This is a genomic window from Paenibacillus litoralis (assembly GCF_046244365.1).
GTDB lineage: Bacteria > Bacillota > Bacilli > Paenibacillales > NBRC-103111 > Paenibacillus_V.
On record NZ_CP176395.1, the window covers coordinates 8660694 to 8718364 of the forward strand.

Sequence of the window (57671 nt, forward strand, 5' to 3'; positions counted from 1 at the left end):
TCATTTATTTAGTCGGGACAATGATCTTCAAGAAGCAGGCCGACAAGGATGTCGTCTTCTTGCTGCTTACCGCCGCAGGCATAATATCCAACTTGTTATGGAGCATAGTGGAGTCTGGTATAGACGTGACCACCGTTTATTATCCGATCGATATCATTGCGGCTTTGATAGGCTTCTCCACATATTGGTTTAAGAAATACTTCCGTCATTCCAAGGAAAACACCAAGCTAAACGAACAACTGCAGAGGGCCGATAAGCTCAAGGACCAATTTCTCGCCAATACGTCGCACGAACTTCGAACGCCGCTGCACGGCATTATGAACATCGCTCAGACCGTTGTAACCAAAGAGAAGGAGAAAATGAACGAGAAAAGCGTTAAGGACATGGAGCTGCTTGTCACAATAAGCCGACGCATGTCGCATATGCTTGGCGATCTTCTCGATGTTGCGCGTCTCCAGGAGCAGCGCATTGAGCTGCAGCAAGAGCCCTTGCAGGTTCAATCGATCGTTCCCGGCATAATCGCTATGCTAAGATTTATGATAGATAGCAAACCTATTCAACTAAGCATGGATATTGCGGAATCGATGCCGCCGGTAATGGCTGACGAAAAGAGACTTGTGCAAATTCTGTATAACTTATTGCATAACGCCCTTAAATACACGGAAGAAGGAACCATCTCCGTTTCTGCGGAGACTCGGGACGGACGTGCCGTCATCCATGTTTCCGACACCGGTGTGGGCATGAATGAGGAAACGCAAACGCGAGTTTTTCTCCCTTATGAGCAAGGGGCTTATGGGGTAAGCGATGGGAGAGGAATCGGACTTGGCTTAAGCATTTGCAAGCAGCTGGTAGAGCTGCATGGAGGCGAACTGACCGTTCGCTCCGAGCTGGGGAAGGGCTCCGTCTTCAGCTTTGGACTTCCGTTAGCTAACGTATCGAATCTCCCATTGTCGCAACGCCCGCTTCATCTTCACCAGATAACGGACGGAACTGAAAATGGGACCGCCGGGTTAATCTTTCCGGATACCGCGTTCGGCGAATTGGCGGCCTCCGTACTGATCCCGCCGCTTCTGAACGATGAGAAGGTGAACATTCTTGCCGTCGATGACGACCCCGTCAATCTGAATGTGCTCGTTGGAATCCTTTCGACGGAGCCGTATACCGTCACAACCGTTCATTCCGCTCGCGAAGTGTTGGAATTGCTCGGCACCCAGCAATGGGATCTGCTGATTGCCGATGTCATGATGCCGCATATGTCCGGCTACGAATTAACGCAGAGAGTGAGGGAGCATTACTCCATATCCGAGCTCCCGGTTCTGCTGTTGACCGCGCGCAGCCAGCCTGCCGACATCTATACCGGATTCTTGTCGGGAGCGAGCGATTATGTGACCAAGCCAGTAGACGCTCTGGAACTCAAATACCGAATCCGGGCGTTGACTACGATGAAGCAATCCATAAATGAACGTTTACGCATGGAGGCCGCCTATCTGCAGGCGCAAATTCATCCTCATTTTCTATTCAACACGCTCAATTCCATTATGGCGTTGAGCGATATCGATACGGAGAAGATGCGTAAGCTGGGCGATGCTTTTGCGTCCTTTTTGCGGATTAGCTTTGATTTTCTGAATACGGGGCAACTGGTAGAGCTATCCCATGAATTGCAGCTTGCCGAAGCCTATTTGTACATCGAACAAGAGCGGTTTGAGGACAGGTTGTCCGTCGTATGGGAAGTTGAATCCGATACCAGCTTGCTTCTTCCCCCTCTTACGATCCAGCCGCTGGTTGAAAATGCCGTCAAGCACGGCCTCCTTAGCCGGAACAAAGGCGGTACGGTTCATATTCGGGTTACTCGTCAAGAAAGCTTCACGCTTATTGAAGTAAAGGATAATGGCAAGGGCATGGAACACGAAAAAGTGATTCAACTGCTGAGTCCGACCATGAAGGGGAAGGGCGGCATCGGACTTTCCAATACGAATCGGCGATTGATGCAATTGTACGGACAAGGCTTGTCTATTATTAGTTCGCCCAATGAAGGAACAACCGTGTTGTTTGCCATTCCGAATAATCAACATACAGGGCAGCTATAATTCGATTGCAGAGCTTCAACAACGGGAAGGGGAATTGCCGAAGTTTAGGCGGGCATAGAGCTGCCGCTGTTCAAAACTTTTGACGCCGGCCACAGCACCCTTCCGAATAAAATGCCCAGTAGGCCGATCACGGTAATCACAATGCCGAAATTCAGGAAGGTACGAGCAGGACCGGTGACTTGTACCAGAAGTCCCCCAAGCAGCGGTGCTCCAATCATCACAATCCCCAGGACTGTGCTCTGAATCCCGAACACGCGACCGGTCATATGCGGAGGCGTTTCTTTTTGCAGACAATAGTTGAAGGTGACCATGAACATACCGTTGCCGATGCCCAGCACGAACCCCAGTACCAGTACGGGAAGCGCGGAAACCCCGTTGGGGAGCAGTCCTAGCCCCCCAACGGATACGCCGATCAGCGCATAACCGCTTCCAAACTTCCAGCCGTAACCCGTTGCGTTTTTCATTTTGTTCATCGCTACAATGATGAGTATGGCACCAGCACCAGATGCCGCCACCATCCAGCCAAGCAAAGATTCCTGATCCGGCGCAACCGCCCGGAAGAGGCTGGTGAACTGGAAGTCGATCATCTGGATTGCGAGTGTCCCGGTTAACCCGAACAGCATGGTGATGAGCAGCAGTCGGCTGTGCAGGATGAAGCTCCAGCCTTCTTTCCACAAGGTACGCAGAGGAACCCTTTGCTCAGTCGCAGGCACGGATAGATGCTCCCCCTCCCCCGCATTCCTGCCTCCTCCCGCTTCTGCATTCTTGACGGTAAGCAGCAGCAAATAAGAGCCCGCCCTGAAGCAGGCGCACATCAAAATGCACCACTGCGGCGATAGGAGGGACAAAGCGAACCCGCCTAATAAAGGGCCGGCGATTTTGGATCCCTGGTTCACGATTCCGTTGAGCGAGGTAGCCTGAAGCAGCTGATCCTCCCTGACTATGTTGCGTGTCAACGACTGCTGTGCGGGCACATTTAACGTAGAGATAGCCGCACGCAGCATAAGCAAAGGAAGCAGCCAGAACATATTCGGAGCCAATAACACCAGCAAAGTCAGGACTGCCGTGAGCAGATCGCAAATACGCATCAGCTTCAACTTGTTCAACCGGTCGGCAGCGACACCTGCAACCGAACCGAGCAGGATACTGGGAAGGGCGTTGGCGACCGGAATCAGGGCCAGCATCAGCGGACCGGCCTGCCAGCGATACCCTACAAGCACCTGGATAGCCAATGTATCGAACCAATCGCCAAAGGTTGCTGCGGTATAGGCGCTATATATGCGCATGTATACTTTGTTACGAAGCAGGCTTGCTCCTGCGCGTTGCGAAGCTGTCATTACTCATTCCTCCAAATCACAGTAAGATCGATAGGGCATGATAGTACTGTAGCTGAGAAATGTCAGAGAATGATCAGAGCATGATCAGAAAGGGCCCAGCTCGTTCAGCATTATAGCTTCCAGCGGCCCTAACAGCTTTTTGAGGCCAATCCGCTCCTGTATTTCTTCAAAAATAGCTGTGTATTTTTGCTGCAATTCTTTCTTCGGAGGAAATATGCTGCAATAATGATTAATCCGGTGCAGGGCATACAGCCGCATCGGCACAAAACCGGACCTTTCCATGACTTGGAGCCCCTCGTCCAGGAGATTCTCCGCTTCGCGCCATGCCTGACGCCGCAACGCCCAAAGTCCCTTAACTACCTTGTAGCTGCCGATCTCACGCAGAAAAGGCTTGGTGGCCAAAATCCCGGTTTCAATAGCTTCCGCCATCTTCTCCAGCTCGTGCTCCTCCGCCCCTGCAACCAGGTGCACAAACATCTCCGTAATGGCCGTTTGGGGGATGAAATTCTCATATTTCGGTTCGGCGATCACGGTGTGGCTCACCTTCAAGCGTTCTAGCGCTTTATCAGGCTGTCCTGCCAGCGTATAAAAATCAAGAATGTTCAGAATCTCCATTTCTCTGTGCTGCGCGGGTGACAACAGCTTCTTCTCAAGCACTTGCTCGCAAAGTGCCAGCTTCTGCTTAGGGTTCCCCGTGAAAATGTAGAACAACAGCAGCGAATAGAAGCGTTCTTTCAGTGGAACCTCGCCCGTATTTAGCAGCCATTCCAGATCTCCTTGCACAAAACGCACATAGACGGAATAGAACGGGTCCAGCTCATATCCAAGCACATCCTGTTGGCGTGCGAGAGTCAGCATCGAGCGGCCCTGGCCGTATTGCTGGTATTTCTCGAATACATCCCGCATAGTCTCATGCAGTTCCTGGTCCTGGGTGGAGGGGTTCGCTTCCCCAGCGTTTTTTGGGTTCTGTACAGCCAGGCTATAGCCAACTCCCCGAACCGCCTTAAACTCCAGGCCTGCAAAAGGGTCCAGCTTCTTACGCAGCCTGTATATATGGTCATCCACCGTCCGCTCAACCGGGTATTCCAGCGGCCATACTTTATCCAGTAGCTGTTCCCGGGTGAATGTGCGACCTGCGTTGCGGTAGAGAAATTGCAAAAGAGCGAACTCCTTGGGCAGTAGCACTACCGTTATGCCTTCGGCAGTCACTTTATATTCACTTGGTTGTAATTCCAGTTGCATTCAGGTACCCCTTCTTTCCCATGGACCAGCTTCATGACCTGAGTATACCAGCCAACCTTCGCTGCAGCCATCGATGCGTCAGGGATATGCAGGAGAGATAGAAATAAAGGCAGGCAGCCGATCTCTCGGCGCCCTGCCTTTGGGTATGGGATCGCTATTATAAATCCCTCCAAACATAAAATCCAAGCCACTCGTTTTGAAACACGTCCTTGCCTTCAAGATTGTTTAGCGGGCCGAAGCCAAGCTCGAAATCTTTACTGGTTTCAAAACGATCCGCTGGCAGCAATATGACCGACATTTTTTCCACGCTTTCACCCGGTTTCAACTCGTCCTTCACCTTGGGCGCCAGTCCGCTTGTAGCCTGTGCGCTGGCATCGGTCAGTTGCAGCGTCACTTTTAAACTGTTTACATGGACGGTTTGGGCCGACTCATTCCGGATTCGGTATAATTGATCTCCGCTACCCGAACCGTCGGTCGTATGCCCTACGAATTTGTTGTCAAAAAACGTACCGTCTTTATTGAAACTATACGTTTGGGAGATAGCCTCCGCTGCCTTGCGGGCTGGTGGAATAACTGCTGGACACATATTTGCCTTCAAGCTTCATCACTTGATTTAAGTCAATGACCAGTCATGCTCCCTTCTCGTCCGGCATTCATGCCCGTTCTATACATTTTTTCTGCTTCAATAGGACTTTCCTTTGCCGTCATATGGTGCGGAATTACCCGGCAAACTTGAACCGGCCCGCCGAATACGGCCGACCTATACTTTTCCACATGCTGTTTGGACAAGGGGCGGTTATAGTAACCGGGTACATATTTATTGATCATTTCCTGAAGTACATGGGTGGCTTCATCCAGATCTGTGATCGGTTCCGCTTGTCCAAATATCATTACGCTCATATAAGCCGTATCCGTTTTGGCAGGTACCGGATCCGTAATGGTTCCGTATTCCTCACATACCGTAAAACATACCTCCGGATTATCCTTCATGACCTGATTACGTCTTCCATCTCCAGCTCCATGAAAATAGAGCTTCCCCTCCGTCCATACGTAATTGAGCGGTACAACATAGGGCAGATTCCCATCAGCCAACCCGAGATATCCAATTCTCGCATGGTGAAGGAAACTTTCAATTTTCTCCTGATCCTGGCATTCCCTGATCTTGTAACGAACCGAATCCATTTCAAAATCTCTCCTTCACTCATAAGATATTCGTCCACTCCAATTGTCTTAACTCCGTTATTCTTCTAGAGTGCAACAACGGCCAGATTGCCAATACCAGCGTTATTACGGTAGTATATCAGTCAATGGATTGTGTTTACACATCCAAACATATCAGTTATGAACAATCCATAATTAATAGTATAGGGTTGGAGCTTCTATTGGAGGTGTGCGCAATGATGAAAGTAAATCGTAAAGATAAAAGACCGATCTGGATGCAATTGCTTGATCAAGCGATTTATAATATTAAAAGCGGAATTTGGCCACCGGGAGAATTGCTGATTCCTTCCCGTGAACTCGCTCACCTGATAGGCGTCTCTCGCTCAACTATACAGATCGTCTATGAGGAATTGCTAAGTCGAGGCTATACGGTTACATCTCGTCGAGGAGGAACGCGAGTTAGCGAATGGAATCAAGTCACCGGCTCAACGAAGGAAACGATCACATATGGCCCCATCCCCCCTTCGCTTCCCTTGTTGAACTCGGCGGTTGATCAATTGCATGACTGGTTCAGAGGCAAAGAACATCGAGAAGTGGATATTGATTTTAGTCCCCATGAACCCTATTTGGATGATCAATTTCAAAAGAACTGGCGACAATCGTTTCTCCACGCATCCGCTGCAATGGATTTATCAAGCTGGGCTTACGGTAATCCCTATGGTTTTACGCCATTATGCGAGGAAATTCAGCGTTATTTATCACTTGAACGAGGTATCCATGTCCAAACCAATCAGATACTGTTGACCTCAGGAGCTCAGCACAGCATTGACTTAATCGCACAATCGCTTTTATCTGATGGGGACACCGTTTCTGTAGAAGATCCCGGTTTCCCAGCTTCCTGGATGGCCCTGAAGTATCGGCGTATGAATGTGGTCTCCGTCCCCGTTGATGAGTATGGTCTTGTGGTTGAGCGTATTCACCCGCATTCCAAACTGACCTTTGTGACCCCTTCGCACCAGTGCGCGGTCGGGGTCGTTATGTCCGAACCTCGCAGGCAACAATTGCTGCATAAGGCCGTTCAGGAGCAATTTTGGATCATTGAGGACGATTATGATAGCGAATTCCGCTATCGCGGGGAGCCGCTCCCAACGCTGATTAGCCAGGAACCTAATAACACCTTGTACCTCATGAGTTTTTCTAAAATGATTGCCCCAGGCATTCGTATTTCGGCAATCGTTGGATCCGTCGAGGCAATTGCTCAACTAGCCAGAGTACAGGAGCTGACTTACCGTCATCTTCCGATTATGGATCAGCTAACCCTAACCCACTTCATCAAGAATGGGCATTTTATGCGCCATATGAGAAGAGTCAGAAATGTGTACCGACGAAGACACGAAGCCATGACAAAAGCTATTATGGCTAGCGGTTTGGGGGAGCGTTTCACACTAAGCGGAGTAGAAACGGGATTGCATATGTTACTTGAAGCTGAGGAGTCGTACGACGAAGAAGCCGTGACATCGTTAGCCCTTCAAAAGGGAATACGTGTGTACCCTCTTGGACCGTATTGTTTGGAAAGCAAACGAAAGGGATGGGTATTGGGGTTTGCAAAAGTAGATGAAGCATCGATTGAGCAGGGGATTCATCGTCTTGCGGGGTTGATTTAACTTATAATCAGACTGGAGGGAATGTAATTGGAAGAACGCAAATCAACATATAACTTCCAAAATGTTAGTATTGGGGCAGAAGCAGAATCCTTACGCTTAAAAGAACAAGCGTCGATGGGTTGGGAAAAAGAATACCGCACCCTGAAGTGGTTTGGACTAGAAGATGGGATGAAGGTATTGGAAGTTGGAAGTGGCCCTGGATTTGTTACTGAAAAACTACTGGCGGCATTACCAAAGAGTCAAATTACCGCATTGGATGTGGATGATGTCCTGCTTGAAAAGGCTAAGCAGATGCTAAGTCATATCCCTGAATCAAGACTTACCTTTATTAAAGCATCGGTTTATAATACGGAATTACCCGACAATCATTATGACTTTGTTATTGCACGATTAATATTTCTTCATCTACATGACCCCTTGCAAGCTGCAGAAGAAATTAGCCGTGTCTTAAAACCGGGCGGAAAGCTCATTATTATTGATATCGATGATGGAGTATTTGGTGCTATTCAACCTGAACTAGTCGTATTGCCGTCGATATTGAAAAAACTGTCACAACTACAAGCTTCAAAAGGAGGGAACAGACATATTGGAAGAAGCTTGCCACGGATATTATCCAATTCAGGCTTTACAGACGTGGATATGGAGGCAATCGTCCAACATAGCGATTTACATAGTATCGAGGGATTCAAACGACAATTTGATATAAACCGTTTTTCTGGATTCTATAAGAATGGAACTATTACCCAATACGAATTTGAGGAACTAAATAAATCCTATGACAATTTTGTTAGTTCTCCCGAAGCTCATGCCATGATGGTATTTTTTATGGCGTGTGGGACAAAGCCTTTATAAACATGCCCGAATAGAGGAAGGAACAGCAAAGTTCCGACCTGAACAAGCCGTTCCCCAACCGAAGGACGTAAGTTTAAGAACAAAGCAATCGGATACTGCCATCTGGCTTGTCCGATTGCTTTTAATTTTAAGCCAACAAAACGTCCTTCACCTCAACTATTACTTCCACTCTCTACTTTACCGCTCGTTCATAGCATGCTAGCCCATACCGGAATGCTCTCGGTGCCGAGGCACTTCGAAAAGTCGGCCTTTTTTTATTGATTTACCTTGTAGAGTTTGACCGGCACGTTATCATAATCCCCAAACCTCATCTCGTCAAGAGATAATGTGCAATTGAACGACATAGCGGGGATCCCCCCTTATGCTTTCGAAATAGGAATGAAATTCCGAGTATGAGGAGCAATATCACTTTTTCCAATTCATCCGGTTTCACGTAAAATTTTCTTCAGAGCGATGGGGAGATAGGAATATACACACAAAGGACAGAACGCAATGAAGGCAAGGCCATTCCGAAAAGACAGAAAAGGAGGAGCTGCATGAACAGAGTGGACAAAATCAGATTTATGCTCCTTTACGGTGAAGTGCCTGAAGCAAAATGTTACGGGTACATGGAGTTGAATCGGGATGGCAATATGATCGCGCTCTACAATAGGAATGGCGAGGAAATAGACATGTATGGTGGACATGAATTTGTCAGGGTACGAACGATTGGCAAATTCGATGATGAAGACCGCGATAATTTTTATTCCTTGTTAGAAAGTGATGGTGTAGGATAACCTGCACGACAGGCTGGCGAATCGGTGTCAAGGCACTACGAAAAGTCGGCTTTTCGATTGATTAGCCTTGCAGAGTTGACCGGCCTTCAGGTCGATCGGGGGGATTTTGGATATACAAGCAACGGATGGAACGCAATGAACATTCGGGAGGTAGAAAATGAACAAACGGGTTCAAGAGGCAAGTGGAATCAAGAGAGGGCCGATGTTAACCGCGCTACTCATCGGTGCATTTGTTGCGTTTCTTAACGAGAATTTACTTACCAATGCATTTCCTGGATTGATGCGGGAATTCAACGCTGCTGCTTCGACCATACAATGGTTATCGACGGGTTATATGCTAGTGATCGGCGTACTGGTGCCGGTGACCGCATTGCTGCAGCAATGGTTCACGACTCGCCAGATGTTTATGTCTGCGATGGCGTTATTTTTAGCCGGCACCTGTTTGTGTGCAGGTTCCCCTGGATTCGGAATCTTGCTGACGGGCAGGGTCGTTCAGGCTTGCGGGACAGGATTATTGATCCCGTTGATGATGAATACGATTCTTGCCCTCTATCCTCCGGAACGCCGGGGTGCCGCCATGGGTCTCATGGGGCTGGTCATTATGGTCGCCCCTGTCATCGGGCCGGCTTTGTCGGGGTTGATCATCGATACCTTTCACTGGCGATGGCTGTTCTACATGGTGATTCCCGTCGCCCTGTTTTCGATTATTTATGCATTCATCTACTTGAAAAATGTAACGGAACTGACCAAGCCAAGGGTCGATCTTCTATCCATTGTGATGTCAACCATCGGTTTCGGCTGCGTCATCTACGGCTTCAGCCGAACAAATGTCTGGACTGATCCAGAGGGCTACAGTTTGATTGCCATAGGCAGCCTCTTCTTGCTCTTGCTTGTATGGCGGCAGCTCAAGATCAAAGAGCCTTTGATTGATCTTTCCGTATTCCGGCATCCCGCTTTTTCTTTGGTTGCGGTATTGGTAGCAGTCCTGATGATGGTTCTATTCGCCACCACGACATTGCTGCCGATCTATATGCAGAATGTGATGCAGTTGACAGCATTCGCGACAGGTCTACTTCTGATGCCAGGCTGCATTTTAAACGCAATGATGATGCCGGTGACGGGAAAATTATTCGACAAATTCGGGCCGAGATTCGTCATAGTGCCCGGATTGCTCTTGATCGCCATATCGTTATGGCAATTTGCCGGCATCGACAGTGATACTGCGCAAGGTTACGTTCTATTCAATCATATCCTCTTATTCTTAGGCATATCGTTCGTCGTCATGCCGGCTCAGACAACAGGATTGAATCAACTTCCGCGTCATCTGGTCCCCCATGGCACCGCCATCTACAATACGCTCCAACAGATTGCTGGAGGAATGGGCATCGCCTTGTTCGTCGGCATCATGTCATCCGGAGCCAATCGTTATCTTCACCATTCGCCCGATCCCACTGCGATGCATGAGAAGACACAAAGCATGGTTGTCGGTCTGCAGACGGTTTTTTGGATTGAATTTATACTCGCCTTACTTGTTTTGGTACTGGGTTGGTTTATAAATGGTAGTCTTAGTGTCGATTCTGCTCAGAAGAAAGACCCCAAAAACCTGTTGCCTTAGAGGCCTTCAAACACTTATTCCACAGCATTCCCCCGCCATTGCCGACACCAAATTTTTCACCGTCACTTATGGTACGTTTCTCCGTGCCGTCTGTAACGGCAAGATTTAGAGCCATCCTATGCCACCGACCGAACGGTATAGAGAGGCTGTTAATAAATCTTTTTCAGCAGTTCAATAACTTCATCTAGGGTGAGGCCAAAGGATTTGTAGTATGATGTGTCGCTTTCCATTTGCTTCAGAATCATTTCGTTGCGCATTCGCAGCATCTCATCTGACGAGAACTCGGCTACAAAACACCCTTTACCTGTTACTGTATTTATCAAACCGCTTCGTTCGAGCTCTTCCCAAGCTTTCTTTACGGTGATGACACTAACACGAAGCTCCAGGGCTGCTTGTCGAATGGGCGGTAAACAATAGCCGCTTTCTAACTCGCCTTTCAGAATTTGGGCGCTGATTTGTTCGAAAAGCTGCTGATAAATCGGTTTTTCAGATGTGCTCGAGATCGATACGTTCATATGATTTCCACTTTTAGGAAGCGTTTAACCCCAATCCAATAAGCAATCATGGTGAATGCAATAAATATCACGATTCCTGCGATCAGAATGGATATTTGAAGCGCCGTATTGTGGGCCCCGGTACCATTGAAAGTGTCAGAGACAAAAGAATTCTGAATTCCGAGCCATTGTGCAACCCCGGCAAAAAGCATAGCGGCCGTAATGGATGCGGTCGTCGCCCCGCCATACTTATAGGCTGTCTTGTAATACATGGATATGAATACCATATTGAAGATCGCGAGCATGACAAAACAGAGCCCCCAAAAACCCATGTGCGGTGCGAAGAAATAGTAGGGCAGATGCGGGTATAAGCGAATCGTGATCATGCCATAGATCATTGCAATTACAACATGCAATAATTCCAGGATGACAATAACGGTTACCCTTGCTTTCACCATGTCTTTTTTGGTTACGGGCATCATCGCGGTAAACATCAAATCGTTCTGTGTTTTAAATCCGGCAAACGTGTTCGGTATCGTTATCCAACAAAAATACAGAGGGACAAGAAAATAGAGCCAACCGGGAACAAGCATTAAGGCGCCTATTACTAAAGGAAACGCGAAGAACAAAGGATTTAGCCCTAATTTCAAATCCTTCATCACCAAGTTAACCATACATATCCTCCTTTTTCGCGAAATAAATCATGATTTCCTCGAGACTCGGCGTAGTTGCTTTAATATCGGAAGAGGGGTCGAAGTCTCTGGAATGGATCAATCCCGTAAAGCCGAATGAATTCATTTTGTAGGCAATCAACTGCTCTTTCACCCGGTTTAGCTGGCTTTCGTTACCACTCAGTAAGCGATAGGACTCCATAAATTCGTTTTTCTCAGAACTGGCGATGATTTGCCCTTTCTCGATAAAGGTAATAAAATCAGCGCATTTTTCCAAGTCGGATGTAATGTGAGTAGAGAAAAGAATGCTGATTTCGCCATCAACTACGAGCTCTTGAAAAATATCCAACAGATCGTCTCTTGCGGCCGGATCGAGTCCGCTTGTCGGTTCATCGAGGACGAGAAGCTTCGCGCCATGGGACAGGGCAATCGCCAAATTGTACTTCACTTTCATTCCCGCCGACAATTCGGCGATTTTTTTGTTTTCATCCAATTTGAATCTTCTCAGATAGTTGTAATAGGTTTCATCATCCCAATTCTTGTAGAACTTCTTAATTACATCTGTCAACGTCTTCATCTTACTGCGAGTATAGAAATCGATGCCGCCAAATGCGCAGCCGATTTCTTGCTTCAATTTGATTTCGTGTTCGGCGATGTTTTTGCCCAAAATATGCACCTCGCCGCTATCGATATGAATCATTTTCAAGATCGATTTTATGGTGGTTGTTTTTCCTGCGCCGTTGGCACCGATAAAACCCATAATATAGCCCTTTTCCAGTTGAAACGAAACGTCCTTTAACTGAAAATTTGGGTATTTCTTATATAAATTTCGAATGTCTAACGCCAGCATACCGTACCTCCTCATCAAATTGTGTATGTTGTGTATGCACAATATATCATGAGGGGTTTGTTAAGTCAATTGGTCCATAACCTAATTTTGGATAAATTTATCGGGTCAGTTTTAGTCTGTCCAGCAAATGCCGTAACAAAAACTGATCCATCTAATCGTGCTGCAATTCGACGGTACTGACTGAGGAATTGAAGGATGCTGCGCAATCCCAGCTCGAGAGAGTCCGAACGATCATGAAAAAACCGCTGAAAAAGCACCAAAACGTGCCTTTTAAACAGCGGCTACACGTAATAAAAACCCTTGAACACGAATTCGAAGCTTAGCTTGCGGGGCAGGCAAACAGATAAAGCCCCTATTCCGCCGAACGGAATAGAGACTTATATCTTTCACACTGATCCCAGCGTAGACAACTAAGACCGCAATGGCTGGATTCCTCCAGTTGCGCTTTGGCTTACTTTAATATTGCCCTTTAATTACAAAGAACGAGCCCCGAATGGTTCCAGCTAGTTTAGACTTCTGCCTAGCAAACTTAAACTTCCCTTCTAACTCCTTTGGTACCTCCATCCCCTCAGAAAGCTTAAAACCAACGGCCCGCTTCTTAGGGTCATCAACCGTATACATGACATTGATCCCAAGACCATCCTCATAAAAGACGTAGGTAAATTGGATATTTTCCACTTGAAAACGCGACGTTTCTAAAGGTTTGGCCGCAAACGCAATATCACGTTCTTCTTTCAAAATGCGGTTCACATAATCAAGGCTCTCTTGACTTTCGCTAGCTGGTTCAACCGTAAATTCATGTTTGTACTTGTTCATAAAGTAACGGGCTTCATTAGCACGTAAACCAGCAAGCGTTTCTGCTACAGGCGAAGACTCTAAACCTACCGTAGACACATTTTTAAAATCAACGATATACGACATTTCCATCCCTCGTTTTCTCTCACTATTTTTTTAAAAACGGAAATTCTCTTTATCTACCAAGTATTATACCAAAAATGGTTCAATATAAACGTTCACGTTTTGGATATGATAAACCCCTATGTCATCGGTCCGATTTCGGGGTGTCCTATCAACCCGGCGTATATAAAAACGAACATCCCATTCCACTCAGAGGAACGGGATGTTTTGTCCTTTTGGCGATTTCTTCAATCGGAGTTTCCCTTTTGAATGGGAACAGCCTTGCCGACTCCGAAAGCGTAAAAACTAATCACAACAATACCTATGAAAACAATTCCTGTAATAAGGGAGATGCGTGTATCCTCATTAATCCACATACCGACCAGTACCATAAGTAAAAAGGCAATGGTTACATAGTTTGTCACTGGGGCAAGGGGCATTTTGAACGGATGATTATCCAATTCAGTCCCCTTTATTTTTCTGAATTTGATTTGACTGATTAGAATAACAAACCACGGTACCATACCGGGAAGTACGCTGGCGCTGTACACATGCACAAACAGATTTTCCGGCGCCATATAGCTTAAAATCACGCCAATCCCCAATCCGACGAGCACACCAATCGTTCCCAGCAGGGGCACGCCGTTATGGGATAGTTTGGTAAATACTTTCGGTGCCTGTCCATTTACTCCTAATGTATACAGCATGCGTCCTGCGCTATATATCCCGCTATTACAACCTGACATGGCGGATGTGATGACGACAAAGTTGATGAACCCCGCCGCTGCGGTAATACCGATTTTCGCAAACGTGGCAACGAACGGACTGCCGATTGCTTGCAATTGATTCCAAGGGTAAACGGTTACAATTACAAAAATCGCGCCAATATAGAAGATCAAAATACGCCAAATAATACTTTGAGTCGCACTCGTTAACGTTTTTTGGGGATTTTTTGCCTCGCCCGCTGTAATCCCGATAAGTTCGACGCCTTGATAAGCCCCGATTACCAGCGAGAGAGCAAAGAAAAAGCCTTTCCAGCCACCGGTAAAGAAGCCCCCATGCTGCCACAAGTTAGAGAATCCGATCGCGTTCCCGCCGTTACCGATCCCAAAGAAAATCAGACCAATCCCTGCAACAATCATCAGTATGATGGTAACGATTTTAATCATAGCGAACCAAAACTCAAATTCACCAAATGATTTAACGGAGAATAGGTTGGCTGCACCGAGAATCGCCATTGCGATAATACCTGGTATCCAGGCGGGTAAATCCGGAAACCAGTACTTCATATACGTCCCGACGGCAATGATTTCCGCCATCCCGACAATAACCCATTGGAACCAGTTGCTCCAAGCCGTCGCATAACCCGCCAAAGGATGAATGTACTTATGGCCAAAGGTCGCAAAGGACCCCGTGCTCGGCTCTACGTACTGCATTTCCCCCATTGCGCGCATGATGAAGAAGATAAAAATCCCTACAATCGCATACGCAAGCATAACGGATGGGCCTGTCCATTTTATTGTGCTTGCCGAACCCATAAATAATCCAACACCGATCGTACCGCCCAAAGCAATCATTTGAATATGACGCGCTTCGAGACCCCTCTTCAATTCTTTGTTTTTCATTGCAGTTTCCACTTCCCTCTGCTGTTCTAAGCTGTTATTTGGGATAAGCTGCAAAACCCACATCATGATGAAGCAGGTACTGGTATTTTATTATATTGTAAGCGCTATCCTACATCATTCTATGAATTCCTACATTTAAATTATCTATCTCTGATGAAAAAGTGCCAATGCCCTCCCGGTCTCAAGTCGAATTCGTGAAACGCCTAGTCTCCGAGAAGATCAGCTTCCCCTGTCAAATATTTCTTTAAAGCCTGTTAAGTGAATGCTATAATTCCTTTTATTAGTAGAAAGGAGTTTATTTATGCGTAAATGGTTGATTAGCACGCTTGCCCTTATCCTGGTTTTCTCTGGATTGGTTACGGAAAAGTCCGAGGCGTCCTCGACGTTTCACGATGTAGCCCAAACCTTTTGGGCTGTAAACGAAATTGAGGAAATGGAGCGAGCAGGCATAATCAGCGGTTATGAAGGAAACGTCTTCAAACCCGATAATCCGGTTTCACGTGAAGAATTCGCCGCTCTGCTTGCCAAAACTTTTTATTTGAATCCATCGGCCTCCACTCCGACATTCACGGATGTGACGGCGGATAGCTGGTCCTATGCAGCGATTGAATCGGCCAAAGATTATTTGCCTGGCTACAGCACGGCAGCAGGGGATGTCTATTTTAATCCGACGGCCCCCGCAGCACGAGAAGATGTAGCTGCAGCTCTTGTCAGAGCGCTGGGTTATAAATATGAGGCAGACCCTTCAACATTTTCCAGTAAGTTTCGCGATCATTCGGACGTCTCTCCGCATGTATTGGCCGATGTTGCCCGGGCCGCAATCGGGGGACTGATTACAGGCTACGAGGATGGCACATTTCGGCCCAAGGCCACAGTGACTCGCGCGGAAACGGCAGTTATCCTGTATCGCGCCTTGTATGGTCCGACCACACCCCCCAACTCCAAGTCAGCGGTCAAGGCTTCACCGTCTACTTTAATTACTGATTTCTCACAAGCGACCGGCTGGTACGGCACAGTGTCGCAAACGACCGACCCAAACAGGGTTGTTGAGGGTCCGTCGTCTGTCGCTCTTTTCACGGATGACAAACATACTACGACCGGAGCACGGCTTCAGAATCTTGCACTGGATCTGAGCAAGGCCCGTAATCTGATGCTGCGGTTATATGTCGAGGATATTGAGAAATTGTCAAAAATTGAGGTTCGATTATCCTCCACATCCAAAATGAGCTCCTATATGCAATATCCGCATACACGATGGAAGCTTGTCCCCGGCTGGAATGAAGTGGTCATCCCGATTGATGATTTCACTGCCGTCGGCGATGAATCGTTTGAGCACATCATGACTACACTGCAAGTTTCTATAACCCAAAAAGGTGACCTCCCCGTAAGCGTTGTATTCGACGCACTTTATCGCGATTATAAAGGAAGAGGGAGAGTTGTTATTCAGTTTGACGATGGATGGTCATCCGTATATACAAAAGCTGTTCCGATGATGAACAAAAAAGGATTTGTCGGCAATTTAGGCATCGTCAGCAAACTTGTCGGCACGAAAAACTATTCGACGTCTGCTCAATTGAAAGAGATGTATGCCCAAGGTTGGGACATCTTCAACCATACGGCCAGCCACTCGCGCTTGTCCACGCTGACCGAAGAACAGGTTGCCCTTGAATTCAGCACCGCCAAAGCGTTCTTGATGCGCCACCAGATGACGCGAGCTGCAGATTTTATTGCGTATCCTTACGGAGATTACAACGATACCGTTGTGAACATTGCCAGTCGATACAGCCGATTTGCGCGAACGACTACGCCCAATTTCGAAATTGATTCGCCGATTAACCCTTACCGTTTAAAAACCATTGAACTGGTGAACGACATTGCTCCTTCCGACTATCAGGAGGCCATCCGTTTTGCAGCAGAGAATGGAACCACCGTTATTTTCTTGCTTCACCGTATTGAAGATACGGGTACAGATTCAATCATCCTCCATACGGATGATTTTCAGGCATTCCTGGACTACCTGGAGTTATCCCGCAATCAAGTGGATGTCCTTTCGATCAGTCAATGGTATGGAACGATCAACCAGTAGCATTTTAAGATCCGGTGGCCCGCCTATATTTGGGTAGCAGCGAGGGGGCGGCTAGCCCCCGACTCCGGGTAGAGGGGCCATCCAACCGGTGGCCCGAACCCCCAAAGAGCCCGGCGTGCGGATTTACGCACCGGGCTCTTTTGTGCTGCCCCCTGCCAGGTCTGCATCTAAACGAGCACTTTAGTAAATCCTTTTCGTATATGGCAGTCAGTATCTCCGCCTTGCACCTCTGTAAAGCACGATCTGCTACGGCAGGAACCATACGTTTCCATGACTCGACCGCTTGATTTTGTCTAAACACGGTAATCGATTAACAATGAAAAGTATGCTAACATAATATTTATTACAAGCCACAATATTTGAGGTGATCGGAATGTTAGAACGTTCCATGGAGAATGTAATGGAGTCCGTGAAAGGAAGGAGTGATGTGTAGAATAAAAAAGAAAAGAGGACGATTACAATGAATAAATACCAAAATATAAATAGCGATGGATTTAAACTGAATTATAGTGTAAAAGGAACTGGGAAACCTATTTTGGTGATAGGCAGCAGTGTTTATTATCCTCAACTATTCTCAGAAGATTTATATGATACATTCCAGTTTATTTTCCTTGATCATAGAGGATTTGTGAAGCCGCCCCGAACTCTGCAACCCGAAGATTATAGATTGGACAAAGTGTTAGATGATATAGAGACGGCAAGGCAGGATCTTAACTTAACAAATTTCATCCTATTAGGGCATTCAGGACATGCTTTCATGGCTTTGGAATATGCTAAAAAATATCCCAACCATGTCCAAAAAGTTGCCTTATTGAATTCAGCACCTACAAATAGCGAGGAAAGACAGCGTCAAAGCTTTGCATTTTTTAACGAGACGGCAAGTCCAGAGAGAAAAAGACAGTTCGAGATGGATATTGCTTTGTTAGAAAGCGACATTCAGAAAGATCCTGAACGACGATTCGTTCACATGTGTATTCGGATGGGAGCCCAAAGCTTTTATGACTATACATTTGACGCAGCTTACATGTGGGAAGATGTATATACGAATATGCCCATTATCGATCATCTGTGGGGAGAAGCATTCGGAGAATTGAATCTTATACAATCACTAGCTAACTTCAACAAACCAGTATTTATCGGTTTAGGCAGGTATGATTATTTGGTAGCGCCTGTTTCACTTTGGAATTCTGTTGATGAAACCTATGAGCACGTGAAAAAAGTGATCTTTGAGCATAGTGGTCACAATCCGATGTTTGAAGAACCTCGAACCTTTGACAAAGAGCTAAGCAAGTGGATTCTTGAGGGCAATTGAGGCTTTCCTTTGTATAACGAAAAACACTAAGTTGATTCTTAGTGTTTTTTTATTTTCCTGCCCCTTTGGTTTCGCCCAAATGAGTTTACCATTTCGTCTAACGGTGAAAATTACGAAAGTAGCAGCCGCGGCATGCTCCTTCGTTGATGTTCTTATGGATTCTTATTTCATTTTGCGAGAACTGAATCCCGTTCATTTTCTCATTTCATTCAGTAATCGCGCGCTGCTTCGAACCAGCTTTGAGCCATCTCCTCTGTTATAGGCTGGCCAATCAGGTGGTCAGACTGGCTAAGTTGCCATACCGCTTCGCCAAGGTCTTCTCGTTCGGTGGTTTCGATGCCTTTGAGGGTATTGAAGCGCACGGTGAAAGCGGTAATGGCTGCCTCGGCATCGGCAAAGCTGCGGGCCTGGGCCAAGGTTGCCTGTGCAACGTTGTAAGCTTCGTTAGCCAGCTTGGCCAGACGTTTAGGCCAGGACGAGAACGGGCGGCCGAACTCGGTCGTCCACCACTCAGGCTTTCGCAATTGGCTCACTGAAGCATGGCCGGTCCACGGGCGGGTTTTAGCACGTGTTTTCATTTGCTGCTTTAGGCGCTTGCCCGCGGTCTCTTCCACATTGTAGGCGATAAATCTGTCAAGCAACGGCCACGCGTTCAAGGGCGGCAAGTCCCCCAGATCAGGCATGAAGCGCAGCTCCAGATTCGTTAACCGGGCATGACGAGCCAACAAGTCCACGTCGCAGAAGTTCCCCCACAAACTCAGTGAATTAAGGTTTGGAAACCGGTTTAGACACTCCAGCGAGATGGGCTGTCCCAGCGGCGCGTTCTGTAGCGTCAGGCTCGTCACCTGGTGCAACTCACCCAGGTCGGGCAGCAAGAAAGGAGTATCATTCTTGCGTCGGCTGGTGCGTGGCGCTAGTGTCAGAGAAGATGGCATATCGCCAGTGGCCGAGAAGCGTGATAGATCACCGGACACACTCAGGCGGAAATGCCGCTTCGGAAGCTTCAGGCTCAGAGGCCCCCCGGACTGGTCCAACTCGATATGCAAGCCATGCAAATTGGACTGGCTGGCGTCCGCCACCGTGTCTGCAGACAGGATCGGAGCCCACGTCATCTCTTCAATGGGACGTTTCTGCGCCCAGTCAAAGAAGCCTGCGTCACTGCCTGTATAATGCAGAAATCGCGGCCAGGGCGAGCCCGCCGGCGTGGCAAAGGCATCGAATACGGTCCAATCGATGTGCGCATCAGGCGCGACGTGAAGGTCTGCCTTCTTCCCCAATTGCGACGGTCCAATGGATAGACTGCCCACACCGGGCTGAATGACAAGAGTGTGACTGCGAGGACCTGTCAGGTCGATGGGATAACGACCAGTTTCTCTGACAGAACCGGCAGGAGGACGAGCTTGGTTATCATTTGGCATTTCTATCATCCTTTCTTCTATACCATATCAAGTCACTCGGCAAGTGCAGAAATTAGTCCATGCCATGCATGGCCCCCTTGATGACAGGGCTCACATCTCAGAGCATGCATCTTGCAATTCTGCTAAATAAAAAAAACCGCTTCGTTTGGTAACGCGAGGGTGTCGAAATCACACGCTGCCATACAGAAGGGGTATCATCCATATGTTAGAACATCAGTTCGACCTGAATCAACTGTTAAGTGAACTAATGTTCGCGGTTCAAGAACTAAACGTCATCAGACACTTGTTTTTAAACAGATGCTTTGTTTTCTTTGACCATAACCCTTTTTTCGCAATAATCGGCATAAATCTAACTATCTACGCCTGCCTCTATCTTCTGAGCAATAAATTGTTTGAATCTTGCAAAATACCGCTCTGATGCCTCCCAGCGCCTAAGGTCCAAATAGGACATGTCCTGCTTGCCATATTGATTGGGCGGCTGATAATGCCGGGAAACATAAGTTCCATTGTCCAGTGTATAAAAATAATACGCTCCATCGGGAGTCTGGATTTCAATTCTAGCATGTCGGTAGTCTCCGTCCTCGTCCGTATGCGCTTGACGGAAGCTGTAAAATTTTGAGCCGTCCCAGAACCCGTCCTCCTCCTCCTCCTCTTCCGAATATAATTCCTGAATTACAGGGTGCTGCAAAATGTCTTGCACATACTGTACCTCAATGTCTCGTAAATAAAGCTCGGCCATATTAGCGCAGGTCAGCAACATAGTCCAGCAATCGCTAATCTCCGCTAGCTGTTCCTGAGACTCTCCTGTAATGTCCTCCCACTCTGCCCCTTCATCTACGGTTCTCCTCAACAAACCGACGGAATGGTCTTGCTCCAGCCAAATATAATAGTGATACCGGTTATTTTTCATATAAACGCTGAGATCCCGTTGATCCCCGTCAGCATCAATATGCTCCTGCTGAACTTTGAAAAATACGCCTTGCTCCTGAAAATCAAAAGATGGCTTGTCATTGGCCATTAAAATACACTGAGTCAACCTCAATATATTTTCCTCATTGATCGTGTTATGGGTAAAATATAAATGAACAGCTTTCTTTCTCGTGGGGGATTCATTTAATTTTTTTAATGCGGAACGCCCTTCTTCAATAACGGTCACCAGCGTGCCAAAAGAAAAGTCGGCATCCTCCTCTTCCATATCCAGAAAAACTTCATCGATCAACACCTCATGAATATCCACCGGAAGCTCCTGAAATACGCCGTCCCCCTCCCACACATTTACTAAGCATGCGATCGATTTCTGCCCGCCTACTTTGAAACTGTACTCGTCATCCTGAGCTAAAACCGCAGCGCTGAGATCACCTTTAACAATCGTTTCCCCATGATTGTAGGAGCCGCACAATATTTCCTCAATCATCAGATTGCCCAAAACATAAATTTCCTGACCGCCTACAGCTATATTTTTCGCACTCAAATTACCGGTCACCATAAGCCCTATGGCGCCATCTGTTTCTTTATTATAGAGATTGTCTACAGTAAAATTTCCATCAATAAAAATGATGATTACCTCTTTTTGTTGCGGAAAAGGCTTTTCCCAATCCAGATTGAGAGAAGGCAGCGTCAAATCCCCTTCATAATAAGCGGCAAGTTGCTCGTCACTGAAATCCTGGTAAAACTTCGCCCACCAAGATCCTTCCGGAAACTTATCTGCAAGTTGACTAATAGGAATGAATTGGAAAATATTGCTCATACATTGCTTTCCCTCCATTTTAAAATTCCCATTATTTTCTCACATGTAAAAATTAGGGTCAATCTCAACTTTTCTATTGTCGCGCCCACTAATCCTTCTTGCTCTCTCTTATTTTGCTCACATTACGAAATAGGTCAACTACCTTGCGCGTTGGAGCGCATCCAGGCGTCTCCCGACTGCTAAAACGTCAAACCCGCTTCTTTTCAGTGGCAAAATAAAGCATGGCAGCGATCGGGAAAGCCATTCCGATCCATAACGCGGCACTCCATCCTCCTGTGGCGTATATCCATCCCCCAATTGCGGATCCGATGGCACCGCCAAAAAAGAAAATAGCCATAAAAAGCCCGTTCAGGCGACTGCGAATTTCCGGACTCAGCGTGAAGAGCGCGCGTTGTCCAAGCACAAGATTTACGGATACACCGGCGTCCAATAATATGGCTGAAACGACGAGAATAGCTATTCCGGCGGATGAACCAGTACGGATTATAAGCGGCAACAACATAGAAATGACGACCGTGGCGAGTGCAATCCCCGTTGCGGGTTTAGTCCAGCCGCGGTCGGCCAATCGTCCAGCCACAGGCGCAGCTGCTGCACCCGCTACTCCGACAAGCGCGAACAACGCAATGTTTTTCTGGGAAAAATGAAAGGCAGGGCTGGATAAGAGTAACGGAGCTGTTGTCCAAAACAAGCTAAAAGTCGCAAACACACATGCATGATATGCAGCCCGACGGCGTAAGATCGGGGTTGTTCGCAGCAAATGCCACATCGAACTGAGTAGGGCTGTATAGTGTGTGTCTGTCGAAGGCTTTCTTGCAGGCAACACCTTTAACAGTACAATAGCCAAAATAATAACGGCTGTGGCAGACAAAGCGAATACTGCATGCCAGCCCAAGAAGTCAGCTAGAAGGCTCGACAAAGGACGCGAGAGCATGATTCCAAGCAACAAACCACTCATGACATTACCGACAACACGACCGCGTGAAGATTCGGATGCAAGGTATGACGCAAAAGGCACGAGTACTTGCGCAGCAACCGACCCTAATCCGATTCCAAACGAGGCGGCTAAGAACAGCACAGCTTGTTTCGACACTGCCGTGATTGCAAGGGCAACCGCTGTGAGAAGCAAAGATACGACGATCAGCCTTCGATTTTCAACAATATCCCCCATAGGTACGATAAATAGCAAGCCGACCACGTAACCAATCTGCGTTAACGTCACGATAAAGCCGGAACTGTTTGCGGACAGCCCGATGGAAGAACTGATTAACCCAACCAAGGGCTGCGCATAGTAAAGATTGGCTACAATGATACCGCATGCGGTAGCCAGAAGTATGGTTAACCATGTCGGGATATTTTTCTCGATTGTTTGTTTTTCTAAGACGGTCATTTTAAGCAACTCCCAATATAGAAATTTGATTTTCCACCACGGCGAGTACCTTCATGCCTGCACGGCAACGGGAATTCCATGCGGCTTTCTGCACATCATCAGTTCCTTCTTTTTAATTTAAATACTGAATGTATAGTTTATTAAATTGATAACCAAATAATATACTGAACGTATAGTTTTGTAAATAGATGATCATAACTTTATTTTTTATTTGTGATTGGTATACTGAACGTATTGTTTATTTTTAAAGCTCAAAATATGTATGGAAGAAAGGTGGCGATTACGATGAATGGCAAAAGAGGCAGGCCGCGTAATGTAGAAGCGCAAAAGTCTATCCTTTCCGCATCTTATGATTTGCTGCTAGAAAATGGATTTCAGGCCGTCACGGTCGATAAAATTGCCGATCGCGCCCAAGTTAGCAAAGCCACGATTTATAAATGGTGGCCCAACAAGGCTGCCGTAGTCATGGATGGTTTCCTGTATGCCGCCACGGCCAGATTGCCCGTGCCTGATACGGGTTCAGCATTTAATGATATTCTAATTCACGCCACGAATTTAACCCGGTTTTTGATAAGTCGGGAGGGGACCATCATTACGGAGTTATTAGGCGAAGGACAGTTTGATTCAGGATTGGCGGAGGCCTATCGAACTCGATTTTTCCGTCCCCGCCGACTTGAGGCAAGGAGTCTTTTGGAGAAGGGGATTGAACTCGGGGAACTGAAAAAAGGCCTCGACATTGACATATGCATTGATCTCATTTACGGGCCGATTTTCTATCGTTTGCTTGTGACAGGCGATACGTTGGACGAACCCTATGTGGAGCAGTTAGTAACAAACGCGTTTGCAGGAATCCGTTCTACTTGAGTCGTATTTTCATAATTTCTAATGAATATCGAACAAACATATTATGATGGTTTCATGCTTTTCATGGACAGCCCCAAAACCTTTGCGTTCCCGTGTGGTGGAATCGACGCCGAGCAGGAAGCTAAATCGCCTTGTTTGCTCATGGATCAAAGGCATCTGTCAATCCAGGTAGTCTCTCGCTGGGGCGCCATGCTTCTTGTCAGAACCCTCTCCCACACTTAAGGAGCACCCAGATCATCTGTTATTTTCTGAAATCGCTTCGCACCCTTTCGACAAGAGCCACTGCTCCATAACGGCAAACGCCTGTTGTGCATCCTGTTCATAGAAGACGGCCACCTCTTGCTGGTAGGCATAATTCAATCGTACATAGCCACCTAGTTGCCGGTAGAACAGGAAGCAAGCATATTGGGTCTCAATGGACAAATCCGGTGGAAAATTCGCTTGGCACATTCCGGCAAGATCGGGCAGCGAAAGCTGGTCCTGCCCTTGTGGCAAACGCAAAAAGAGATGGCTCCGAGTGCCCGTCCACGGTTCATAATAGACGGCCTCCTCTTGACTGATTCCATACACCTGACGATATATTTCGTCCAGCACTAAGGCGTACATCCCTTCGTCTTCCTGCTCCCGTGCCTGCAGGGAAATCGCCTTTACGTGCTCCGCATGCCGAGGTAGCCAGAGCAGCCCAGCCGTCTGGGGATGCACTACCAGAAAATCACCGTCCACCGTTGTACCAATAACGATACACTCGCCGATCTGTTGCTCAGTAATGGGGCTGTCTTCGTCATGCTCCCATAACCCGTACTCGGCAAAAGGTTTAAGCACCTCCGTATCCGGAAACTGGACATTCAACCACCCTCTGTAAGTCCCTGCGCCGAATCGCCGCAAAAACCGCAGGTAGCCCGGTGGATAAACAGTGGCGTCTTCCTTCGTAAGTGCTTGGTTTTGGCCATCAGACAGCGGTTTTGGACAAGATACGATGTACATAAATACTCCTCCTGTTAATAGAACGATCAATAGGCATAGCTCAGTTTGAAATGAAACGGACCTGCACTCCGCTTTGGATTGAAGCAGCAAAATGCAATCTGAACAGTAGTTTACCACAACTGGTATAATCTGTACTGAGGCTTTCGTTCAGAAATTTAGCTGTGACCGCCAGCCTCAGGTGGATATGGCGCATATGGTCATATCCACTTTGGGACTTTGATTCGCCAAACCTATCGAGGCTGCCGCTTCAACCTTAAATCATCCGCCCATGTACCCATCGTAGTTCAATTTATCCTTTTTCGCTTTTTCGTTTTATACGAATAAAAGGAGTTAATGTGATTAAAACCCCTGCTAAGAAAAAGGAGATTCCATATGCATGTAAGTGAAAGTCTGTCGCTGGAATGAAGAGGTGAACAAACTTATAAATTCCCATACTACCGTCGGGACTTCTAGCAGTAAAAGTATAAGTCGAGTAACCTTCATAAATAAGATACAGTCCTAACATTGCTACTATAAGCTTGTATACCAGTTTCAATGTCGGCCTCCTTTCGCGTAATAATATGTATCACTTTTCCCACATAATGTACACGGTTTGAATGAGGCATTTGTTGCACTAAACTACCCGTTAATTTAACGCCCACTTGTTATAACCCCAGCAAGGAAATGGTGTCAGAACCCAACGCTATTAAAAAAATCACCCTTCCCATAAATGAGAACGGTGATTTTTATTTTTTTGCCAATTGTTAGGATTACTTAAACGCTTGTACTAGCTCTCTGTTAATTCGTTTTATTACTTCGATTTGATCACTTTTCAAATTGCTAATCATGGCAATAAATTCGTCTGTCGCCTGCTGCCTTATTGCTTCTTCCTTGCTTTCAGGACCATTACTCCGAAATAATTCTTCTGGCTGTACTTGAAGCGCTGTATGCATTTTCTCAAGTGTATCAATGGTAAAATTTCGTTCTCCCCGCTCCACCGCACCGATATAAGCGTCATAATAAAGACTTCATCGTCAGTATAAGAGAATTGCTTCACATCAGTAATTTTCCAGTTAAATGAACCTATTTTAGGCTTGGGGCTTCATTGATAACTCTAGGAATATGTTTATGTATTATATCGTCAAGATCCAACGCAAAAATATGTGCGTGTACGTTCACTTTCGAAGCATAGAACACCTTTTTCGCCAATTTTCGTCAGCCCTTTACAAAATGCTATATTTCTACCATTTTACTCCTCTCGTTAACTACAGGCAATATTTTCAAGAAACCTTCGCCGTAACTTATGGCACTGTTCCCCCGATTATAATCTAATCGCCCGAAAAACGCTTCCTCAGCAGAAACACCCGCATCAACTGATGCGGGGAAGTCATGCGATTCTTGTCGGCGCGACATATGACCCTCATGAAGAAGAAGAAGAACGCTGGACTAACATCGTCAGCCCTCTTTACTTTACAAAATGCCGCCCCACGGAGTAATATTCATCCTTATTCACGGCATCGTCCAGCCACTTCATCAGCTTCACCCCGTCCTGTTCGGCTTTGTAGAAATGATTTAATGGGGAGAGTGTATGTGGTGTCCTGCCCGTCTTCTCGTTAAGACCGTAATCAGTGATGTAATAATAGTAGCCTGGCAATACTTCAGTTAGCTCTCCCGCAGATTGTAGCATGCGGGCCGACCAGCGATGCACATATTCGCCATCGTCCGAAACGTCATCATTCAGATCCTTTTCAAAGTCGAACAGCAGCTCATCATAAAGCGTATTGGACTGCAAAAGTACCGCGTTGTCCGGGAGCAGCTTGCGGTTCGCCGCGAATACGGATGAAATCAAATCGCCGTGGGCTTCATAACCAAAAGTTGCTGCAAAGTTGGCCTTCCATTCGTTATCGATAATATCCGGCCAGCGGTCGGCATTTAAGTAGGAGCCGTCCGAATATTGATAAATGCGGGCATCCGGGTAGCGTTTCGCAATCTCAGGCGCCCAGAAAGCAGCTCCGAATCCTCCGGCGCTTTCTCCCGCAATGAGGATCTTTTCCGGCGCAGCGAAATGGTTTGCAATCCATTCCAATGCTGCGCGCGTATTGGCTTGACCGTTGTAACGCATTGTAAACGGCTTGCCTTTGGCGTCCGTATATTCCTTGGATGCATTCCCGATATGCAGATCACCAGTAGAATAAGGGATATATACAATATTCCAATCCTTGAACGGATTGTCAGGGTTATTATTTTTCAACAGGCCGCCAAGCGTACTTACTTTAAAGAATGGAATGTTCGGAAAGTAATATTTGATCTCACCGTTCTTCACTACATTACTCAGACTGATCGGCTGCGCGGCAGTCACCGCATCCCAAGCCACACCGCCCCCAGAAAAGTAAATGATCAATTTATCTTCAGCAGCTGCTCCCTTATTGGCAAGTAAATAGTATTCCGAACCATCGGCAGAAATAACTTGTGCATCCTGGTCAAACTTGATTTTATTCCAGATATAGCGCTCCGCAGCAGCCCATGTTTCCGGTTCAGCAGGCTTTTCAAGTATGAAGAAATAAACAAAACCCACCAAACCACCCAAAATAAGTGCAATTCCGCCTGTCGCAGTCAGGAGAATCTTGTTGATTCTTTTCACTATTTTCTTTTTTGCCACACAAAGACCGTCCTTTCAACCATAAAACAGACGGTATTCACTACCGTCTGTAACACACTGTCCTCGGTCATCTCAATCAATAATATCAGGCTGACGAGAAGTAAAAACGTGGAGCTAAAGTAACTATTTTCCCCTCCGCCCTCCTCCAACCATAATATATCCCCCAGATCAGAGCGTAAAGTGCTTACTGTTTTGGCTACTTGCATTTTTAGGGGGAACTTTACAAACTCTATACCAGTAAACATAATTTTTCGCCGTCACTTATGGTATGGTTCACCGTAACATCTATAGAGCGAAAATGAAGGCACTCTGTCGAATGCTTTCTCTGCATAGCTTATTATGTTACCTGCTTGCTACCGTCTAGCATCAAAGCTTAAACGGCAAGGTTTAAGCCAGAGACTTATTAACAAGAAAGTCATCATTCCCGTACAACTCAGTTACGGCTGTTAAGGTGGGGCTTCTCTCTTACAAGCTCTGTTCGGTCACTCCCGTTACCGGATCGAAGGTCAGCATCTTGGTCCCGATCTTATCGATAAAGAAGCGATCATGGCTTACCGTAATGACCGCGCCGGGAAAATGGATCAGAGCTTGCTCCATAACTTGTATGCTCGTGAGGTCCAGATGGTTGGTCGGCTCGTCCAAAATTATAACGGCCGCACCCGAGAGTAGACACTTAGCCAGCGCCACCCGAGCTTTCTGCCCGCCGGACAGATTGCCGATCGTCTTGCTCAGATCCGCCTCCGAGAATTGCAGCATAGCTAGGAATTTGTTCACCTTTTTGCGCGGAGCATCCAGTCCCAATCCATACGTATTCACCGCGTGGCTGACGGTATCCTTAGGATCGAGCTCCTCCCACATCCGGTTGAAGTAGGCGTATTTGACGCCTTTCTCCCAGACAACTTCCCCAGATTCCGGCTTCTCCTGCCCGGTAAGTGCCTTAATGAGCGTGGACTTTCCACTTCCGTTCGGTCCCACGATGACCAAGCGATCTTCCTTCTGAATATCGAAGCTAACATTCTCGAAGATCTGCCTGCCCTCGTATGTCTGCCCGATCTTCTTCACTTCGCATAGTTTGTCCGGGAAGCGCAACCTCTCGTAGATATCGGTAATCAGCACGTTAACGGGATGCGGCTCTATCCGCTTCTTGTTATCCGCCAGCTTACGCGATCGACGGTCCTTGGAACCGGAATTCCGGTTCGCGCGATCGTCGATCGCCTCGGATTCCATGAGCAGCAGCTCTTCCTCCCACTCGAACTGGCGGTCCAGCTCCTTCTTGCGCATCTTCTTCTTACGGACGTAATCAGTGTAGTTGCCTTCGTATTCCTGAAAATGATAGTTCTCGATCTCAATCGTGCGCGTGACAACCTTGTCGATAAATTGCCGGTCATGCGATACCAGAATCATGGCTCCCTTGAATCGGTACAGCCACTGCTCCAGCCATGCGATCCCTTCCATATCCAAGTAGTTCGTCGGCTCGTCGAGCAGAACGACATCAGGCAGCTCGATTAGCATCTTCGCGAGCGCCGCACGGTTACGCCATCCCCCGGACAACTCATCGATTGGCTGATTGCGGGATCTGTCATTAAACCCTAACTTCGTAAGCACCGTATTAATCTCGACGGACACGTTCCAGCCATCGAGATGATCCATCTGCTCGAATAACTCCGCTTGCCTTGCTAGCAGCGCATTCATCTCGCTTTCGTCGGTAACCGCACCCAGTTTATCTCCGACCTCTTGCAGCTCTCGTTCAGTAAGGGCAACCTGCTCGAAGCAAGCTTCTAGTTCTTGTTGAACGGACAAGCCTCCGCTGAGTTCCGAGAATTGCGAGAAATATCCGATTTGCACCTGAGGATCTATTTCTACTCTGCCGGACGTCGGCTCTTCCTTGCCCATGATGAGCTTAAATACCGTCGACTTGCCGGCGCCGTTCCGTCCGATTAGGCCAATACGTTCCCCTTGCATAACTCGAAAATAAATGTCGCGAAAGATCATGGACTCTTCATACTTCTTCGTGACGTTCTCCAACCGTATTACGCTCATGGCTATCACCTTTCTCGCTCCAACACTCTGGAGTAATTATACCACCCTGGCCTCGCAGATACTTCCTCCCCCGTAACCAAAAGACACTGAGGTTCTATTCCTCAGTGTCTTTTTAGAAGGTTGTAATCTAAAGTAACTTAATCAGCTTTTCTAGCTCATCAACCAATCCTTTTGCAAGTTCAAAATCAGTATCTTTTAAAGCCAATTGTATTTTCATTTCAACTGCCTTTTTCTTTTGTTCCATTTCTAAATAGTCTTTATCAAAATGACTAGTATAAATCATCTGTCTAAATTTTCGCATACTCATTTTTCTGATCGTCTTATCCTCAATGATTAAAACATAATCCATACCGTTTACAACGGAATAGAAATCATGGGAAATCATGAGAATCGCACCTTTATAGTCTTCAATGGCTCTTTCCAACGCGATTTGTGTATAGGTGTCTAAATGACTTGTCGGTTCATCAAGAAGCAATACGTTTGCTCTACTGGCAGAAACTTTAGCCAATTGAAGGATGTTTTTTTCTCCGCCAGATAAAGATTTGATCTTCTGACTAACGATTTCTCCTTCAAAACCATAGTTTGAAAGATACAATCTGACCTCATCATAAGTGTTAAATCCCACATCAATGAATTCTTCTAATATTGTATTAGAATCATTTAGCATTTCACCTTGAAGCTGAGATAAATAAGCCACTTTAGCGTCGGCATTTATTTCAATTGAATCATGATTATTGCAAAAGATTTCTCGAAGTAAAGTCGTTTTTCCGGTACCGTTTGGACCGATAATGGCCACTTTATCCGTCGTTTTTATCTCAAAGTTAACCTTGTCTAAAAGCAGCTCGTCAAAAGCAACGCTATAATCATGGACCTTTACAACAATGGCGTCTTCCATTTCATTATCCATACCGAAACGGATATTCGGTTGCTTAATCTCAACGAAGGGCGCTTTAATTCTACGCGCTTCCAACCTCTCTTGAAAACTAACTCTAGCTTTTAACGCTCTACCTCTAGAGGCATCTGCATTATAAGTTGCAATAGTCCTTAGATTATTGATGATTTTCTCGTTTCTTTCACTCTCTTCATGTTCGGCGACTGCGAGTTCTTGCAACTCGATTTTTGTCTGAAGTAAGGAGAAGTTATACTCCATATACCGCCCATCGAACTCTTGGATCTCCCTATTTTCAAGGTGTATAATTTTGTTAAAGCAATGATTCAATAAATATCGGTTGTGCGTAACAACCAGCAGCATTCCTTTGTAGGAATTAATCAGTTTTTTAAGCGCGTTTAGGTTTTCGAAGTCTAAAAATACATCCGGTTCGTCCATAATCATGAAGTCGGGACGATTAAGCATTTCCTTCATCACTTGAATAAGCTTGAATTCCCCGCCGCTCAGGTCGGATACCTTATGATCTCTTCGCTTCATGAGGTTTGCTAGATTTAGCTGCTTATGAATGTTGCTTTCAAAATCATCCCCGCCCATTGCATCAAATGCGTCTAAAGCGAATTGATACTTTTCCAATAACGGTTCTATATCCGATGAAGTTTCCATTTCCGTGCAAATCGATTGAATTTCATTTTGAATCTTTATAAATCGTTCTCCTATATATTCAAACACTGTTTTTTCTTTAGTGTTGTCTAGTTCTGAGAACTGACTTACATATCCAATTGTGCAATCGGGGTCCATTTCTAATTTGCCATTGAAAAGATATCTTTCCGGGTCCATCAGTATATCAATCAATGTACTTTTCCCACTGCCGCTTGTTCCAATAAAAGCGCAATGTTGATCTTCTTCTAACGTAAATGAAATGTTGTTATATAGTTCTTTTTGCGGAAACGAGAAGGATAAGCGTTCAACTTTTATCATCGTATTACCCTTTCTTTATAACTGAAATAGTGATTATTATCATTAGATGTCTTGCAACATAAGTTTTACGTTTGCCATTGTTAGCGTAACACCGTTTACAACCAACCTCAATCCATTTGTATCCCCTCTGATTCCTGAATTCCCCTGCGTTCCATTGGTAGCAATAAAGACCGTTCTCGACGAGATTTTAAAAAGTCTCCAAGTATCTTAAATTTTTCCGGCTTCCATACCATTTAACCACACCTTGCAAAAGAGATTTGTTCTAATACTACAATAGAAAAGCACCCGATTGGGTGCCTTCTCTGTGATGAATAAATGTTGATGCGATGTCCCCTTACCCCTTCGTTCCCTCTTCCATGCTCTTCTCGAGTTTCTTCGGGTTAGGCGGCAAAAACCGTGTCTTAAGAACCATGGGATTGTCAGTAAGAGTAAGCCCCACGATTAAAAACTTAAATGCTCTAAAAACTTTAACCGGCTTACTTTCCAGCATTGGATCGCCGTCCGTGGCGGCGGCCAGCCTCGCCGCTATGTCCGCGAGCATCGTCCTTGGATGGCGCACTGTTGACTTTGACTCGGTCCACCACGACCGTCGCCGGTTCCGGCTTCGTAATTGTCATCGGGTAAGGATGATCGGTAATCACTGGGATTCTCTGCTTCGTCAACTTCTCGATTTCCTTCAGATAAGGAATCTCCTCATTCTCGCAGAACGAAATCGCGATCCCACTTAAGCCCGCACGCCCAGTACGGCCGATCCGATGTACGTAAGTCTCCGCTATATTTGGCAAATTAAAGTTAATAACGTGCGATAGTTCCTCAATGTCGATGCCTCGTGCCGCAATGTCTGTCGCCACCAGCAAGCGTGTCGCACCGCTTTTGAAGTTATTCAGCGCCTCTTGTCGGGCATTCTGGGACTTGTCGCCATGAATCGCTTGCGCAGTAATCTTCACTTTCGTCAAGCCTCGCACTACCCGGTCCGCACCGTGCTTCGTACGGGTGAACACGATAGCGCTCGCGATCGACTTATCCTGTAGCAGATCGATCAACAGCGACAGTTTATTCGGCTTGTCCACATAATAGAGGACCTGCTTAATCCGCTCCGCCGTTGAGGAAACAGGAGTAATCTCAATTTTCACCGGATTCTTCAGCAAAGTGTTAACCAAAGATGTGATCTCAGACGGCATAGTCGCAGAGAAGAATAACGTCTGCCGCTTAGAGGGTAGCTTGGCAATAATTCGCTTCATATCATGAATGAATCCCATATCAAGCATCCGATCGGCTTCGTCCAACACCAGAATCTGCACGTGACGCAGGTCAACGAACCCTTGGTTCATCAGGTCGATCAACCGTCCCGGTGTTGCAATCAGAATGTCCGTGCCTTGCTCCAACAACTGCTCCTGAGCCCTCTGCGTGACACCACCCACGATCACGCCGCAGCGCACATTCGTGAAACATCCGTAAGATTTGGCATTGTCGGAAATCTGAATAGCCAACTCACGCGTAGGCGTCAGGATCAGTGAGCGTATAACGCGCTTACCTTTCGGGCGACCCTGCTGTGTACTCAGCAGTTGGATGATCGGCAGCAAGAAGGCCGCTGTCTTGCCGGTCCCTGTCTGGGCGCAGCCAAACAAGTCACGGCCCGCCAGCACCGGGGGAATTGCCTGCTCTTGAATAGGCGTGGGCTGCGAATAATTTTCCTTAGCTATTGCTTTAATAATAGGGGGAATCAACTGCAATTGTTCAAACGTCATACGATCTCCTTCTTCAAGAACCAGCCAATACTCAAGTTTCTATACTAGTATTATACCCTAGAAAAGGAGTAGAACTGCACTTCCACTGAAATAGTGAAAACGTTTGATAACCTCATCATCATTAGTGCCGATGCGATGGAGAAACACCCTAACTTGAAACTTGCTCATGCAAAATAAAGTCCGGAAAAACCATCAGAGAAATTGTACTGGAGCATTGTGGTTAAGCAGGTTAGGAGGTAGAATGGCGGCCCGGGGCGTAACCCCAATCTCTATCCAGTACGACCATAAACGCTGCGATTGAACTGAGGAGCAGAATCCAGCCGCTTCTTGTTTTGCTATTCCCTTTTTCCAAAATAATCTCTCTCTTATGCGCACTCAACAATAAGACGGCAGAGTGGGGGCGATTTCGACATTGGCCGAAAAAAAGTAATCGATTGGCCTAGCAATTAAATTCCGTCCGCATGTAGCTGGCAAAAAAATTCGCCCTACTTGTGATACGATTCAGCTTACACGCTATAACGGCTAAATTTTTTCATCCGTTCCACAAGCCCTTTACAAAACATAAAGGCCGCCAGACGAAAGAAATCGTGCTGAACGGCTTGAATCTGAAAGCTTTCTTTATGTAATTATCGAGGTCTTATGCTTACTCGGAGTATACCTTTTTCTTCTGCATTTTGTGGCTTCTTTTCGTTATATAGAGCTCTAAAGGCTTTCTCGATAAAATCATTCTGGGATTCGTCCTCTCTTCGAAGCGAAAATTCATCCACCAGTTCTAAGGATTTTAATCCTTCATTTAATGACTTAATTGCATCATGAATGTTCTCAGCCTGATGAAGGATTTTTTTGTTAAGATTCTATTCTTTTCTGAGAATCAATGAGTTCAGCTAACTTTTTTAGATCTTTAACTTTCGTTTCCGTGGCGTATATTTTTGATGCTTTTGTTAAGGTATCGAAGACTCGAGTTGCATAGCCATTCAACTCATCATTTAAGCGACTTATCTTCCGGCGTCTATCCTTTTTTTTGGGCAACTCCAAAGCAATTTTGATGTCCTTTAAAAAATCTTTTTCTCGATCTTCGAAATCTTCATCGAATAAAACAACTCATTTGCTTTGTCAATATTCTCTTTTACAGAAATTTCGTTACTGTATTTTTTATTTACAAGGTGAACCACTCAAAGTTCAAAAAATTGGAATAGCCCTTCTGCATATTTTACAGAAGGGCTATTCAATTAGTCTTGTGATATACATACTCCTTGATCGTTTGCGGTTTAACACGGTGCCTCTACGGGCATGATTACTTGCGAAGGACATAGAATATAAGGTGATTCGTGATGCTGACTAGACTTATGATGCCCACCACACTCCAAGGAAAATTGCTAATACTCCACGAATATCCGAGAGTCAAAATTTTTAATTCCGAATCCCAAAAATTTCGCCGTCACTTATGGTACGGTTCTCCGCGCTGTCTGTAACGGCAAGTTTTAGGGCCATCCTTTACGGGATGGCCCTCTCGCTTTGTTCAACTATCGTACCCGTCGTATTATGAGGTCAGCCAGTTTTTACTGGTTGACCTCTTTTCTTTTAGAGGTGTATGTATCGGTAGCCGGGGTTGAACGATCGTACCCGTGGGAACGTATCCCGTGCTTCAGGCTTGTCCGGGACGGTGACCTTCGGGTCGGATTTTTCCTTTGTCAGACTTGCGAATGGAACGTGCTTCCTATGCCGAGGATAAAACGAAGGCACCCCACCGGGTGCCTTCGCTTATGAATCAAAATAGAATCAGCCTGGTTCCTATACCGTGTAACCGGTATTATTATGACCGCTTTCAATCGTTTCGCTCAAGTCAGTGGTTTGGACGTTGTCCACCTGGACGCTCACATAAGTGCCTGGGGCGGCTGTACTCGCCAGACTGTCAACCTCTAGCGTAACTTCGTTCTCATGACCAACGCCTCCCCAAGCCGCCGAGTGAATAGTCACCGGTTCGATGTTCATGCCGCTCTGTATCCACACAATATAGGTTCCATTCGCTGCTGAAGTTGGGTCCACGTCCTTGCTGAACGTCAACTTCAGAAGACTTCTCCCAGGGGTGTTCGATTCGCCGATATATGCCAGGCTGTTTGCAGACAAGACCGGCGTGGGAACGACCGTAATTTGCTGTGTCATGATGTTGCTATTGGCCATGCCGTTTTTCACTGCGATCGCTTTGATCGTAGAACCGGTCTCGACATAAAAGGGTCCGTTGTACGTAACGGTGTACGGGTCAGTCTGCGGATTAGTCATCGGATCATGAATACCGTCCGTCGTGTAGTAGATCATAGCATCGGACGGCGTTGTGCTCAACGTAACCAGGACACTGCCGTTCGAGTCAGTCTGATTTGCCGTAGGGGTTGCTACTTGTTCTTGTGTAATCGTGTACGACACTGACATGACTTCGCTGTTCGCCATGCCGCTTTTTACTGCAATTGCCTTGATCGTCATTGCATTCGTTATCGTGATTGGGGAGCTGTATATCGTGCCGTTCGTTGGGCTTGGGTCGCTGTTATCCGTCGTATAGTAGATCGTTGCCCCTTCCGTCGCGTTGAGCAGCGATACACTCGTGCCTGCCGCTACAGCTCCGCTCGAAGGGTTAGCCGTAGGGGTTGCTACTTGTTCTTGTGTAATCGTGTACGACACTGACATGACTTCGCTGTTCGCCATGCCGCTTTTTACTGCAATTGCCTTGATCGTCATTGCATTCGTTATCGTGATTGGTGAGCTGTATATCGTGCCGTTCGTTGGGCTTGGGTTGCTGTTATCCGTCGTATAGTAGATCGTTGCCCCTTCCGTCGCGTTGAGCAGCGATACACTCGTGCCTGCCGCTACAGCTCCGCTCGAAGGGTTAGCCGTAGGGGTTGCTACTTGTTCTTGTATAATCGTGTACGACACTGACATGACTTCGCTGTTCACCATGCCGCTTTTTACTGCAATTGCCTTGATCGTCATTGCATTCGTTATCGTGATTGGTGAGCTGTATATCGTGCCGTTCGTTGGGCTTGGATCGCTGTTATCCGTCGTATAGTAGATCGTTGCCCCTTCCGTCGCGTTGAGCAGCGATACACTCGTGCCTGCCGCTACAGCTCCGCTCGAAGGGTTAGCCGTAGGGGTTGCTACTTGTTCTTGTATAATCGTGTACGACACTGACATGACTTCGCTGTTCACCATGCCGCTTTTTACTGCAATTGCCTTGATCGTCATTGCATTCGTTATCGTGATTGGTGAGCTGTACACCGTGCTGCTGGTGCTTGGCGCGTTGCCATCCGTCGTGTAGTAGATCGTTGCCCCCTGCGTTGCGTCAATCAAATATACACTCGTGCCTACCGTTACAGCTCCGCTCGATACACTAGCTGTTGGTGTCTTAACCACGCTCGGCGTACTGACTACCGGCGGCACAACCTCAGGTGCTTCAATCGTATAATTTTTAGAAGCTTGAACTCCACTGGCCGGATGTATCACGTAGATGGAAATTCGTTCATCTTTTGACTTTAACGAGGTATCCGCTATGACAGCCATCCCTTTAAGGTCAATAGAAACAGGAACCGAAGCGCTGACTTCGAATTTGGAAATATCTTGAACCATTTCGCCATACTGATTGGTAGCCTTAAACGGGATAACGACCGCTTTCGAGCTGGCAACCGTGTTGGACGCAGAGGTAAATTCAATCTTGGTGACTGTCTCGGCAATTACAGTCACGGTGGCGGTTGTTTTGTCAACAACCGCGGCATCAAGGCCGGATAAGGTAACGACGTAACTTCCTTCCTCCAAATTTTTCGCAAAGGTCAAAGTAGCGCTTCTTTTATCAGCAGCCCAGTCGACTTGTGCACCTTCGGCCTTTGTGATGGATAGACCAGCCTTCGTTGTGTCGATGGGCTTATTAAAGGTCACATTGATCTTCTTCACGCCTACTGGCTTCGCTTCCGCGATAGACACTTTCCCGGGAGAAACGTACTGTGCTTTGGCTTCGTATGCGCTTGTAAGGAGCAGATCGCGCGTTGCGCTGGCTTGGCCGCCGAACTTTCCGTCCGCGCCATTTGTCAATATTTTTTGTTGCAACGCCCAAGCAACATAACCCTGCGCCCAGTTGGATACCGTACTATCGTTGCCAGTCTTCGCTTTTGCTTCCGCGTCCTTGCCTAACACTCGGACCAAGAACGTGGCCAGCTGCTCTTTGGTTACTTTACCGGCCGGATTGTATGTACCTTCGCCATAGCCATCCGTAACGCCGGCAGTTTTGAGTGCTTCAATGAAGGGCAGCGCATAACCGTTGGCGGCATCATCCACCTTGACGTCGCCGAAACTGGACGTCTTCAGATCTTTATTGACTTCAATACCCGTAATCAATGCCGCAACCTTTGCGAACTGGGCGCGGTTCATCTCATCTTTGAGCCCGAACGTCGTATCGCTGACGCCATCGAAAATCCCAGCGCTAATCATGGCGTCGAACCTGGCTTTCGTTGCCGCATCCAGATCCTTCAGGTCGGTAAAGTCGGCAGAAGTCTTCGCTGCCGCGTCAGCGGGAAAGCTGAAGACAGCATTTAATCCCAATAGAGCCGCTATTGAGAAACTTATGATTCTTTTTTTCATCGAATTCATTCCTCCTGTTGTGAGTGTCAAAGCAATTTTCTTCACCATATCACAGCCAGTCTAAACAAAACCTAAACAATTCGATCGCTTCATCAGGTATTCGTATTGTTCCTATCCGCCAAAATCCAGCATTGTCCCCATCGTGTCCTTGGGCTCAATCCCGAATTCAGTTAACAGCATCATCCTTAGCGCCTCGTATTGCTTGATCGCAGAAATACGGTCATCTGCCAAAACAAGCAAACGAATAAGCTGTTCATGAATGTGCTCGTTCAGCGGATCATGCGCAAGCGCCTCCCGCAGCAGCTCCGCAGCGGCTTGATAATGCCCTTCCTTCTCCTCACGATCATGGAGGCGAAGCAACATCGCGACGTACTCGCTTCCCAGGCGAACTCGCGTCGGCTCTGCCCACTCGTACGGAGTGCCCGCCAAATAGCCCTGTCCGTAAAATTGAACAAGCTCCCCGGCGTAGTCACGCAATGCAATGTCATCGATTTGAGCTCCAACGGCCAGCAACCGATCCCACCCCTCGATATCAAGGTCCAATCGGGTCATATCGATTCGGTAACCGCCTTCCACATGCTGAACGATACCGTCAAGTCCCATTTGACTTACAGCTTTTCGCAAATAGTGAGTCGTCGTATTAAACTGGGCCCCTGCCCGATCAACTTGCACTTCTCGCCACAAGGAATCGAGAATGCGCTCCCGGCTCACCACCTCGCCGCGATGGTGAATAAGAAAGGCCATCAATTCCTCGGTTTTGGATGTCCGCCACTTGATCGCAGCGCCGTCCTCTGTCTCTGCACGAAACCGCCCAAAACATCGAATCTTCATTCGTGGAAGTGTATGATGGACGTTGAACGCATCTAGTACGAGACTCGCATAATCGGACACATCTGTCGATCCCCCACCCTTGTCTCCATACGACTGCACATAAATAGACAACAGCTCCGCCATCGCCGTTCCTTCGTCCACGAAGCTGCGGATGAATCCTTGCGGTTTCGCAATACGCAGTGCGGTATCCAGCTTCGTCAGCACCTGCTCCGTCCGACCATCGAGATACAACGCCATGCTTTGCAATATCAGAACGTGAACCCGGTCGCGCAAGCGGTCTTCCTTCGTCAACAGATGATACAGCCGCTCTGCGAGAGATAGCGCCGGTTCGCATTGTCCGCATGCGGCAAGCACGCGAACGAGCGCCAGCTGTTCGGGCACTTGGTCCAGCGTTGCTTCGTCCGAGTGCGACATCCCACATTGCTTCAACCATCGCTGAGCAGACGCCAAGTCGCCTTGACGCACCGCCAGGCTGGCCTGTTCCGCTTCGATTTTGCGTAGGAAGATTTCATAGTCCGGTGAATCGATCTTCATCTTAAGTTGTTCTAGCAGCGCCGCGGCTTTTAGCGAGTTCCCCTTCGCTTGTTGAATCCTCGAAGCAGCCACATCCAGTTGATACATATTGCGAGGAACCGGCGCGAGTCCGTCCGCGCGGTTCATACGGTTGATCCAAACTTCCGCTTCCTCTAACCGATTCCACTCGCACAATAGCTTGGCGTATGACGCATACATCGGCGTCGCATACGGATGGTTCACGTGATCCCGCCAATGACTCGTCATCCTGGTGAAAAATTGTGCCGCGCCATGATAGTCGTTAATGTAGCACAGATGGTCATCAAACTCTTCTACGGAATAATGTCTATTGTTACCGCCTTCAATAAACAAGCTGTGCTTAGGTGCAGACTTATCACCGCGGATAAAATATTCAGCTGTGCTGGCAAGGTCTTTGGATACATAGGCAGCAGCAGCGCAGATATAATAGATTTCTCCCATCGTCGCGCACCACACGTCATCGTCCATATGATCCTTCATCGCTTCGAAACGGATCCGAAGCCGCTCCGCTCGATCCGGAATGCTGCTAAACCGCCGAACACTAACCATCGCATACAAATAAAAAAGCTCAAGGAATGGCCTACTCGATACGTATTGTTCAGGCACTTTCATCACCCAGCGAGCAACGACGACGTTTTTGCTGCCAATCAGAAATTCATGCAGATGACTCTCGATCAGGCGAACGGCGTCATCATACTGCCGCCCTGCCAAATAGTGCTCTGCCGCTTCTTCGACAAAGCCATTATTTTCGAGCCATTGCGCGGCTCGCGCGTTAGTCTGAACCCACAGTTCAGGCTCTGTTCGAGTGAGCATCGACTGTAGAAAATCAGACAGCAGATGGTGATAGCGATACCAGCTGCGTTGATCGTCCAACGGAATAATGAATAGCTGAAGCTGTTCCAATTGTTCCAGCTGTTGTTGGCCTCCCGACTGGCCGGTCACCGCCTCGCACAAGGCGTAATTCATCTGGCTTAACACGGAGGTTTGCAGCAAAAAATCGCGCATCGCCTCCGGCAGATCGCGAATGACTTCCTCCAGCAAGTAATCAGATATGAGCTGCTGCTGACCACTGAATTGACGGATCATTTCAGCCACATTGCCGCTCCGTTTCAGGGAGATAGCCGCCAGACGCAAGCCGCCAATCCAGCCTTCGGTTTGGTTGTACAATATATTGAGTTGTTCCGCCGACAGCTTCAATTCCGTCGTCTCTTGGAAGAAATCAGATACTTCCTCCGATCGGAACCGCAATTGTTCGATTGTAATCCGTCGCATCTCACCTTTCGCCAACAATCTTGTTGTCGGGAAGGAAAGGTCATTGCGGCTTGCGATATATAAATGAATATGGTCGGGAAGGTATTCGAGCAAGTAGCTCATCGACTTCTGGATGGCTGGCATCGTCACCAGGTGATAATCGTCAAACATGATGACCAGCTCACCTGGCAGTCGATTCAACTCGTTCAGCAGCGCAGTCATTGCCGGCTCCATCGATGCGGAAGACGCAGAAGACCCCTGAGCCAGCAGTGGCCAAACAGTCCGGCCAAAACCTTCGACTCGATTCTGGATCGAAGCGATGACCACGTTCCAGAATGTAATCCAATCGTCGTCCTGCTTGCCGAGTGATACCCAAGCAACAGGATTCTCTCTTTGTCTGGCCCATTCGCTTAACGCCGTCGTTTTCCCATAGCCGGATGGAGCGAATACGAACGTCAGCTTCGCATCCATGCCCTCATCTAGCAGCCGAATCAAATCCGAGCGAATAACCAAAGTATGCCGTTCATGAGGAATATGCATCTTTGTTGCAGTAATCATCGGGGTACCCTCCGGAATTAAGACAGAAAACGAGTAATAAAGTGTAATTTCGACAACAAGTCGTAAATTCCTACGTCTTGTTGGCAAACATTTGTCTCATTAGTGTCACCGATATAATTTCGCCCTACTTATGGTACGGTTCAGCGTATCATCTATTTCGCAAAATTTTAAGGCACCCGATTGGGTGCCTTCTCACTGGGTTGGTACTCTTGTTTTTTTCTTCTCAAGAATGGTCATCGCAGCCCCGGTCCAACAATCTGCGAAGGGAAAGGTCTGCTTACTGCATCAAAACTGCCGCTCTATCCCCTTCGCTAGGCCTCCCTCCCGAGCTAAAATAATAGCCTCTGCTCGGCCGGCAACCTGTAATTTGCTAAAAATTGTGGAAACATGGTTTCTTACCGTTTTGGGACTTAGGACGAGCCGTTCTGAGATTGCCGGGTTGGAATAACCTTGCGCAATCAAGGTCAGCACTTCTCTCTCGCGGTCTGTCAACTCGGGAAAGAGGGGTGCGGTTTCGAATTGTCGCCGCTTCTGAGTCGCCCCGAAGAAACCGATGATTCGGTTCGCGATGCTCGGGCTGAAAATGGCTTCGCCCTTGCTCACGGCTGTAATGGCCCGAATGGCTTCATCACCTTCGGCTCCTTTGAGCAAATAGCCGCGGGCACCTGCCCTCATGGCGGAAAATACAGAATCATCATCGTCAAACATCGTGAGCATTAAAATGCTGATACCAGGCAATGCAGCCAAGATTCGGCGCGTTGCTTCAATGCCATTGATTTCCGGCAAGTTGATATCCATCAAGATTACATCAGGATGACAATGCGCCGCTAAGACGATTGCTTCGTCGCCCGAGGTGGCTTCTCCCACGACCTCCACCATTTTCGCTTCCGCTAATAAAAGTGCTCGTAATCCATAACGGAAAACAGGGTGATCGTCTACAATGAGAACGCGGATGCGATTCATGAGACGTCAGCTCCTTTCCTTGCCGTTGGAGCATCCCCATATCCTTTGGTAACTAGGGGGAAATATGCACCTACCCGCATACCCATTTTTGGCAAGTTTTCGATGAGAAAGGTTCCTCCCAGCTCCTCCGCGCGCTCACGCATCGAATGGAATCCGATGCCGCCGCGGATCCCGGGCGCCAATCCATGACCATTGTCCGATATTTCCAGAGTAAGTGTTGACTCCAATAGAAGCCGAACATTGGCAGAGGTGGCATGAGCATGCCGTACGACGTTCGTCAGCGCCTCCTGGACAATTCGGTAGCAAGCGATTTCGATCGCTGCTGGTAACATAGGAAGCGAATCCGGCGCGTCAAGCGTCATGACCACACCGCTCGCATTGTAATGTTTCATTTGCTCCTGCAGGGCCGCAATCAAGCCCAAATCGTCGAGGGAAGGCGGACGGAGTGCATAGACTAAGCGCCGAATATCGACAATCGCCTGCTGGGCATGCGTGATTGCGTCTGTTAACAGTTGTTCCGCAGTGCCGGGATCGTGCCGCAGCAGCTTTTTGATCGCGGATAAGGTAAATGTCTGACTGGATAGCTGTGGGCCTAATCCATCATGCAAATCCCGGCGTAAGCGACGCCGCTCCTCTTCGCGCGTGGCGACAAGTCGTTCCCTTGAATTCTGCAGGTCTACCGTCATTTTCTTCAAGTCGGCTGTCAAGCGCGCCGAGTAAACCGCAATGCCGATTTGGGGGGTAAGGTCCCGAACGAGTCTCAGATCGGCAGATGTCAGTTCTTCACCCCGCTGGCGCGGAGAAAGAATTAACTCGCCGACCTGCTCTCCTTGGTGAATTAGCGGGAGCCTAAGAGCTGAGCTTTCATCAATAGCATTGCCATAGTAAGCCGCTACTAGCGTATTTTCGTCACCATGAGATGTCTGTTTCCTATTCCAGATAATCGAGACATAAGGAAGCTTCAGCGCATGAGCGACACTTTTTACAATAGTAGGAAGCAAGCTGTCCGCAGGCAAAGACTCCTCCAGACGCCGTCCCAGAACGGAAAGTGCCCGATAGGGGTCAATTCGATCCCCGAACATGAGACGGTTGACCCCTTGCTGCAGTCGGTTGCGCAACGGCTGAATGATCACAGCAACCATAGCGGTTGCCAGCGCAGATAATACCCACTCATTTTTAATGTGCAAAAGAATGCTTGCTCCAAAAACAACCAGCATATACAAGGCCAATATACATACCGATACCGACGTATATACAACGGTGCGATTAATGACGATATCGATATCCCAAAGCCGGAAACGGAGCAAGGCGACACAGACGCCAAGCGCGATAGAAAGATAGTAAAACGTGAACAAGATCGGACCTAGAAGCTGATAGAAGGAGTCTGGTTGATTTAAATCTGAGATCATCAAAGGAAGCAAGTGTATAATGGTGAGGGATGTCAACGAGATGGAAAATCCGAATGCCAACCATTTAATTTGCTGCCGCTCCTGAGGGGAAGCAACAGCGAAATAACGATAAAATTGCGTGGCTGCTGCGCTGCCATAGACGACGAAAAGTTCCAATAAACCAAGCAGCGGCGGCCAATTGTCAATATTATAAGGATACGGAAGCATAAAGAATGCAATTTGAATGATGAAAAGAAAGGTTAACATCCAGGACCAACGCGGAACGAATCGCCCATCAGGAAAGGTGTAGAAAAAAATTCCGAGTGAGGGCCATTGCAGAAATAAGAAAAGGATTTCAATCAGATTTAATGGCGGCGGGAGATCTTTCACCAGATGAACATCGGACATGCCGAACGCGCCGAAGATCACGAGAATTAGGGAGACGAACAAACCCATGCGCTCTGTTGATGCGCGCCAAAATATGAGAAGTCCTGTCCCTATATAGATGGTTGTCATGACGACATCGCAAATTAGCGCATAAAGGGCATACCCTTGCAGCGAAAAGCCGTAACGCTCAAGCGCAGGAAGGTGGTCCGCATGAAGCTGTAGGTAGTTGCAACCTACTTTCGTCATATCGATACAAGGTTGATAAAGAAGTGCTACGAAATCGGGGTAATTATAGATCATTACGGCTACAGCGAAAAGGCCGGCCAGCAGCCAGAGCAGCCGCAGCCGCAGCAAAGGTTTGCTTTCTGTTTGCAGCCCTGATCTCACCAACGTTTACCGCTCCCCTCCTGAAAGCTGCATTTCCTTAGCGGCAATTGCCGCCTCTCTATTTTACCACAATTATGCAGAAATTGGTTAGTTTCTTACAGATGATGGTGTGCCCCGGCTTCTGACCGGTACCTGAATTTTATATGAGGTAAAACACTAAGACATTGAAGCGCGGTCGGCAAGAAGCGGCCTTCGCTTCAATGAAGACAAGGTTCCCAGAAGGGAACCTTTAATAAGCAAGAATTTTATTTCAGGGGCGTCCTACTTGACCAGAGGGCATATCCTAGCAAAATCCATGTGACGCTCCAGAGCTCGAGAAGTATTGGCGAAGGTTCCCCGTTAGGAATAATAAAGAAGACGATTTGAAGCGGAATCATCACAACGTAGTACAACCCAACGAAAAGCGGTGCCATCCGACGCCATCCCTTCAGCCATTGCGCAACGAACGCCGTAATTCCCAGCGTTAGCATACCGACTCCAAGCAGGAACGCTCCAATGGGATAAAAGAATTCGACCTCATGTCCTACGAAGTATTTTGACAAGATAGCTGCCAGATAAGAACAAATCCCCAGTAGGGTAATCGATGTGCCGATGTACCCGACCCGCCTCGTCCTGCCACTCCAGCTGGCACTAAGCGCGAGTACACCAAGCGGCCCGCATGCTAGACCCAGATTCATCGAGATAGCTATTAAATCTACGATAATGGGAGGTACCTCCAGTAGCGATTCGATGTTCGAAATCACTACTATTAACAACCCGCCGATGAAGCACCCCAGGCCGGCAAAACGAATGCGGTCCGCCAATACTGCCGGACTAACCATATGAATCACTCCTTAGTTGTGATGAAATATTGCATAACTTGATTCGAAGTCCTACATAGTACCAGATATCTCGGAGTCAAATGAACCGGGAGGATAAACTTTTTATCACCCCCATAATCAATATGCCTGAATTCGTGGTAAATCTACAGTTGCATTGGACATTGAATCTCCTCCTTTTTCTTTACGAACGGTTCTACCGAGCGCTAATCAAAATTGTACCTGGAGATAGGTTTTATGGGATGTGATCTGCGTCCTGACTTTCTCTAGGAAAAAATGTCCCTGCCTCATACGGTTGTAGGACCCAGTGTCCCACAGACAGAACAAGGGCCGGTACAGACCCACCTCTTCGGTGAGCTGCCCGACCCTTTAATTGCATCACGCACTTTACGTGTTCTCCTATTTAGCAGTAGCCCACATCAAGATTCACCCTCACAATCTAGGCTTAGTAAGCGTCAGTTGCGTCAATTCCTCCAACGTGACAGTACCGACAATTTTGACACCATTTGTAGCCCGATTTCCCCACTCAAAAGGTGGGTGGTGGTACGGATAATTGCCTCGAAGTGGCCCATCTAAACGGAGACATCACAAAAGCTCTAGAGGAGCGTGTATGGCTGAATTGAAATTTGCGAGCATGTGCACCAGAATTCGATGCCCCTCAAGCAATCTCACTCGATCTCCACCAAAAAAACTTAGCGTTATTTATGGTACGGTTCCCGCCTATTAATCTTAAACGCCCGATACACCTGCTCGGCCAAAACAAGCCGCATCAGCTGATGCGGATACGTCAGCCGCCCGAACGACAGCTTCTGGTCGGCCCGCTTCAGTACGGCGGCGGAGAGGCCGTTGGAGCCGCCGATGACGAAGGCCAGCTGGCTTCGACCGTACGTGCCGAGGCGGTCGATCTGCTGCGCCAGCTCCTCGGACGACCAGAGGCTGCCGTCGATCGCCAGGGCGATGACGTGGGTCTCCGCCTTGATGTGCGCGAGAATACGCTCGCCTTCGCGATGCTTGACTTGCTCCTCCTCAGCCTCGCTCATCGTTTCCGGCGCTTTCTCATCCGGAACCTCGACGACCTGTACCTTGGCGTACGGCCCCATCCGCTTCAAATATTCGTTAATGCCGTCGGCCATAAACTTTTCTTTCAGCTTGCCGACCGCGATAATTTGGATGTTCATATGCGTAAAACTCCCTTATTTAACATTATTTCCACGTGGAACATTGCATTTCGTTGCCTTTGCCCTCTCCCTTACCCGCTTCGATCCCTTCAACAACAAAAAAGGAGAGCTCTCGCTCCCCCACTTTTACACGACCAGAAATCGGCCCAGCTGATCGCAGCCGTGCTCTTCGCAGCAGGATGGCGGCGCCCATTCGGCGAAACGCGTCTCCTGCAGGTCGATCAGATCCGGCGCATCTTCGTATTCATCGACGAACCGGTCGATCGCCAGCTCGAGATGGTCTTTGCAAACGACAAACATTTGTATCCCCCAATTTGAGTGATCGCGGCCGCTACAGCTCGGCTAGCGTCAGCGTAGCGGAGGCCTTTTTCCCGGCGCGGTAGTATGTGATAGACAGTTTATCGCCGATTTTTTTCTCGTTGTATAAATATTTGCGCAGCGCCAGAGCGGAATTGACCGGCTTGCCGTCGAGCTCGACGATCACGTCGCTCGTCTTCAGCCCCGCTTCTTTGGCAGGACCCGTTGCATCAAGCACGATAACTCCAGTTTTCACATTCTCGGGCAATTTTAGTACTTCCAGACCGCTTTGGTACGATTGTAAATCTTCCAGCGTAATGCCCATCGCCGGACGCTTGATTTTGCTGTCTTGAATAAGCGCATCAAGAATCGGCTTCGCCTGGTTGATCGGAATCGCGAATCCGAGCCCCTCGACGCCGGTGGAGGCGATTTTCAGGCTGTTGATGCCGATGACTTTGCCGTCCAGCCCGACCAAAGGACCCCCGCTGTTGCCTTGGTTAATGGCCGCATCCGTCTGAATGACGTCGATTTCCCAATCCAGCTCGCCGTTCTGCCCAAGCGACACCGGAATGTTACTCTTAGGCCGGCTGATGACTCCGGTCGTTACCGTTTGCGAGAAGTCGAGGCCCAGAGGATTGCCGATCGCAATCGCCGTCTGGCCTGCCTTCAGGAGATCCGAATTGCCGAATTCGGCTATGCTGGTGATATCTTCCGAGTCGGTTTCCAGCACCGCCAAGTCCGTGTACATATCTTTGCCGAGTACGGTCGCTTTCTTATGCTTGCCGTCGGGGAGAACAATTTCGAACGAAGTGCCTCCGTCTATGACGTGGAAGTTTGTGGCGATACGCGCCTTGCCCCCGGTTTTCTGAAAAATGATGCCGGAGCCGAGTCCCGTGCCCATCGTTTTATCCTGCTTCGCATCCTTCATGGTGCTGAGCACGCTGACCACTGCAGGCTTCACCTTATCGGCCGCTACCACCACCTGATCGTGCCCGCTGGAAGCGGACGGACGGACGAGCATAACGAGCCCGAAGCAGAGCAGCGCCCCCAATACCGCGGAAATGACCGCTATCCAAACGATCCCTCCGTTGTTCTGAGGCTGCCGGTTCCAACCCCGCTGTCCCCATTTGGACATCTTCGTGGAATAAAAATCGTCGTGAAAAAAGCTCAATCCATCCCTCTCCCCTCTGACGGATCGTCAGCCCTAACCGGTGAACCCGGCTTCTATCGTAACCTATCGGTTGTTTGATTTAAAATAATCGGAATGTTTTCGCTAACGCTTGACTACAATAGTAACACAAAAGGAAGACAAAAATCATAGTTTCCTAGAAAAGGAGAATCGGGATGAATCGTATCTTTAATCATTTGGAGCAGGTTGATTTAATCGGCAAACTGGCCGACATGAAAGAACAGCACTACCGCCAGACACTGCTTATCAGCGCCCTGTTAGAGCTGTTGATCGAGAAGGGTCAGCTCACCCATACCGAACTCGAAAACAAGCTCGTGCAGCTCGACGCCATCAATCCTGACCCAATTTATCCCAAGCAGTAGGCCGGTCGAAAAACGTATCCATCAACCTCACTTGATCTTCCGTGATCCGCTGTTCTTCGAGAATATTGCCAACCGTTAACCGCGCCAAGTCCATCATGTTATGATCGCGGCTCAAATGCGCCAAATATACCCGCTTCGTCTTCGACGAAAGAATTTCGCACAGGCCTTCGCCTGCCGCTTCATTGGACAAGTGGCCGACATCGCTGAGGATGCGCCGTTTGATGTTCCACGGGTATTTGCCCATGCGCAGCATTTCGATATCGTGATTGGATTCGAGTACGAGTACGTCCGAATCTTTGATTTTCTCTTTGACCTTGCCGCTCATATAGCCCAGATCGGTAGCGAGGCTCAGCTTCTGATCCCCTTCGTGAAAGCAGTACCCGACTGGCTCCGCCGCATCGTGCGAAATGCCGAACGATTCGATCTGCATCGTGCCGATCTCAAGCAGCCCGCCCGTATCGAGCACCCGCCTGTTGGCTTCGGCGATTTCGCCGATTTGCCGGTCCAGCTCCGCCCACGTTTTCTCGTTCGCGTAGATGGGAAGGTCGAACTTGCGCGCAACCGCGCCAAGTCCTTTAATATGATCGGCGTGCTCATGCGTCACCACAATCGCATCCAAGTCGTTGCCGCACATACCGCGCTCCTGCAGCAGCTCGTCGATCTTCTTCGCGCTGAAGCCGGCATCGACGAGAATGTTCGTTTCCTCGTTCGTCACGACCGTCGCGTTACCCGTAGATCCGCTTGATAAAATACTGAATCGTAACCCCATATTCCTGCTCCCTCTGCCCTTGCGTCCATGCTGTCTGTCATGCTGCCATATATGCTTAACCGGCGATCCAATAGATGAATCCTCACCGGACTTACTTCCGCTGCTCCTGAGGCCGTTCCAGCTCGCCGTTGAACGCCTGGACGTAATACGGTCCTCCTTCGGCAAGCACGACGCGCCAAGTCGGCAGCAGCACTTGCGTCTCCGAATCGAACTGCTGCCCATGATACCCAAGCCGCACGTCCGCGATGACGGAGCCTTCCGGCAAGTTTTCCGCCAGGCTGCGAATCGCCGTATAAGCCGAAATAACCTTCTGCTCTTTGTGCTCTCCTCCTGATTGTACTTCAACCTTCGTCTGTTTAAAACCGTTGATTTCGCCTTTTTGTCCATACAGATGGAGCGTCGCGTCAAAGAGCGGCATATCGGTCATCATCTGGTAGAAAACATACTCGTCGTCGCGGCTCAGCGCCGTATCGAGCTTGTACGCAGTAGCGTTCTCAACCGGGAGCTTCGCAATGACTTCTTTCAGCCCGCTTCGGCTGATGAGGTTGACGTATTTGATCGGCTGCTGGAGCGTAACCTTCTTGGCGTCTCGGTATTTCTCAGGCAGCTTCACCGTAATTTGCCCGAGCTTCGGCGTATCTTTAGGTACGTCGGCAAGCACCCGGATGTTCTTGATCGCGAGCAGCTTGTTCGTCTCCTCGATAATGCTGGCCGTATCGGTTTCCGAATATGTCTGGCTAAAGCGCGTGACCCACAGCTGATAGCCGAGCAGCACATTCAGAAACAAGAACGATACGATCAAAATCGTCTTCGCCCGTCCCCAATCCATCCGTTCACCCCCGCTTCATCGTTCCGCCAAAAACTCGAACGTACCGTCCCGCAGCTCAACCGCCCAGCGCGGAATCAAGTCCACAAACTGATCCGTAACGACCGCCTGGTACGCCGGGAAAATCGACACCGCCATAACCCTGCGCGGATAGGCGTTCACAAGCTCGTCAAGCTCCTTGCCGCCCGGCAGCGAGGCTTCCTTTCGCGTCGCCCCTTTAAGATCCGGAATAACCGTCGAACGCTCGTAGCCCGACAGAACGCCCTTCTGGAGCACAACCTTGATATAGCCGAACGTGTCCTGTTTCGTATTGATGACCGGGACATTGTCCACGTATTGTCTGAATACGAACGTCTGCGGTCCAAACGACTGCTTCGGCGTAATTTTGCTGAGCATGTATGCGCTGTTCCAGCCGCCGTGCTGGTTGACGAACTGAATGCCGGACAGCAGATTGCCCTTGACGTCGGACCGGCTCTCGGCCGGCGTAAATATCGGATCCGAATAGCTGAACCATCGCTGATCCGGCCTGATCTGCAATCCTTTTTTGCTATCCGTGTAGATTTGCGAGCCGTCCCGCTCCTGCAGGAAACGCGTCAGCCCCGGGTCGACGAACAAGCTGCGCTTGAGCTGGTCGGCCGTAAACTGCGTGTACGGCATCCGGATTTTGGCCATGGCGACCGGCTGATCCGGCAAATAATAATCGCCGTTGTCGGAGTGGTATTTCGTCAAATATTCCCCGAACCCTACCGCCTTCTCCACATCCTTGGCCAGAACATCGGCCTTTACGACTTCATAAACGGTCGTTCCGGTTTCCGTGAAGAAGTACGTTTTGACGTCTTCTTTATTATCCTTGATGTAGATCCAAATCTTCGTAATGTAGTCGTTGTCGGTCGGCAAATCCTCGTTGATGCGCAGCATCGTCTGCAAAATATTGAGCGGTACCGCGTCCTTGAACCGTACCTCGAACCCGATCTGATTGTTCCGGATATCGTCGAGATTGATGCCCGCCGTGATCAGATTCGTCTTGCGCAGCCCGTCAAACGTCCGCCTCTTCAGCAAGTCGTTGTAGATCCGCTCGTAAAATTGATGATTGAAAGGCAGCACCGTATGGCTCTTCTTCCCGAAATGCAGAACGATTTCGTCCGGGTACAGCAGATCGGACAGCTCTGCCTGCGTGCCGTTAAGCTGCGTTTCCAAATAATCCGTCTGCGTGATCGACTCGAACTTCGGCGTCCCGTAAGCAAGGAAATAGCTCTGAAGGAGACTCGTCGCAACGAGCAAGGTAAGGAGGATCGATTTGAACTTATCCATTAGGCCGTTTCCTCCTCCCTTACATAAGGCAGCGTAAAGGTTACCTTCGTGCCGTGGTTATATTCCGATTCCAGAAAAATCGTACCGCCGTGCGCCTTTATAATTTCCCGGGCAATCGACAGGCCTAGACCCGTGCCGCCCATATTTCGCGATCTTGCTTTATCCACCCGGTAAAACCGTTCGAAAATACGGTCCAGATCTTTCTTCGGGATCCCGATTCCGTTATCCTTGACCGCTACTTCCACCGTCTCCGGATCGACAAGCCGGGCGGATATCGAAATGTTCCCGCCGTCCCCGGTATATTTGATTGCGTTGGACACGAGATTGTCCAGCACTTGGTCGATTTTGTCCCGATCCAGCAGCACTTCCCCGATCTCGTCCTCCACGTTCATGGCGATCTCGATCCGCCGCTGCTGCAGCTGGAATGAAAACCGGTCGGCCACCTCTTCCAGCATTTCGCCGACACTCGTCCACGACTTCGCCAATATCGCCTGCTTCGAATCCAGCCGCGACAGGTGAAGAAGGTCCGTAACGAGCCGAATCATCCGTTCCGTCTCGCTGCGCGTCACGCCGATAAAACGGTGCGCCAACGCCGTCTCCTCGATTGCGCCGTCCTCAAGCGCTTCCAGATAGCTCTTGATCGTCGTAAGCGGCGTCCGCAGCTCATGGGATACGTTCGCCACGAACTCGCGCCGCGCCAGCTCCAGCTCCTCCTGCTCCGTTACGTCGTGAAGCACGACGATCGTACCCATCACGCCCAGCTCGCGCCGGTGAATCGGGGTAAAGGTGACACGGATTTTACGGTTTTCCTCCTCCGCCGCCTGCGTGAGCTCGATCATGATCGGCGTCCCCTTCTGCTCTCCGTGGATACGGCTCATCGCCACTTCCTTGTCGAGCCGCAGCACCTTGTACAAGTTGCCCCCAAGCGCCGCGCTTTCTTCAAGCTGAAGCATCTGCTTCGCCTGCTGGTTGATCAGGATGACGTTATCCAATTCGTCCGCGGCCACTACGCCGTCGCTCATGTTCGACAGGATCGAGGAGAGCTTCTCCTTCTCCTCCTCGTTGACCAGCAGCGCTTCCTTCAGCCGATTCGTCATGTAATTAAACGCGAAGCTGAGCTGGCCGATCTCGTCGTAGCTGAACACCTTCACCTTTTGATTGAAATTGCCTTCCGCTACCGAGGTGACCTGCTTCGTAATTTCCTTGATCGGGCTTGTAATCGTATGCGATAAAATAACGCCGAGCAGCGCCGTCATCGCAATCGAGATCAGCGTCCCCGACAGAAAAATGCGGTTAATCCGGTTCGACGTGCTGTATATCTCCTCCATCGACGCGACAACGTACACCGCTCCGATGACTTTCGTATCGCTCGTCACCGGCTTGGCGATCGCCTTCTTCCGGAAGCCGTCCCCATCGAGAAACACCTGCTCGTTATCTTTGTCTCTGATGTTCTGCAAAGCCCGGCTGACGACGAGCCGCGTATTTTTCTGCCCGACGATCTCTTTCGAATTCGGCTGCGACGTCGCGATGACGATGCCGCTCGCATCGATGATTTGAATATCCCAGTTGCTGACGCGGTTCCATTCCAGCAGAAACTCGGTGATCGAATCCTCGCCCGTCTTCTTGCTGTCCTGGTTGACGGACAATTTGGGTTCCACGTAGTCCGCCAGCAGCAGCGCCTGTTTATTCAGCGAGTCGGTGAACGTGCCCATAAAGGAGCTTTCCGTCGTCCGGACAAAATAGATGCCGATCAATTGCATCGCAAACAAGATAAGCAGCACGTAGATCAGGATGAATTTGACTTGTATGGTCCGGATAAAACGAAAGCCTCTCATGCAAAAGCGCCGCCCTGTTTCGGGTTCCGCATCATATAGCCGAGCCCTCTGCGCGTTGTGATGTATTCCGGCTTACTCGGATCGTCTTCGATTTTCTCGCGCAACCGGCGGATCGTCACATCGACCGTACGGACATCGCCGTAATAGTCGTAGCCCCATACCGCTTGAAGCAGATGCTCGCGGGTCATGACCTTGCCGTTGTTGCGGGCCATATAGTAAATGAGCTCGAACTCCCGGTGCGTCAAATCCAGCAGCGCGCCGTCCTTATAGACGACGTACATGTCGCTGTCGATAAGCAGCTTATGGATACGCAGCCCTTGCGGCGCAGGAGCGCCCTCCGCCTCCGGTTGGTTGGCCTGGGTCTGCGCTTGCGTCTGACGGCGCAAATGCGCTTTCACGCGGGCCAGCAGCTCGCGCGTCCCGAACGGCTTGGTGACGTAGTCGTCAGCCCCCATTTCGAGCCCGAGCACCTTGTCGATCTCCGAGTCTTTGGCCGTCAGCATGATGATCGGCGTGTTGCGCTTTGCCCGCACTTCCCGGCAAACATCCATGCCGTTCTTCACCGGCAGCATCAAGTCGAGCAATATTAGATCGGGGTCCTCGCTGAATGCGAGCTCCACCGCTTCTCCTCCGTCGTACGCGCAGACGACCTGGTAGCCTTCCTTCTCCAGATTAAATTTCAAAATGTCCGCAATCGGCCGTTCGTCGTCCACCACTAAAATTTTCCCGTACATAAGGCCACCGCCCTTCGTCTTCTTTCTATCTATTCTAACACAAAACAGCCCTGCAAGCTTCGCGGCTTGTCCGAACCGGGCCTATCGCACGGCTTAGCAAGGGCTGGCTTCGTCATGGGGGTATGGATCAAATAAACGCCATCCTTCTGCCAAGAAAACATGAAATAATAGGCGTAGCGCTTACTCATCAGCTAAAGACCTGCCGGTACCGGCAGCATTTAACGTGACGATGAGCACACAGCCAAGCGAAAACATGAAAAGAGCAGGAGACGATGGTCGTCCCCTGCTCTGGGTAGGATAGATGATTGCGATTAGCGGTTTAGATACTTAAGCGGATTTTCCGGTGTCGTCCCCTTCTGAACCTCGAAGTGAAGATGTACGCCGGTCGAATCGCCCGTGCTGCCCATCGTGCCGATCTTCTCGCCCTTCTCGACGATTTTGCCGACGCTTGTGTCGATCTTGCTTAAGTGACCGTAAAGCGTTCTGTAGCCGTTCAGATGGTCGATAATAATATGATTGCCGTAATCGGACTTGAACCCGGCGTAAACGACTTTCCCGTTATCCGATGCAAGAATGCTCTTGTTGCCGGAAGTCAGGTCGACGCCTTTATGGAACGCGCCCCACCGGTTGCCGAAGCCGCTCGAGAGGCTCGATGAAAGCACAGGCCATGCAAACTTGCCTGTTCCTTCGCCTTTAATGACCTTCGTGCCTTTGCGAACCTTCGCTTTGACCGGCTCCTGGATGATCTCCTCATTCAGCAGTTCTTCCGCCATCATCAGCCCGTTCACTTTCGTTACGTTAAAGGTAACCTTCTTGAGACCGTTCTTGCCGGAGCTGATCGTCTGCGTGATTCCCGCACGCACCGTATCATCCTGCACGTATTCCGTCTCATATTGAATCTCTTGGTTCTCCACGACCTTCTCCACCGTCCGAACCGACAAGGTCGGTTGGAGCATCGTCAGATCGAGCTGCTGCCCGACCTTGATCATATCGTCTGCGATCCAAGGATTGTTTTTGTAGATAACCTGCTTGGAAATATTGAATTTCTTGGCGATGCAGGAGACGCAGTCTCCTTTCTCCACCGTATATTTCGTCGGCTGAACATCGCCGGTCTCCAGCTTCTGCACCAGATCCTTCGCTTCCTGAACGGCATTCGGCTCGATATCGATCGGCTTCAGCTCAACCTTCTGGACAAATTCAATTTTCTGGACTTCCGACTCTCCCGCCTGAAGCTCCTTAGGAGCCGCCGCAGCAAGCACCTTTACTTTCCCGGCGTCCTTCGGTTTGTCGGAGGTGTATTTGCTTTTGATTTGATCGAACAAGGCTTCCGCCGTATCCGAATCCTTCAAAATCCCGATCGGCTTACCTTCGATGAGGAGCTGCACCCCTACCGCATGGGATTTAATCATGCCCGAAAGTTTCGTCAGCGTACCGTCATTGTCGCTCTCCGCCTTGTAAGCCTTTTCACTTTTTAAGGTAACCTCATCGGTATTGAGCACCATATGCACATCTGGGTATTTCTGTTCAATTTCCTTGACTTTGGCAAGTTTGAAATCATCTACCACCTGCGGATCGCTGACGATACCGACTTCTTGCCCTTCCAAATAGACGTGGAAAACCTCGGTCGTATTCATCTTCACGTACTGGCTGCCGCCCAGTGTGACAACCGCCGCAATACCGAGCGCTCCTGCTCCCGTAGCCAGCTGCATTCTATAAAGGCGAACCTTCGCGTACAGCTCCTTCGGCCAAACGGATTGGCGAATCGAGCTCATGGTCGTCTGTATGCGTCCCTTAGCCAGCGGAAGCTTGCTTGCTCCTGCTTTGCTTTCAACCTTTGTGTCGGACTCGGCTTCCCGTTCGTTCAGAATCGGGTCGACTTTGCCGAACATCGACTTCATCCTGCCTGTCAAGCGTTGCAATTGAATGCCCGAAACAGCCCGCTTAGCAGTCGCAAGCTTTTTCTTGATCCAATTTTCATTCTTGAAAACGGTCATGACGATCTCCTTTTACCTTATTTTTCGTAAGAATATGCCATTCTAATGAGACGATATCGATGTTTTTGCCAATAAAAACTGCCGCTGCAACCAGCGGCTTCCCTATGCATCCTGTTGAATTTCTTGATGCTGTCGCACAGTACTAAACCGAATTGATAGCCTTTTTTTACCATAACAAAATGCCTATATTCCGATTTCTTCCCTGTCGGAAGGTATGCAAGCGAAGCAATTACCACCATAGCAGTTGGCTTACTTTCCCTTACACGATTAGACGTTTTTTTTACTTTACCACAGCCTTGTTCGAGTTTTCAACCTTTTTTCCCGCACTTCATGAATATGAAGGGGGTCGTATATCGACATAATCCGGGAGGACAAGCAGTGCGCAGGTCCTGAATCTTAAGCCTTATCGGCCAAGGGTAAAGGCTTTCGGCACCTAAGAGGCCGTTCTTTTTACCGGTTCTGAACAAAAATTGAACAATTCATGAACCCGGCTATTCCGGTGGATTTGCACACAAAAAAACGGCCTGATTCGGCCGTTAAAATCGCAATGCCCTTTCGGGCGCCTCAATATTTCTTTAATATGTCCATAAGCTCGTCGTACTCGCCCGGCTTCAAATATTTCTGAATGGACGTATCCAGCTCATTGATATCATTCGACGAAATGCCGTCCTCCACCATTTGCGAGAACCGCTGAAGCTCCGTTTCCGGCAGCCGCGTGAGCAAGAGCGTAAATATTCTCATTTTATCGGCGTCCGACAGCAGCTCCCGCTTCTGATTGAATTGATCGGCGGTCATGACCAGTTTCTTTTTGTCCAAAGCGTCGCTGCCCGATTCGGTTGCTTGCCCGAACACCGGCAACGCGTTGTCCGGAACGCGCTCCTGCTGCGTACCGTTCGTACCGGTGCCGCTCCCTGCTCCGGTGGCACCGCTTCCGCTTGTGCCGGCGTCTTTCCCTGTACTGCTGCTAGCCCCGTTCGCCCCCGTAGACGATCCTCCCGTGCTGGATGACGGCTGCCCGTTAACGGGCGAATCGCCCTTACCCGCCGTTTGACCTGTACCGTTGCTTACGGCACCTGCCGAGCCACCCTTAGCGCCCGCTCCGTCGCCTTTATCGCCTTTACCGTCCGCGACCGGCTCCTTCCCGCTCCAGTCGTCGATCATCTGTCCCCATAGATCCGAAAATTGCAGCTTCTTCATATTGGCGCTGAGCGGGAACTGTCCCAGCAGCTTTTCTACATATAAATGTACGGTCATCCAAGTGACATATACCGTCAGTACGGAAACCAGCACCGTCACGACGATCCATTTACTCAACCAGTTCAGCCATTTAATCACGCTTTCTCCACCTCTGCCGTCTATTCGTCGTTATTTAAGCGTTTCTTTCAGAAACGTACTTCGGAAGCATAAGCTTAGCGTTTCTGGAGGAAACGCATCGCGAGAACAATATGCTTACCAGTATTGACGGAATAGGCGCGCTTTAACGCTGATTTGGCAAAATAACCGGTGAAATGACGGCATTTCCTCCATTTCCATACGGGGACGAATAACAACGCAAACCACGCAAACAAAAAAAGGAGCCCCGGAGATAATCTCCGAAGCCCTATATAGAAGGAAGAGAGAAAAACGAAAGGAATGGCTCGCTCGCTTATCCGTAAATCGGAGCGACGAGATTCGTTTGCTCGCGGTTGCGTCCGACTGAGAAAATGGCGATCGGGATGCCTGTCAGCTCGGAAACGCGCTCTACGTAGCGGCGGGTTGTCGCCGGCAAGTCTTCCAGCTTCCGTACGCCGGAAATGTCCTCGGACCAGCCCGGAAGCTCTTCGTAAATGGCTTCGCATTCGGCCAGCATGTTGAGGTTAGCCGGGTAGTGCTGAATAATGTCCCCGCGGTACTTGTAGCCGGTGCAAATTTTGACCGTCTCGAGTCCGGTAAGGACGTCCAGCGAGTTGAGAGACAAACCGGTAATGCCGCTCACTCTGCGAGCGTGACGCACCACAACGCTGTCAAACCAGCCTACGCGGCGAGCTCTGCCTGTCGTCGTCCCGTACTCGTTGCCTAC

The 57671-nt window shown here is 48.6% G+C and carries 43 protein-coding genes (2 of these 43 cut by a window edge); 9 read left to right on the top strand and 34 right to left on the bottom strand.

Translation table 11 applies throughout. The features are described 5' to 3' along the window. Nucleotides 1–2087: the 3' portion of an ATP-binding protein gene (locus tag ACKGJP_RS36615; RefSeq protein ID WP_409347353.1), read on the top strand. Its footprint begins 1051 nt before the window's first position; only the last 2087 of its 3138 coding nucleotides appear in the window; its start codon lies beyond the left edge, outside the window; its stop codon occupies nt 2085–2087. Nucleotides 2088–2131: 44 nt separating this feature from the next. On the opposite strand, the gene ACKGJP_RS36620 is transcribed toward ACKGJP_RS36615, so the two are convergent. The 4 genes from ACKGJP_RS36620 to ACKGJP_RS36635 all read right to left on the bottom strand — a co-directional run bounded on the left by ACKGJP_RS36620 (nt 2132) and on the right by ACKGJP_RS36635 (nt 5848). Continuing rightward, the gene (locus ACKGJP_RS36620; protein ID WP_409343614.1) at nt 2132–3424 is read right to left on the bottom strand and encodes an MFS transporter; all 1293 of its coding nucleotides are present in this window, start codon (nt 3422–3424) and stop codon (nt 2132–2134) included. Nucleotides 3425–3508: 84 nt separating this feature from the next. Beyond that, nucleotides 3509–4666: a winged helix-turn-helix domain-containing protein gene (locus ACKGJP_RS36625; RefSeq protein WP_409343615.1), complete on the bottom strand. Its 1158-nt coding sequence runs from the start codon at nt 4664–4666 to the stop codon at nt 3509–3511. A 157-nt stretch (nt 4667–4823) separates the two neighbouring features. Further along, a complete protein-coding gene (locus ACKGJP_RS36630) occupies nt 4824–5264 on the bottom strand; it encodes a hypothetical protein (RefSeq protein ID WP_409343616.1) in 441 nt (146 codons plus the stop codon). A gap of 20 nt (nt 5265–5284) precedes the next feature. After that, a complete protein-coding gene (locus tag ACKGJP_RS36635) occupies nt 5285–5848 on the bottom strand; it encodes a pyridoxamine 5'-phosphate oxidase family protein (RefSeq protein WP_409343617.1) in 564 nt (187 codons plus the stop codon). 215 nt (nt 5849–6063) lie between these two features. Here ACKGJP_RS36635 and ACKGJP_RS36640 point away from each other — a divergent pair, with 215 nt between their 5' ends. The 4 genes from ACKGJP_RS36640 to ACKGJP_RS36655 all read left to right on the top strand — a co-directional run bounded on the left by ACKGJP_RS36640 (nt 6064) and on the right by ACKGJP_RS36655 (nt 10734). After that, a complete protein-coding gene (locus tag ACKGJP_RS36640) occupies nt 6064–7491 on the top strand; it encodes a PLP-dependent aminotransferase family protein (RefSeq protein WP_409343618.1) in 1428 nt (475 codons plus the stop codon). A 27-nt stretch (nt 7492–7518) separates the two neighbouring features. Further along, nucleotides 7519–8343 carry a class I SAM-dependent methyltransferase gene (locus tag ACKGJP_RS36645; protein ID WP_409343619.1) on the top strand — a complete coding sequence of 275 codons (825 nt, stop codon included), beginning with the start codon at nt 7519–7521 and terminating at the stop codon, nt 8341–8343. 536 nt (nt 8344–8879) lie between these two features. Beyond that, nucleotides 8880–9119: a hypothetical protein gene (locus ACKGJP_RS36650; protein WP_409343620.1), complete on the top strand. Its 240-nt coding sequence runs from the start codon at nt 8880–8882 to the stop codon at nt 9117–9119. A gap of 157 nt (nt 9120–9276) precedes the next feature. Then, on the top strand, nt 9277–10734 hold the full coding sequence (locus tag ACKGJP_RS36655) for an MDR family MFS transporter (RefSeq protein WP_409343621.1): 1458 nt from the start codon (nt 9277–9279) through the stop codon (nt 10732–10734). 149 nt (nt 10735–10883) lie between these two features. On the opposite strand, the gene ACKGJP_RS36660 is transcribed toward ACKGJP_RS36655, so the two are convergent. From ACKGJP_RS36660 to ACKGJP_RS36680, 5 genes are all read right to left on the bottom strand, one after another. Then, the gene (locus ACKGJP_RS36660; protein WP_409343622.1) at nt 10884–11249 is read right to left on the bottom strand and encodes a GntR family transcriptional regulator; all 366 of its coding nucleotides are present in this window, start codon (nt 11247–11249) and stop codon (nt 10884–10886) included. After that, on the bottom strand, nt 11246–11902 hold the full coding sequence (locus ACKGJP_RS36665) for an ABC-2 transporter permease (RefSeq protein WP_409343623.1): 657 nt from the start codon (nt 11900–11902) through the stop codon (nt 11246–11248). The genes ACKGJP_RS36660 and ACKGJP_RS36665 overlap by 4 nt, the downstream gene beginning before the upstream one ends. Beyond that, entirely contained in the window at nt 11895–12749 is an 855-nt protein-coding gene (locus ACKGJP_RS36670; RefSeq protein ID WP_409343624.1) for an ABC transporter ATP-binding protein, read from the bottom strand. Before ACKGJP_RS36670 ends, ACKGJP_RS36665 begins: the two co-directional genes overlap by 8 nt. Nucleotides 12750–13205: 456 nt before the next feature. Then, nucleotides 13206–13670, bottom strand: coding sequence for a phage tail protein (locus tag ACKGJP_RS36675; protein ID WP_409347354.1), 465 nt, complete (start codon nt 13668–13670; stop codon nt 13206–13208). Nucleotides 13671–13894: 224 nt separating this feature from the next. Continuing rightward, complete coding sequence (locus ACKGJP_RS36680; protein ID WP_409343625.1) at nt 13895–15271, bottom strand: amino acid permease; 1377 nt, start codon at nt 15269–15271, stop codon at nt 13895–13897. 301 nt (nt 15272–15572) lie between these two features. On the opposite strand from ACKGJP_RS36680, the gene ACKGJP_RS36685 reads away from it, so the two are divergent. Together ACKGJP_RS36685 and ACKGJP_RS36690 are read left to right on the top strand one after the other, a co-directional pair. Then, nucleotides 15573–17357: an S-layer homology domain-containing protein gene (locus ACKGJP_RS36685; protein WP_409343626.1), complete on the top strand. Its 1785-nt coding sequence runs from the start codon at nt 15573–15575 to the stop codon at nt 17355–17357. A 460-nt stretch (nt 17358–17817) separates the two neighbouring features. Continuing rightward, the gene (locus tag ACKGJP_RS36690) at nt 17818–18669 is read left to right on the top strand and encodes an alpha/beta fold hydrolase (RefSeq protein WP_409343627.1); all 852 of its coding nucleotides are present in this window, start codon (nt 17818–17820) and stop codon (nt 18667–18669) included. 209 nt (nt 18670–18878) lie between these two features. Here ACKGJP_RS36690 and ACKGJP_RS36695 read toward each other — a convergent pair whose 3' ends face one another. The 3 genes from ACKGJP_RS36695 to ACKGJP_RS36705 form a co-directional block, all read right to left on the bottom strand. Then, nucleotides 18879–20087, bottom strand: coding sequence for a hypothetical protein (locus tag ACKGJP_RS36695; protein WP_409343628.1), 1209 nt, complete (start codon nt 20085–20087; stop codon nt 18879–18881). A gap of 349 nt (nt 20088–20436) precedes the next feature. Further along, the gene (locus tag ACKGJP_RS36700; protein ID WP_409343629.1) at nt 20437–21834 is read right to left on the bottom strand and encodes a hypothetical protein; all 1398 of its coding nucleotides are present in this window, start codon (nt 21832–21834) and stop codon (nt 20437–20439) included. 187 nt (nt 21835–22021) lie between these two features. Continuing rightward, nucleotides 22022–23221 (bottom strand): MFS transporter, encoded by a 1200-nt coding sequence (locus ACKGJP_RS36705; RefSeq protein ID WP_409343630.1) that lies wholly within the window; start codon nt 23219–23221, stop codon nt 22022–22024. 285 nt (nt 23222–23506) lie between these two features. Here ACKGJP_RS36705 and ACKGJP_RS36710 point away from each other — a divergent pair, with 285 nt between their 5' ends. Beyond that, entirely contained in the window at nt 23507–24085 is a 579-nt protein-coding gene (locus ACKGJP_RS36710) for a TetR/AcrR family transcriptional regulator (RefSeq protein WP_409343631.1), read from the top strand. 234 nt (nt 24086–24319) lie between these two features. Here ACKGJP_RS36710 and ACKGJP_RS36715 read toward each other — a convergent pair whose 3' ends face one another. The 14 genes from ACKGJP_RS36715 to ACKGJP_RS36780 all read right to left on the bottom strand — a co-directional run bounded on the left by ACKGJP_RS36715 (nt 24320) and on the right by ACKGJP_RS36780 (nt 47763). Then, nucleotides 24320–25069: a hypothetical protein gene (locus tag ACKGJP_RS36715; RefSeq protein ID WP_409343632.1), complete on the bottom strand. Its 750-nt coding sequence runs from the start codon at nt 25067–25069 to the stop codon at nt 24320–24322. Between the two features lie 289 nt (nt 25070–25358). After that, entirely contained in the window at nt 25359–25604 is a 246-nt protein-coding gene (locus ACKGJP_RS36720; protein WP_409343633.1) for a hypothetical protein, read from the bottom strand. A gap of 909 nt (nt 25605–26513) precedes the next feature. Then, nucleotides 26514–27707, bottom strand: a complete 1194-nt coding sequence (locus tag ACKGJP_RS36725) for a pectin acetylesterase-family hydrolase (protein WP_409343634.1) — start codon at nt 27705–27707, stop codon at nt 26514–26516. 465 nt (nt 27708–28172) lie between these two features. Continuing rightward, on the bottom strand, nt 28173–29747 hold the full coding sequence (locus ACKGJP_RS36730) for an ABC-F family ATP-binding cassette domain-containing protein (RefSeq protein ID WP_409343635.1): 1575 nt from the start codon (nt 29745–29747) through the stop codon (nt 28173–28175). A 127-nt stretch (nt 29748–29874) separates the two neighbouring features. Next, nucleotides 29875–31614, bottom strand: a complete 1740-nt coding sequence (locus tag ACKGJP_RS36735; RefSeq protein ID WP_409343636.1) for an ABC-F family ATP-binding cassette domain-containing protein — start codon at nt 31612–31614, stop codon at nt 29875–29877. A gap of 476 nt (nt 31615–32090) precedes the next feature. Next, the gene (locus ACKGJP_RS36740; RefSeq protein ID WP_409343637.1) at nt 32091–33362 is read right to left on the bottom strand and encodes a DEAD/DEAH box helicase; all 1272 of its coding nucleotides are present in this window, start codon (nt 33360–33362) and stop codon (nt 32091–32093) included. A 1791-nt stretch (nt 33363–35153) separates the two neighbouring features. Then, nucleotides 35154–37982, bottom strand: coding sequence for a chitobiase/beta-hexosaminidase C-terminal domain-containing protein (locus ACKGJP_RS36745; protein WP_409343638.1), 2829 nt, complete (start codon nt 37980–37982; stop codon nt 35154–35156). A gap of 111 nt (nt 37983–38093) precedes the next feature. Next, nucleotides 38094–41174, bottom strand: coding sequence for a BTAD domain-containing putative transcriptional regulator (locus ACKGJP_RS36750; RefSeq protein WP_409343639.1), 3081 nt, complete (start codon nt 41172–41174; stop codon nt 38094–38096). A gap of 285 nt (nt 41175–41459) precedes the next feature. Beyond that, nucleotides 41460–42137, bottom strand: coding sequence for a response regulator (locus ACKGJP_RS36755; RefSeq protein WP_409343640.1), 678 nt, complete (start codon nt 42135–42137; stop codon nt 41460–41462). Continuing rightward, a complete protein-coding gene (locus tag ACKGJP_RS36760) occupies nt 42134–44299 on the bottom strand; it encodes a GAF domain-containing sensor histidine kinase (protein ID WP_409347355.1) in 2166 nt (721 codons plus the stop codon). Before ACKGJP_RS36760 ends, ACKGJP_RS36755 begins: the two co-directional genes overlap by 4 nt. Before the next feature lie 245 nt (nt 44300–44544). Continuing rightward, nucleotides 44545–45120, bottom strand: a complete 576-nt coding sequence (locus tag ACKGJP_RS36765; protein WP_409343641.1) for a hypothetical protein — start codon at nt 45118–45120, stop codon at nt 44545–44547. A gap of 695 nt (nt 45121–45815) precedes the next feature. Beyond that, on the bottom strand, nt 45816–46295 hold the full coding sequence (gene rlmH / locus ACKGJP_RS36770; protein WP_409343642.1) for a 23S rRNA (pseudouridine(1915)-N(3))-methyltransferase RlmH: 480 nt from the start codon (nt 46293–46295) through the stop codon (nt 45816–45818). A 126-nt stretch (nt 46296–46421) separates the two neighbouring features. After that, nucleotides 46422–46595 carry a CxxH/CxxC protein gene (locus ACKGJP_RS36775; RefSeq protein WP_409343643.1) on the bottom strand — a complete coding sequence of 58 codons (174 nt, stop codon included), beginning with the start codon at nt 46593–46595 and terminating at the stop codon, nt 46422–46424. A gap of 31 nt (nt 46596–46626) precedes the next feature. Next, the gene (locus tag ACKGJP_RS36780) at nt 46627–47763 is read right to left on the bottom strand and encodes a S1C family serine protease (protein ID WP_409343644.1); all 1137 of its coding nucleotides are present in this window, start codon (nt 47761–47763) and stop codon (nt 46627–46629) included. A 173-nt stretch (nt 47764–47936) separates the two neighbouring features. On the opposite strand from ACKGJP_RS36780, the gene ACKGJP_RS36785 reads away from it, so the two are divergent. Continuing rightward, entirely contained in the window at nt 47937–48143 is a 207-nt protein-coding gene (locus tag ACKGJP_RS36785) for a hypothetical protein (RefSeq protein ID WP_409343645.1), read from the top strand. Here the strand turns inward: ACKGJP_RS36785 and ACKGJP_RS36790 are convergent. From ACKGJP_RS36790 to ACKGJP_RS36825, 8 genes are all read right to left on the bottom strand, one after another. Beyond that, nucleotides 48112–48912 carry an MBL fold metallo-hydrolase gene (locus ACKGJP_RS36790; protein WP_409343646.1) on the bottom strand — a complete coding sequence of 267 codons (801 nt, stop codon included), beginning with the start codon at nt 48910–48912 and terminating at the stop codon, nt 48112–48114. The two genes, ACKGJP_RS36785 and ACKGJP_RS36790, sit on opposite strands and share 32 nt — an antisense overlap. A 91-nt stretch (nt 48913–49003) precedes the next feature. Further along, nucleotides 49004–49741, bottom strand: coding sequence for a two-component system regulatory protein YycI (gene yycI / locus ACKGJP_RS36795; protein WP_409343647.1), 738 nt, complete (start codon nt 49739–49741; stop codon nt 49004–49006). A gap of 15 nt (nt 49742–49756) precedes the next feature. Further along, entirely contained in the window at nt 49757–51049 is a 1293-nt protein-coding gene (locus tag ACKGJP_RS36800; protein ID WP_409343648.1) for a YycH family regulatory protein, read from the bottom strand. Then, nucleotides 51049–52884 carry a cell wall metabolism sensor histidine kinase WalK gene (walK, locus tag ACKGJP_RS36805; protein WP_409343649.1) on the bottom strand — a complete coding sequence of 612 codons (1836 nt, stop codon included), beginning with the start codon at nt 52882–52884 and terminating at the stop codon, nt 51049–51051. The genes ACKGJP_RS36800 and walK overlap by 1 nt, the downstream gene beginning before the upstream one ends. Beyond that, entirely contained in the window at nt 52881–53618 is a 738-nt protein-coding gene (gene yycF, locus ACKGJP_RS36810) for a response regulator YycF (RefSeq protein WP_409343650.1), read from the bottom strand. Before yycF ends, walK begins: the two co-directional genes overlap by 4 nt. Nucleotides 53619–53929: 311 nt before the next feature. After that, on the bottom strand, nt 53930–55612 hold the full coding sequence (locus ACKGJP_RS36815) for a peptidoglycan DD-metalloendopeptidase family protein (protein WP_409343651.1): 1683 nt from the start codon (nt 55610–55612) through the stop codon (nt 53930–53932). A 564-nt stretch (nt 55613–56176) separates the two neighbouring features. After that, nucleotides 56177–56947, bottom strand: coding sequence for a hypothetical protein (locus ACKGJP_RS36820; RefSeq protein ID WP_409343652.1), 771 nt, complete (start codon nt 56945–56947; stop codon nt 56177–56179). 310 nt (nt 56948–57257) lie between these two features. After that, a protein-coding gene (locus ACKGJP_RS36825) for an adenylosuccinate synthase (RefSeq protein ID WP_409343653.1) crosses the window boundary here: on the bottom strand, nt 57258–57671 show its end. Its footprint extends 873 nt past the window's final position; 414 of the gene's 1287 nt are visible here — the last part of the coding sequence; its start codon lies beyond the right edge, outside the window — the gene reads right to left on this strand; its stop codon occupies nt 57258–57260.

What these genes read in the sequence shown, in the direction of transcription:
- ACKGJP_RS36620 (WP_409343614.1), bottom strand. Translation starts at nt 3,424, where the DNA reads ATGACAGCTTCGCAACGCGCAGGAGCAAGCCTGCTTCGTAACAAAGTA.
- ACKGJP_RS36625 (WP_409343615.1), bottom strand. Translation starts at nt 4,666, where the DNA reads ATGCAACTGGAATTACAACCAAGTGAATATAAAGTGACTGCCGAAGGC.
- ACKGJP_RS36635 (WP_409343617.1), bottom strand. Translation starts at nt 5,848, where the DNA reads ATGGATTCGGTTCGTTACAAGATCAGGGAATGCCAGGATCAGGAGAAA.
- ACKGJP_RS36640 (WP_409343618.1), top strand. Translation starts at nt 6,064, where the DNA reads ATGATGAAAGTAAATCGTAAAGATAAAAGACCGATCTGGATGCAATTG.
- ACKGJP_RS36650 (WP_409343620.1), top strand. Translation starts at nt 8,880, where the DNA reads ATGAACAGAGTGGACAAAATCAGATTTATGCTCCTTTACGGTGAAGTG.
- ACKGJP_RS36655 (WP_409343621.1), top strand. Translation starts at nt 9,277, where the DNA reads ATGAACAAACGGGTTCAAGAGGCAAGTGGAATCAAGAGAGGGCCGATG.
- ACKGJP_RS36660 (WP_409343622.1), bottom strand. Translation starts at nt 11,249, where the DNA reads ATGAACGTATCGATCTCGAGCACATCTGAAAAACCGATTTATCAGCAG.
- ACKGJP_RS36665 (WP_409343623.1), bottom strand. Translation starts at nt 11,902, where the DNA reads ATGGTTAACTTGGTGATGAAGGATTTGAAATTAGGGCTAAATCCTTTG.
- ACKGJP_RS36670 (WP_409343624.1), bottom strand. Translation starts at nt 12,749, where the DNA reads ATGCTGGCGTTAGACATTCGAAATTTATATAAGAAATACCCAAATTTT.
- ACKGJP_RS36675 (WP_409347354.1), bottom strand. Translation starts at nt 13,670, where the DNA reads ATGTCGTATATCGTTGATTTTAAAAATGTGTCTACGGTAGGTTTAGAG.
- ACKGJP_RS36680 (WP_409343625.1), bottom strand. Translation starts at nt 15,271, where the DNA reads ATGAAAAACAAAGAATTGAAGAGGGGTCTCGAAGCGCGTCATATTCAA.
- ACKGJP_RS36685 (WP_409343626.1), top strand. Translation starts at nt 15,573, where the DNA reads ATGCGTAAATGGTTGATTAGCACGCTTGCCCTTATCCTGGTTTTCTCT.
- ACKGJP_RS36690 (WP_409343627.1), top strand. Translation starts at nt 17,818, where the DNA reads ATGAATAAATACCAAAATATAAATAGCGATGGATTTAAACTGAATTAT.
- ACKGJP_RS36695 (WP_409343628.1), bottom strand. Translation starts at nt 20,087, where the DNA reads ATGCCAAATGATAACCAAGCTCGTCCTCCTGCCGGTTCTGTCAGAGAA.
- ACKGJP_RS36700 (WP_409343629.1), bottom strand. Translation starts at nt 21,834, where the DNA reads ATGAGCAATATTTTCCAATTCATTCCTATTAGTCAACTTGCAGATAAG.
- ACKGJP_RS36705 (WP_409343630.1), bottom strand. Translation starts at nt 23,221, where the DNA reads ATGACCGTCTTAGAAAAACAAACAATCGAGAAAAATATCCCGACATGG.
- ACKGJP_RS36710 (WP_409343631.1), top strand. Translation starts at nt 23,507, where the DNA reads ATGAATGGCAAAAGAGGCAGGCCGCGTAATGTAGAAGCGCAAAAGTCT.
- ACKGJP_RS36715 (WP_409343632.1), bottom strand. Translation starts at nt 25,069, where the DNA reads ATGTACATCGTATCTTGTCCAAAACCGCTGTCTGATGGCCAAAACCAA.
- ACKGJP_RS36730 (WP_409343635.1), bottom strand. Translation starts at nt 29,747, where the DNA reads ATGAGCGTAATACGGTTGGAGAACGTCACGAAGAAGTATGAAGAGTCC.
- ACKGJP_RS36735 (WP_409343636.1), bottom strand. Translation starts at nt 31,614, where the DNA reads ATGATAAAAGTTGAACGCTTATCCTTCTCGTTTCCGCAAAAAGAACTA.
- ACKGJP_RS36740 (WP_409343637.1), bottom strand. Translation starts at nt 33,362, where the DNA reads ATGACGTTTGAACAATTGCAGTTGATTCCCCCTATTATTAAAGCAATA.
- ACKGJP_RS36745 (WP_409343638.1), bottom strand. Translation starts at nt 37,982, where the DNA reads ATGAAAAAAAGAATCATAAGTTTCTCAATAGCGGCTCTATTGGGATTA.
- ACKGJP_RS36750 (WP_409343639.1), bottom strand. Translation starts at nt 41,174, where the DNA reads ATGATTACTGCAACAAAGATGCATATTCCTCATGAACGGCATACTTTG.
- ACKGJP_RS36755 (WP_409343640.1), bottom strand. Translation starts at nt 42,137, where the DNA reads ATGAATCGCATCCGCGTTCTCATTGTAGACGATCACCCTGTTTTCCGT.
- ACKGJP_RS36765 (WP_409343641.1), bottom strand. Translation starts at nt 45,120, where the DNA reads ATGGTTAGTCCGGCAGTATTGGCGGACCGCATTCGTTTTGCCGGCCTG.
- rlmH (WP_409343642.1), bottom strand. Translation starts at nt 46,295, where the DNA reads ATGAACATCCAAATTATCGCGGTCGGCAAGCTGAAAGAAAAGTTTATG.
- ACKGJP_RS36775 (WP_409343643.1), bottom strand. Translation starts at nt 46,595, where the DNA reads ATGTTTGTCGTTTGCAAAGACCATCTCGAGCTGGCGATCGACCGGTTC.
- ACKGJP_RS36785 (WP_409343645.1), top strand. Translation starts at nt 47,937, where the DNA reads ATGAATCGTATCTTTAATCATTTGGAGCAGGTTGATTTAATCGGCAAA.
- ACKGJP_RS36790 (WP_409343646.1), bottom strand. Translation starts at nt 48,912, where the DNA reads ATGGGGTTACGATTCAGTATTTTATCAAGCGGATCTACGGGTAACGCG.
- yycI (WP_409343647.1), bottom strand. Translation starts at nt 49,741, where the DNA reads ATGGATTGGGGACGGGCGAAGACGATTTTGATCGTATCGTTCTTGTTT.
- ACKGJP_RS36800 (WP_409343648.1), bottom strand. Translation starts at nt 51,049, where the DNA reads ATGGATAAGTTCAAATCGATCCTCCTTACCTTGCTCGTTGCGACGAGT.
- walK (WP_409343649.1), bottom strand. Translation starts at nt 52,884, where the DNA reads ATGAGAGGCTTTCGTTTTATCCGGACCATACAAGTCAAATTCATCCTG.
- yycF (WP_409343650.1), bottom strand. Translation starts at nt 53,618, where the DNA reads ATGTACGGGAAAATTTTAGTGGTGGACGACGAACGGCCGATTGCGGAC.
- ACKGJP_RS36815 (WP_409343651.1), bottom strand. Translation starts at nt 55,612, where the DNA reads ATGACCGTTTTCAAGAATGAAAATTGGATCAAGAAAAAGCTTGCGACT.